General features: G+C 51.1%; 29 protein-coding genes. 20 read left to right on the top strand and 9 right to left on the bottom strand.

Annotation, left to right across the window (positions count from 1 at the left end):
- The 7 genes from FP815_13305 to FP815_13275 all read left to right on the top strand — a co-directional run.
- The coding region (locus FP815_13305) for a hypothetical protein (protein MBA3015902.1) at positions 1-5,379 on the top strand (5,379 nt) is incomplete at its 5' end.
- A 387-nt stretch (positions 5,380-5,766) separates the two neighbouring features.
- Entirely contained in the window at positions 5,767-6,363 is a 597-nt protein-coding gene (locus FP815_13300; GenBank protein ID MBA3015901.1) for a DUF1566 domain-containing protein, read from the top strand.
- Positions 6,364-6,639: 276 nt separating this feature from the next.
- Positions 6,640-9,123 carry a right-handed parallel beta-helix repeat-containing protein gene (locus tag FP815_13295; GenBank protein MBA3015900.1) on the top strand — a complete coding sequence of 828 codons (2,484 nt, stop codon included), beginning with the start codon at positions 6,640-6,642 and terminating at the stop codon, positions 9,121-9,123.
- A 17-nt stretch (positions 9,124-9,140) separates the two neighbouring features.
- On the top strand, positions 9,141-9,881 hold the full coding sequence (locus FP815_13290; GenBank protein MBA3015899.1) for a hypothetical protein: 741 nt from the start codon (positions 9,141-9,143) through the stop codon (positions 9,879-9,881).
- 94 nt (positions 9,882-9,975) lie between these two features.
- Positions 9,976-10,563: a hypothetical protein gene (locus FP815_13285; GenBank protein MBA3015898.1), complete on the top strand. Its 588-nt coding sequence runs from the start codon at positions 9,976-9,978 to the stop codon at positions 10,561-10,563.
- Between the two features lie 218 nt (positions 10,564-10,781).
- The gene (locus tag FP815_13280) at positions 10,782-13,256 is read left to right on the top strand and encodes a right-handed parallel beta-helix repeat-containing protein (GenBank protein ID MBA3015897.1); all 2,475 of its coding nucleotides are present in this window, start codon (positions 10,782-10,784) and stop codon (positions 13,254-13,256) included.
- A 419-nt stretch (positions 13,257-13,675) separates the two neighbouring features.
- Positions 13,676-14,653: a carboxypeptidase regulatory-like domain-containing protein gene (locus tag FP815_13275; protein ID MBA3015896.1), complete on the top strand. Its 978-nt coding sequence runs from the start codon at positions 13,676-13,678 to the stop codon at positions 14,651-14,653.
- A gap of 172 nt (positions 14,654-14,825) precedes the next feature.
- Here the strand turns inward: FP815_13275 and FP815_13270 are convergent, their stop codons facing one another.
- Positions 14,826-15,746, bottom strand: a complete 921-nt coding sequence (locus FP815_13270; GenBank protein MBA3015895.1) for a phosphate/phosphite/phosphonate ABC transporter substrate-binding protein — start codon at positions 15,744-15,746, stop codon at positions 14,826-14,828.
- Positions 15,747-15,892: 146 nt separating this feature from the next.
- On the opposite strand from FP815_13270, the gene FP815_13265 reads away from it, so the two are divergent.
- Together FP815_13265 and FP815_13260 are read left to right on the top strand one after the other, a co-directional pair.
- A complete protein-coding gene (locus FP815_13265) occupies positions 15,893-17,722 on the top strand; it encodes a tetratricopeptide repeat protein (protein ID MBA3015894.1) in 1,830 nt (609 codons plus the stop codon).
- Positions 17,719-19,998, top strand: a complete 2,280-nt coding sequence (locus FP815_13260; protein MBA3015893.1) for a tetratricopeptide repeat protein — start codon at positions 17,719-17,721, stop codon at positions 19,996-19,998. The genes FP815_13265 and FP815_13260 overlap by 4 nt, the downstream gene beginning before the upstream one ends.
- Before the next feature lie 413 nt (positions 19,999-20,411).
- Here FP815_13260 and FP815_13255 read toward each other — a convergent pair whose 3' ends face one another.
- The 5 genes from FP815_13255 to FP815_13235 form a co-directional block, all read right to left on the bottom strand.
- Positions 20,412-21,197 (bottom strand): class I SAM-dependent methyltransferase, encoded by a 786-nt coding sequence (locus FP815_13255; GenBank protein MBA3015892.1) that lies wholly within the window; start codon positions 21,195-21,197, stop codon positions 20,412-20,414.
- Positions 21,194-22,303, bottom strand: coding sequence for a DegT/DnrJ/EryC1/StrS family aminotransferase (locus tag FP815_13250; GenBank protein ID MBA3015891.1), 1,110 nt, complete (start codon positions 22,301-22,303; stop codon positions 21,194-21,196). The genes FP815_13255 and FP815_13250 overlap by 4 nt, the downstream gene beginning before the upstream one ends.
- A gap of 13 nt (positions 22,304-22,316) precedes the next feature.
- Positions 22,317-22,787, bottom strand: a complete 471-nt coding sequence (locus FP815_13245; GenBank protein ID MBA3015890.1) for a hypothetical protein — start codon at positions 22,785-22,787, stop codon at positions 22,317-22,319.
- Between the two features lie 105 nt (positions 22,788-22,892).
- Entirely contained in the window at positions 22,893-24,995 is a 2,103-nt protein-coding gene (locus FP815_13240) for a tetratricopeptide repeat protein (GenBank protein MBA3015889.1), read from the bottom strand.
- A gap of 7 nt (positions 24,996-25,002) precedes the next feature.
- Complete coding sequence (locus FP815_13235) at positions 25,003-25,848, bottom strand: glycosyltransferase (protein MBA3015888.1); 846 nt, start codon at positions 25,846-25,848, stop codon at positions 25,003-25,005.
- 147 nt (positions 25,849-25,995) lie between these two features.
- Here FP815_13235 and FP815_13230 point away from each other — a divergent pair, with 147 nt between their 5' ends.
- The 5 genes from FP815_13230 to FP815_13210 all read left to right on the top strand — a co-directional run bounded on the left by FP815_13230 (position 25,996) and on the right by FP815_13210 (position 35,460).
- The gene (locus FP815_13230; protein ID MBA3015887.1) at positions 25,996-27,828 is read left to right on the top strand and encodes a hypothetical protein; all 1,833 of its coding nucleotides are present in this window, start codon (positions 25,996-25,998) and stop codon (positions 27,826-27,828) included.
- Positions 27,825-30,071, top strand: coding sequence for a tetratricopeptide repeat protein (locus FP815_13225; protein ID MBA3015886.1), 2,247 nt, complete (start codon positions 27,825-27,827; stop codon positions 30,069-30,071). The genes FP815_13230 and FP815_13225 overlap by 4 nt, the downstream gene beginning before the upstream one ends.
- A 6-nt stretch (positions 30,072-30,077) precedes the next feature.
- Positions 30,078-32,159 (top strand): tetratricopeptide repeat protein, encoded by a 2,082-nt coding sequence (locus FP815_13220; GenBank protein ID MBA3015885.1) that lies wholly within the window; start codon positions 30,078-30,080, stop codon positions 32,157-32,159.
- A 320-nt stretch (positions 32,160-32,479) separates the two neighbouring features.
- Positions 32,480-34,159, top strand: coding sequence for a hypothetical protein (locus tag FP815_13215; protein ID MBA3015884.1), 1,680 nt, complete (start codon positions 32,480-32,482; stop codon positions 34,157-34,159).
- A gap of 299 nt (positions 34,160-34,458) precedes the next feature.
- Positions 34,459-35,460: a GGDEF domain-containing protein gene (locus FP815_13210; protein ID MBA3015883.1), complete on the top strand. Its 1,002-nt coding sequence runs from the start codon at positions 34,459-34,461 to the stop codon at positions 35,458-35,460.
- An 81-nt stretch (positions 35,461-35,541) separates the two neighbouring features.
- Here the strand turns inward: FP815_13210 and FP815_13205 are convergent, their stop codons facing one another.
- The 3 genes from FP815_13205 to FP815_13195 form a co-directional block, all read right to left on the bottom strand.
- The gene (locus FP815_13205) at positions 35,542-36,267 is read right to left on the bottom strand and encodes a carboxypeptidase regulatory-like domain-containing protein (GenBank protein MBA3015882.1); all 726 of its coding nucleotides are present in this window, start codon (positions 36,265-36,267) and stop codon (positions 35,542-35,544) included.
- On the bottom strand, positions 36,264-38,768 hold the full coding sequence (locus FP815_13200) for a right-handed parallel beta-helix repeat-containing protein (GenBank protein ID MBA3015881.1): 2,505 nt from the start codon (positions 38,766-38,768) through the stop codon (positions 36,264-36,266). The genes FP815_13205 and FP815_13200 overlap by 4 nt, the downstream gene beginning before the upstream one ends.
- Positions 38,769-38,866: 98 nt before the next feature.
- Positions 38,867-39,826, bottom strand: a complete 960-nt coding sequence (locus FP815_13195) for a carboxypeptidase regulatory-like domain-containing protein (protein MBA3015880.1) — start codon at positions 39,824-39,826, stop codon at positions 38,867-38,869.
- 217 nt (positions 39,827-40,043) lie between these two features.
- Here FP815_13195 and FP815_13190 point away from each other — a divergent pair, with 217 nt between their 5' ends.
- From FP815_13190 to FP815_13165, 6 genes are all read left to right on the top strand, one after another.
- A complete protein-coding gene (locus tag FP815_13190; protein MBA3015879.1) occupies positions 40,044-40,766 on the top strand; it encodes a glycosyltransferase family 2 protein in 723 nt (240 codons plus the stop codon).
- Positions 40,763-41,611, top strand: coding sequence for a radical SAM protein (locus FP815_13185; protein ID MBA3015878.1), 849 nt, complete (start codon positions 40,763-40,765; stop codon positions 41,609-41,611). Before FP815_13190 ends, FP815_13185 begins: the two co-directional genes overlap by 4 nt.
- A 263-nt stretch (positions 41,612-41,874) precedes the next feature.
- A complete protein-coding gene (locus FP815_13180; GenBank protein ID MBA3015877.1) occupies positions 41,875-42,933 on the top strand; it encodes a radical SAM protein in 1,059 nt (352 codons plus the stop codon).
- Positions 42,930-43,577, top strand: coding sequence for a hypothetical protein (locus tag FP815_13175; GenBank protein ID MBA3015876.1), 648 nt, complete (start codon positions 42,930-42,932; stop codon positions 43,575-43,577). The genes FP815_13180 and FP815_13175 overlap by 4 nt, the downstream gene beginning before the upstream one ends.
- Positions 43,578-43,883: 306 nt before the next feature.
- Entirely contained in the window at positions 43,884-44,411 is a 528-nt protein-coding gene (locus FP815_13170) for a hypothetical protein (protein ID MBA3015875.1), read from the top strand.
- Entirely contained in the window at positions 44,395-45,507 is a 1,113-nt protein-coding gene (locus FP815_13165) for a radical SAM protein (GenBank protein MBA3015874.1), read from the top strand. The genes FP815_13170 and FP815_13165 overlap by 17 nt, the downstream gene beginning before the upstream one ends.
- Positions 45,508-45,601 lie beyond the last annotated feature (94 nt).

Genomic DNA, 45,601 nt, shown 5'->3' with positions numbered 1-45,601 from the left:
TGTGTCGGTTGTCACGGCAGCATCAGCCATACGACTTACACCCACGCCACCACGGTTGCAGGATCTATTGAATGTACTGACTGTCATACAGCAACTGCCGGTACGGCAAGTGGTGTTCCGGTTAATCCATCAAGCAACAAGGTCCATGACGCCTGTACCACCTGTCATAGCGCCACCGGAGCCTTGAAGGCATTAGCCGAAGCAAATGACCCGGCCACTAAGGCTACAGTGATCGCGATGGCGTCTGGCAACTGCGTTGTGTGTCACGGTTCGGTGAGTCATACGGATATGCCGCATGATGTTCGGGTATCAGGTTCTGCTGATTGTATTGGTTGTCATACTGCGACTGCCGGTACGGTAAGCGGAATCCCGGTTAATCCTGCTGCCAATAAAGTCCATGATGCTTGTACCACCTGTCATACCTCCACTGGCGCCTTGAAGAGCGTCGCTGTGGCGAACGACCCGGCTACCGCAGCCACGGTCATCGCTATGACGACAGGAAACTGTGTTACCTGCCACGGCGCCATTAGTCATACAACCTATACCCATGCGCTTACGGTTGGCAATTCCAGCGAATGTACCGGTTGCCATACGGCGACTGCTGGTACGGCAAGTGGAGTGCCAGTTAATCCGTCTAACAATAAGGTTCATGACGCGTGTACAACGTGTCATACTTCCAGCGGCGCCTTGAAGAGCGTAGTTGAGGCCAACGACCCGGCCACCGCCGCTACAGTTACCGCCATGCCTGCAACTGGTAACTGCGTGGGTTGTCATGGCAGTGTAACTCACACGACTTACACCCATGTACTCACCATTGCTGGTTCAAGTGAATGTACAGGTTGTCATACGGCAACTGCTGGCACAGCAAGTGGAGCGCCGGTAGATCTCGCCAACAATAAGGTTCATGACGCCTGCACCACCTGTCATAGCGCCACGGGCGCCTTAAAGAGCGTAGCCGCAGCCAATGATCCGGCAACTGCAGCATCAGTTATCGCCATGGCGGCTGGTAATTGTGTGGGTTGTCATGGTCAGTACTTTGTCAGCCATGCCAATGCCAATCATGTTGCTCTTGTTTCCATGGCGACTAATTGCGCGGATTGTCACACTGGAAACGCCGGGACAACGACTACTGCTCCGGTTAATGGTGCTAATAATAAGATCCATGATGCCTGTTCCTCATGTCATGATGCCAACGGTGTGTTGAAGGTGGCCTATGGCCGTGCCCAGGCTATGCCGAACGGTGGCGCCGGTTCCAATAACGGCGGCGGTACCTGTGAGGCTTGTCATACTTTGGGCTTCAACGGCTTCCACCAGGCAGTTGCGCATACCACCATGGTGGCGTCTTACGTCAACTGTTCCACCTGTCATACGGCAGTGGGTAATACGGTTAGTCCTAGCGATCCGAAGGTTCATGACTCCTGTTCTGCCTGTCATGGCTTGAACGGTCGTCTGATTGGATCGGCTTCCGGTAAGAATGGCGGCGATAACGGTGGCACCAACGGTGGTGGTAACTGCTTCATCTGCCATGGTGAGTATTTTAACAGTCATACTCATGCTCACACTGTAACGCAGACTGCTAATGATAAGTCCCAAGCAGCGCCTGGTTCGCTGTGCAGTACCTGTCATATTCCGAGCCCGAGTGGCCTTACCACTTGGGCCTCGGTCTATGCCGAGCATCTGGGTGTTTGCAGCACGTGTCACAGTAGCGTTCGAGCCGAGGTTATTACCGCGATCTCAGTTAAGGCTAACCCGACTGCGTGCCTGTCCTGTCATTCTGCAAAGACCTCCCCTGCCACCCATGGCGGCCATGATGCCACTCACTTTGCTACCCATGCCAGCTGCAGTGGATGTCATAGCGATGGCGGCCTGGGCGTGGTTGCTGGTATTCACAAGAATAGCTGCACCATGTGTCATGCCACAGCTTCCGGCGGCACAGGCACAGCCAAGGTTGGCGTCAACGGTGATGGCAACGCACTCCTCGGCATCGGCGCTGCGCCGCACGCCAGTGTTACCTGCCTGACCTGTCATAATGTTGCCAATGTCAATGTCACTCCGGCTTCCATCGGTGGTATCCACCATAACAATACCGGAAGCGTCACGTATAATGCCAGTAACTGTATTGCTTGCCATGCCAATTCAGATCATGTGAATCTGGTTAAAGATACACCTGCTAACTGTAAGGGCTGCCACAGTTTGACTCCTGCCCTTGCTGGCAAGGCGGCTCCAGTTGCTGCTGGCGATCCCAAAGTCCATGACGATTGTACCACCTGTCATCGGATTGTTGCTGCTCCTGCCTATAACGGCACGTTGGTGACAGCGCCCGGTACCAAGGGCGTCACCACCATGAATCCTGGTACGGCAGCGACTAATGATGGAGGAGGTAACTGCGTCCAGTGTCATACTGCAACCAAGAAGGCCATGCACCATACCAGCTCCCTGACCACGGCTGGTACCTGTCAGTCCTGTCACGATGGTACGGTCGCAACTGGTGTTGGTCCTGCGTCTCCATCGCAGCTTGCCTGTAAGACCTGTCATGTCAATATTAACAACGAAACCGGCCAGATTGTGGTTTACAGTCTGAGGCTTGGTAATGGCAATGGTCTGCGGCCGACCAAGTTGACCAATATCAAGGGGACTACCGCCGGTGTTACAACTGCCGGTGTGGTTACCTCGCACACCATTGCCGGGGTAACCGGCAGTGCGATCAACGACTACCGGATGTGTTTTGATTGCCATGGTGGCAGAGTCTACAATAATGGAGTGCGTCAGGCCCCGGTGGTCGCGCCTTTCCATGGCTTCCCAGGTTCTGTTGTCAGGGGGAGCATTGTCGATAAGGTCTGGTGGGATTCTACCGCTATCGCAGGGTACACCCGCAAGCCCGTTCTTGCTGGTGGTCTCTATAACGGGGTTGCCGCCGGTGCTGTCGGCTCTGCGACCGAAGGTGGCTGGGGTTCCGGTGTTAATGCCATGCCGATCAATGAGGCGAGTGGTAATGCTCTGCCGCTTGTATTCCAGTTCTATCATCCGGGCCATCGTAATTTTAAACGGTTCTCAACCCCGGGGACAGCTCAGGGCTACCCGATGAATAACGCTCTGACTGGTCGTAACGCTGCTACGCGTACTAATAACGCTCGCCTGTATTATGGTTCTTCCGGTCATTGGGCCAATGCTTCTGCGGTTGTCTCCAATAACTCGGTCATCAACTTGGCGCTTCGGAGTTGGTTTGACAGCACGACATCGGCCTTCCCAACTACCGGTCAGCCTTACCCGGCAGTACAGCCTGGCGCAGAAAAAATGGGTTATGGTGGTTCCGCTGTGGCAACGCAATACACCACAGCAGCTACCAGTTCTACGGCTGGTGGCCAGTGGGCGACCAAGGGGTATACCCTCTCCTTCACTGCCCCGTACACTCGATTCAATGTGGCTAATAAGCCTGCTGACACCACACAGATCCCGTACTTCACCGCCTTGGCATCACCCAATGATCGGGTGTTCGTCAACTCGGCCGAGGTCAATGCTAGCGGTCAACTGATAGTCATTGCCAAAAATGATCAGGGGTGTGGTCTGCTTTCCGTTACTACCCAGCCGGGCGCTGTCAATCGTGGGGCCATGACTCTTAACTCTATTACCGGTTACTGCGAGAAGACTGTAGCTGGTATTGCTCCGATCCCCACCACTGTGGATGTTCGGAGCACCGGTACCGGTGCTCCGAGTGTGCTCGGATTCCCGGTGGTGAATAATGCCTTGAATCCTGGCGCCATCGCCCTTTCTGCCTCCACTTATTCGGTGGGGGAGGCTGGCGGAACCGTGACCGTCACGGTCACTCGTAATGGCGGTAGTGGAGCAGTGGCGGTTAATTATGTAACCTCAAACGGGACTGCTGCGGCAGGTTCCGATTATACCGCTACTTCCGGTACCCTCAACTGGGCTGACGGTGATACCACGGCTAAAACCTTCAACATCAGTATCATTAATGATGCAATCACTGAAGCCAATGAAACCGTTAATATCACCCTGTCTGGAAATACCGGAGGAGCTACCCTTGGTTCACCGAGTACGGCAGTGTTGACCATTATTGATGATGATCAGCCAGGTACTGTGAATATTACTACCACCAGCGCCTCGGTGAGTGAAGCGGTCGGTGCGGTGATTATTAGCGCCAGCCGGACCGCAGGCTCTGCTGGTGCGGTTACTGCCACAGTCACAGCCAGTGGCACGGCGAGTAACGGCGCTGACTATACCCTGTCAAGCACGGTATTTAGCTGGGCTTCCGGCGATACGGCCGACAAGGCCATCACCATCAACGTGGTAGACGATGCGCTAACAGAGACTTCAGAGACGGTGATCCTGACGGTTACCAGCACCACCGGCGGATTGGTTAACGGCACTAATCTTACCGTAACCACTACCATTGTTGATAATGACAGTCCGGGAACGGTGAATATAACCACCACCGATGCCTCGGTGAGCGAAGCGGTCGGTGCGGTAATTATTACCGCCAGCCGGACCGGTGGCTCTGTGGGTGCGGTTACTGCTACGGTCACTGCTACTGGCACAGCGAGTAATGGGGCTGACTATACACTTTCAAGCTCAGTATTTAGCTGGGCTGCAGGTGATAGTGCCAATAAAACCATCACTATCAACGTGGTGGATGATGCGGTAACTGAGTCGTCGGAGACAATAATTCTGACGGTTACCAGCACTACCGGCGGTTTGGTCAATGGCGCTGATGTGACGGTCACCACTACTATTACCGATAATGACGCACCTGCCTGGACCAATTACGAGTATCATATGAACACCGGGACTGGCACTGATCTCGGCACAAATGGTTCTGACAATCTTGATACTGGCAGTGTCGGAGCCAGCTTAACAGCGACCAACACCACCAACGAGTTCCGGGATCTAGCGGAGCAGACCGCCATTGGCAGTGGAACAGAGTCCGGAACTACTCGTAACCGTATCCGTTCTGGTGCTGCCTTTACCGGCACATGGGAATATGCCAGGGTCTACACTCCGGCCTACGGCACGGCCACTACAATTGCGGCAAATGCTACGGCCAGGGTAAGCGCCTATTTGGCCAATGCTGCCACTAGTGGTGATTTTGTGAAGGTTGATATTTACGAGTACAATAATACCACTGGCTTTGTCGGTGGCGTTAAGGGTACCGCAACCGTTAATATGGCCAACACTACCGCCAGCCAGCAGGTCAATCTTACCCTGAACAATCCTCAATTTAACGTAGCCAGTGGCAATCGGGTTGTGTTAGTCATCAGCTTTACAGATAATGGCAGTGGTCGTCCGGCTCTGTTGTGGGGCTCAACTTTTAGCACTACACCGAGCGGCCCGACTTACTTCACCCTGAGTGAAGGCAATTGATGGCAGTGGATTATTAATGATTAATCGCCGTGTGATGGAAGGTCCTGATAAAACCTTCCATCACAAAATCATGTTTGGTCCTTGGTGGTCTCAAGCAAATGTACTGTGTGACGTCTATGCTCGAATGACCATCGGGCATCCTAAAGGTTATGGATTTCTGTGTAAAAGCATTGTGGGAAGGACGTATTTTGAAACTTGATAATTGGTATGTTTGAAGTATTGCTGTTAGCAGGTCACACCATCGTGATACGATGGTTAAACAAGAGTTAGCTAATTCCTGACCGGTGTGAAGCAGGAAATAAATGTTTTGTGCGACAGCATTTTTATGGAAAGAATAATCTTTTTTAGTATACTCACTAATATATAACAAATGATGAGGCGACTGGTATGAATACAAAAAAAGCAATAATTTCTCTGGCTGTCGTGGCCTTTATAGCAATTGGATCATTAAGCGCCATGGCGGGTGGGACTATCAGCTTGCCGAAGACCGGTCAAACCAGCTGCTATGATAATGGTGGTGTTAAGATTGACTGCGCTGGCACTGGGATGAACGGTGAAACTCAGATCGGTGAGGCCTGGCCTGAGCCGCGTTTCGAGGCAAATGGCGAGTGCGTAACTGATAACTTAACCGGTTTGGTGTGGGCCAGAAATGCCAATTTGCCCAATGGACCGATGCCGTGGCAGGATGCGCTCAATTGGGTCACGGCGATGAATGCCAAGGGAGGGCTCTGTGGCCAGACCGACTGGCGCCTGCCGAACATAGTTGAATTGGGTTTGCTGCCCAATAAGGAAATGGCTGATTCTGCCGCCTGGCTGAATACCCAAGGCTTCGAGAATGTCGAAGGGTACAACTACTGGTCTTCCACAACCCGTGCTAATCACCTGGAACACGCATGGCGAGTGCAGATGAACTTTGGCTATTGGCTTGGTTCAGGGAAATTGGTTAATGCTTACGTTTGGCCGGTTCGTGGTGGCGAAAAGTAGTATTTAGAGATTAGGAAGATGTAAGTGTATTGACTGGTATATATGAAATTGATTAGTTGCATGGTGTGAGATCATCAGACAGTAAGGCTTATTAACACCAGCATGTTTTAATGTACTGTATAGTACACAAAAGTAACTGTTCTAGGCCACTGAAGAAAGAATATAATAGTATGATCACCGAAAGCACGGAATGTAAGGGGCATTGCTTGCAAAGCATGTCCGTATGTTACGTGCTTTTTTTTTCTGCATTTTTTATTTCTACATTCTTCCTAATCTATGATCCGATTATTTATTGCACTATCGCTCATCTTTTTTGCTGATGTTCACTCGTTGCATGCCGAGGAGTTGCTGATCAGCAAGGATACAGTCTGGTCAGGGGAAGTGAAACTGACCGAGGATGTACTCATTTTACCCGGCGCTACTCTGATTATTGAGCCCGGCACCAAGATCACAGTCCATTCCTCCGAGACCACCCGTACCGAACCGGAGTTCCTTTCTTCCTATACTGAGATAACTGTGCGCGGCAACTTGAAGGCCGAAGGCTCCAGGGAGAATCCGATCATTTTTGATGCGGTTGATGCCAACTCTGACCATGAATGGGCCGGCCTTATCGTTGATGGGGGCAAGGCCAGCATCTCCTGGTGCCAAGTGTCCGGGGCTGAATCTGGTTTAACCGTTATCCGGGGCCAGGTACAGGTAATAGATTCCTCTTTTTCGCGGAATCGATACGGAGCAAGCATCGTTACTACTGAATCGAAAGCAGCGTTTACCCGAACATCGTTTCAGAAGAATGATTATGGACTGGTCCTATTGAATAAGGGGGTAGTAACTCAGCAGGAGACCAGTTTTTCCGATAATAAGCAGAAGGATTTTCTTCAGGCAGGCCTGCCTCAATATCGGCCTGAAGGGAAAGAGTATATCCTGCCCGAACTTGCCCAGGATGCTCCGTACCAGAGTGAATCCCTGTTGGGCACAGTAATTTGGAAGAACAGGGTGAGGGTAAGCGGTGTGGTTCGTATCCCCTCCACCAGTCGTTTGATCATTATGCCCGGCACGGTAGTCGAGTTCACGAAAAATGATACCAACGAAGACGGCATCGGTGAAAATGGCCTGTTGGTTATGGGGATGCTGGTTGCTAAGGGCACCAAGGAGCAACCGATTATTTTCCGATCGGCGGAAAAAGAACGGAAGGCTGGTGATTGGGATGCTATTAATATCTATACCAGTGATGGATTTCAAAACATCTTGGAGCATGTGCAGGTTGAAGATGCCTATCGAGCGCTACATATCCATTTTTCCAACGTATATGTAGGAAATTCAGTTTTGCGTGGCAACTATCGCGGGATGCAGTTCCAAGAGTCGTTAGTTGAGGTGAAGGGAACGGAAATTTATGGGAATAAAAGTGCAATTCGGGCAAGGGATTCGGAACTTCGTTTTGCCGGTAATCGAGTGTTTGATAATTATTCCGGACCTAATTTGTACCGGATTACGGGTGAGGTGAGTGGTAATATTTTTTCCGGGAATTTATCTGACGGGTTGCGGATTCGTGAGGGTGGTTTGGATGTCAAAGAGAATACCATTGTCACTAATCGTTATGGTTTGACAGTTGCGTATGCCAATTTTGGTTCCTTTCACAATAATATTATTTCTCATAATCAAGAAATGGGAATCGCCTTAAAGGGCACTGACAATATCAAGGTTTCAGGAAATTTTGTGCAGTTAAATGGCGCCAATGGAATGAGCTTGCTTAATGCCAGCGCTGAGATCCGGGGGAATCATTTTTCGGATAACGGTGAGCGCGGTATAGGGATCATTTCCTTTAAGGGGGTCATTGAAGGGAATAATTTTGTCAACAATGGGCTTTATGCCATTGGTTTGGATGGAGTCAGTGACATCTCTGCCCCGAACAACTGGTGGGGCAGTGGCGTTGATATGGAGAAGATTATTTTCGATCGTAAAGATAAGGCCGGATTGGGCCTTGTTGATTATGAAATTGCGCTGGAAAAACCGATTGCCTTTACTTGGCCGGTCCCCCAAATTTTGGTGGATACGGTGTGGGATGGTGAGTTTATTCTGCCACAACGGGTTGATACGCAGATGGGTTCTTTTTTGTCGGTTAAGCCTGGTTCTGTTATAAAATTTGGTAAAGATGTCAGCCTTTGGCTTTTTGGAAAATTCGAGGCTGTCGGTTTACCTGATAAACGTATTTTGTTTACTGCCGAAAAAGAGACGGAAGATCAACTCTATTGGGATCAAATCACTACGGAAAAAAATTCTGCGGTTTTTAAATTCTGTGATTTTCAAAACGGTAATATGGCTCTCCATAGTCATTTTTCCAATGTAGAAGTTAATAATTGTCGGTTTAGAAGAAATGACAGCGGCTTTCGGGCCCGCGGCGGTCCCATATTGGTAACTGAATCTTACTTTGTTGAAAATGTTTATGGGATGGTTTTTTATCTAGCAAAAGGGGTAATTGAAAAAAATATCTTCACTAAAAACGAGATGGGAATCATGGTCCGGGCTGAACGTCGGGGTGGCATGGTTGTACGGTTAAACAATATCTTTGCCAACAGTCGTTATAATATACGCATGGGTGATTTTAACGAAGGCCATAACGTCAATGCCCGCGATAACTGGTGGGGAATTGCTGATCCAGCAGCCATGTTCTGGGATGATACCAACGATGCCGGTATTGGTGTTGTTGAATTTGAACCATCGGCACCGGAAAAATTTGATATAAAAATAGAGCCTTGGGAATAATAGGGAGTAGAGCCATAATGAAGAAGTCAGTCATACTATTTTTCTGGTTCACCGCTTTTTGGGCGATGAGCATCAATGTCAGCGCTGAAACCATCAAGAATATGGCGCTTGTGAAAGCGCGTGTCACTGATGTGGATAAAAAACCGGTAAAAGGGGCATACATATTTTTTTATGATAGCGCGGACACTAAACGGGCTGTTGATTTGGTCTCGCCGGTAACGGATCAGAACGGCTATTGCGAGAAAGAGGTTCCACCAGGTCAATTTTGGGTGTTGGCTCGTTTAAAAAGCAATGCCACTTTTGATATGGGGCCATTGATGATTGAGGATAAATTTTCTGGAGACCCGATTGAGATTGAGGTAACCCCTGGAGAAGTGCTGGAACTTGATTTTACGGTTATGGACCTTCTCGACACGATTAAAAATAAGTCAAAAAAACGAGAGGATCTTAATAAGGTTAGTGGAAGAGTCATCAATGATAAAGGTGAGCCTTTGACGGATGTCTTTGCCTTTGCCAATAAGCATCAATCGCCCCTCTCGGTTCCCGACTTTTTCTCAGCCTCGACTGAGAATGATGGTCGATTTATTGTCTATCTTCCAAATGGCAATTATAATCTGGGGGCGGCTGTTTCCTTGACATCTGATCAACGTTATAAGGCTGACCAGCCAATTAAGGTGGCAGGTAATCTCGATAACCTTGAGGTGATACTTGTTGGTGTAAAGAATAAACCTGTGGAAGAAACCGTCGTCAATGATTAACTTTTTTTGTGAGCAGAACGAAATTTATTGGTGCAGACGTAATTGTTTATGTTTTTCCTGAGTCATTTTACAAAATTAATTTGTTGATAATATTATGAAACGAGCATTATTTATTTCTGTTGTCTGGTTATTTCTGGCATTTTCGACTACTGGTTCTGCCTGCGTAAATCTTGATATTAATGTTGGTGCCATTGATTCTGCGGAGGGGCAGCTTTTCGCCCATGTTGTGTCAATATTCATTCATGAACGTACGGGCACTAAGGCGCTTATCAAATATTATTCCACCGATAAAGAGCTGCATAGTGCTATTGCTGAAAAGCAGGTTGAGCTGATCCTTGTCGATATTAATGAAGTTTTGTTGGTTCGTGGGCAGAAGGTAGCGGCGGAGAGCACAGAGCGCTATGAGGCGGCAAAGGCGATTTACCGAGACGATATGCAGCTGATTCTTCTTGAGTCAATTGTGCCTGCTGTTGGGGCTGATAGTATGCGGAGTGGTACATTCTCCCCTGCGCTTGCTCAGGTTGTTTTGGAAAAGTTCCCGGCCTTGCCGAGGTTATTGAATAAATTGGTTGGAAAAATTGATCCGGTGACAAATGCCACCCTCCTTGATCTGGTGAAGGAAAAGGGCCATAAGCCTGCCAGGGTTGCTAAGGACTTTCTAGTTAAGGAAAAACTCATTTAGAGAGATTGTTAATTCCACAAATAGCTTGATGATTTGATTTTTATTGTTATCCAGAAGAGAGTACAAGAATACCTAATTGAGGTGGTCTTGTGCTTTTTTTTTGTCATTTAGTTTAAATTGACAAGACATAATGTTTTTCTTAGGGTTTTTTTGTCGGTGGAAACGCGGATGGTGTCTGTGCACAATAATTTTAATAGTTTAGCGGGAATTATACTTCCATGATCCGAACATTAATCGCACTATCGCTCTTTTTATTTGCTGGTGTTCACTCGTTATATGCGGGTGAGTTGTTGATCAGCAAGGACACAGTCTGGTCCGGGGCGATGAAACTCACCGAGGATGTGCTCATCCTTCCCGGCGCTACTCTGACTATTGCGCCCGGCACCAAGGTCACAGTCTATTCCTCTGAGACCACCCGCACTGAACCGGAGTACCTTTCCTCCTATACCGAAATAACAGTGCGCGGCAACTTGAAGGCCGAAGGCTCCAAGGAGAAGCCGATTATTTTTGATGCTGTCGATGCCAACTCTGACCATGAATGGGCCGGCCTCATCGTTGATGGGGGGAAGGTCAGCATGTCCTGGTGCCAGGTGTCCGGGGCTGAATCCGGTTTAACCGTTATCCTCGGTCAGGCAGAGGTAATGGATTCCTCTTTTTCGCGGAATCGTTACGGAGTAAGTATCCTTACGGCTGAATCGAAAGCAACGTTTACCCGAACATCGTTTCAGAGGAATGATTATGGCCTGGTTTTGTTGAATAATGGGGCAGCAACGCAGCAGGAGACCAGTTTTTCCGATAATAAGCAGAAGGATTTTCTGCAGGCAGGTTTGCCTCAATATCGGCCTGAAGGGAAAGAGTATATCCTGCCTGAACTTGCCCTGGATGCTCCATACCAGAGTGAATCTCTGTTGGGAACGGTAATCTGGAAGAATAGGGTGAGGGTAAACGGTGTGGTTCGGATTCCCGCCACCAGTCGTTTGATCATTATGCCCGGCACTGTTGTCGAGTTTACGAAAAATGATACCAACGAAGACGGCATTGGTGAAAATGGCCTATTGGTCATGGGGATGCTGGTTGCTAAGGGCACCAAGGAAAAACCGATTATTTTTCGCTCGGCTGAAAAAGATCGGCAGGCTGGGGACTGGGATGCGATCAACATCTATACCAGCGATGGATTTCAAAATATCTTGGAGCATGTGCAGGTTGAAGATGCCTATCGAGCGCTACATATCCATTTTTCCAACGTATATGTAGGGAATTCAGTGTTTCGCGGCAACTACCGAGGGATGCAGTTCCAAGAGTCGTTAGTTGAAGTGAAGGGAACGGAAATTTATGGGAATAAAAGTGCAATTCGGGCAAGGGATTCTGAGCTGCGCTTTGTCGGCAACCGCGTGTTCGACAATTATTTCGGGCCTAATTTGTACCGGATTACGGGTGAGGTGAGCAGCAATCTTTTTTCCGGAAATTTATCCGACGGGCTGCGGGTTCGTGAGGGTGGCCTGGATGTCAAGGAGAACACCATTCTCACTAATCGCTATGGTTTGACAGTTGCTTATGCCAATTTTGGTTCCTTTCACGATAATATTATCTCGTATAACCAAGAAATCGGAATTGCCTTAAAGGGCACTGATAATATCAAGGTTTCAAGGAATTTTGTGCAATTAAACGGCGTAAATGGAATGAGCATACTTACTGCCAGCGCCGAGATCCAGGGCAATCATTTTGCGGATAACGGTGAGCGCGGTATCGGGGTTATTTCCTTTAAGGGTTTGATTGAAGGGAATAATTTTGTCAACAATGGGCTTTATGCCATTGGTTTGGATGGAGTCAGTGATATCTCTGCCCCGAACAACTGGTGGGGCAGTGGCGTTGATATGGAGAAGATTATTTTCGATCGCAAAGATAAGGCCGGATTGGGTCTTGTTGATTATGAAATGGCGCTGGAAAAACCAGTTGCCTTTACTTGGCCGGTCCCCTACGTGCTAGTGGATACGGTATGGGATGGAGAAATACAGATCTTGCAAAGGGTCGATACGAGTGCTGGTACCACTTTGCGTATTACACCGGGAACAACGGTGCGCTTTGGAATCCACCGGGGGATGTGGGCCAATGGCAATATTGAGGCAATCGGCACTGAAAAGCAGCGGATTCTCTTTACCAGGCTAAATGGTACTGGTGATGATCACTGGCACCAGATCAGGGTGGAAAAGGCCCAGGCTGTGTTTGATTATTGTGATTTTGAATATGGTGAGACAGCCCTGCACACCCATGCCTCTGATTTTCGTGTCGTAAGTACGCGTTTTACTCATAATCAAACCGGCATGATGTTGTGCCTGGGGGGAACTGTCGTTGTTAATTCCTCTATTTTCCGGGAAAACGCCCTTGGGTTGGTCTTGAACAAGGCCAGGGGTGAGGTGCGAAACACGATTATTGCTGAAAACGAAGTGGGGATTATGGTCCGGGCAGAGGATGGCAGGGGGATGCAGATCAGCAACAGCAATATTTTTAGCAATGCCAGATATAACCTGAAAATGGGTGATTTCAATAAGGGCGAAAATATTGATGTCCGTGATAACTTCTGGGGTACCGATAAGCCGGGGGACACCATATTTGATGATCGTATAGAACCAGGATTAGGTCGAGCACTATTTGAACCTTTTGCTCAACAGGCATTGGAGTTTACAACTAACTAACCCTATTTGTAACTACACAGCTTCCCAACCGGGATGCCGCCGGTATTTATTATGAAAGATACAAATTGTCAGAAAATTTTTTGATTTCATTTAGATATAGATATCGATAAATGATTTGTAACTTAGAAGGTCAATGGTAGTCAGTTATCGGTTTACGGTTAAAAGAATCATGACTAGTCATGATTCATCGCATGAACCTCATGATAGTGTGTCATCAGTCATTAACAGGACCCAGTCACCGTCAACTGTAAACCGTAAACCTGAGCAAGTTATCCCTATTGTGAGATTGTATTAGTTTGACAAGGTCTATGAATTCTTATTAGCCTGTTTAGTGATGGCAGGAACTTGAAGGGATGTGTTGCGGGTTACCTTGATGGTTGATCGTCAGGTCGAAAATTACAATACTAAAAGGTCTCATCATGACAATGAAAAGAATTTTCTATTTTGTGTCGGTTTTTATGCTGATGTGTTGTTCTGTTCAGGATGCGATTGCGGAAGGTGATGCTGTTCCTGCCGATTTGGGTAAGGTCAAGGGTAAGATTGTCGATGTGGCAGGCGCTCCGCTTTCCAAGGGTTTTGTCTCTTTTTTTGATAGTAATAAAGGCGATCCCATGGATTTCGGAGCGAGTAAACGATCCCCTGCCATGATTGCTTTTTTGCAGGAAGGGGGGGTATTGGAAACGGACTGGTTTCCTGCGGGCAGCTACTATCTTGGTGTACTGCCAAGGGAACGCTGGGTGGGTGGGCCGCCTAAGGAGAATGAAAAAAGGTATTCTGCATTTGACGCAGAGGGAAAATACCTTGTGGTGGTTGTTAAAGCCGGAGAAACGATTGATGTTGGCACCATTTCGGTTAAAGAGCCTGAGAAATTTCCAGAGTTAACGATGTTTTTTACTGTTGCCGGGCGGATAATTGATGAAGAGGGTCGTGGGGTGCAGAATGCCGTAGTGGTTGTAAAACAAGACCTGGATAACCCAAAAGGGCTGTTTATCTCCAAGGAGACTGATCTGACCGGAAAATATGAACTTAAAATTCCTCCCGGGAAGTATTTTTTTGTTGCCAGAAAGGAGTTGACTGTTGCGGGGAGGCCGAAGCCAGGTGGACTCATGGGGACGCTGGGCCATAACAAGCCGATTGGTGTGGGCGGAGAATCGGATGAGCCTGCCTCGTATATTGTCGGTTTGGCCGGCCATAGTTATGAACATGTTGATATCACAATGTTTAAGGTCCCAATTCCAGAAGTTCGACGTGCCGAAGTAGAGGCCAAGGTTAAGGCTAAGAAGATAGATAAGGACTCCTTGCCTGATACCTTGCCGCTGAAGCGGAAACGGAGTGGAAACGTTGAGGAAAGTGAGCAGTCGTATAAAGGTGGGGAACAGAACGTCGGGCCAAAATGAATTTTGCTGTGATGGCCTCAGTTGTTCTAAATTGCCATCAAGGGGAATTACAGTAAATATTTACGTTGAGTCCGTGACGGCACGCGGTAAGTGATGAAAGCGTAAGTGGGTTATGTCGAGGGGCTGTATTATAAGTCAGCCAACAAAGCGTTCGGCTTGAATGTGTACCGGATTAGTATTTCTGATAAGGCGGCATGTTGGTTTCCTTGGCCATTTGTCTGAGCAGGTCGAAGTCGGAGTCTCTCGCATCTGTAAATCCGTCTAGTTGGGCACGTTCAAGGATGTTGACCCGTTCTCCATTTGGTAGTTCGACCAACTGGTCTGCCTGAATCCCCAGCAGTACTTTCTTGAACTCCTGGGCAAGTTTCTCGTCTGTTTTCTGGGTGACAGCGAAGTTACAGTAGGGAACAGGAGGACCTTCCGCCAGGATGATATAGTCATTTCGATTGATTTTCCCCTGTTGTTCCATTGTTTCAAAGTCGAGGTAAGGAAAGGCGCCGGCATCGTATTTTCCAAACTCCACGGAGTAGATAAGTTTTTCATGCTTGAAGGAACCCGATGGAAAAGAGTAGGAGGCCAGGTCGGTATCAATGTCGAACCCGAGTTTTTTTAAGGCGTACACTTGACTCATGAAGGTCGTCGGCGCCAGCATCGGGCCGAAGATCATTCTCTTGCCCTTCAGGTCTTCCAGGCTCTTGATACCGCTTTTTTGGGTCGTGACCACCAAGCCCTTGGAGCGGTCGCCTAATTCGCCACGCTTTTCCAGGGCAAGGATGTCAAGTCCGTTGAAACGGTTGTAAATAATGTAGAGGATCGAGTTGGTGTGGGTAAAGTGCAGGTTGTCGATCTCTTTGCCAAAATTAAGGGTGTCGATTGCCACTGCCTCGAACTGCACGTTCAGTTGTTGGCCGAGGTAGATCGTAAGTGGAATGAATCGATCCAGGGTTTCTTTCTCACTGTTGCAGATCATGTAGCCGATGCGATAGGTTGGCAGACTTTTTTTCTGCTCCGTGGAGCAGGATAAAACCGTAATAATGGCGCAGGTAAGCAACAGAAATTTTGTTATAGTTGCTAACAGGGAGAGTGTGCGCATCGACTTTGTTGTGTTAAGGTGGTGGTAAGCCTACCTTGTGATTAGTTACGTTAGCCAAAAGCCATTTACAGGACCACATTAGTTGGTCTTTTTTTTTGGGGCAAGATAAAAAAATGAAAGACCACTTCTTCGATTAAACTGCAGGTATGATTAAGCAGACCTCCATCCATTGTTCAAAACTTATCTGTGCAGCGCTTATTCTCCTGATCTTCGTAATCTACGCCCAAGTCGTAACTTTTCAATTTACCAATTTCGACGACCATTTTTTTGTCACCGAGAATCAGTATGTCCTCAATGGGCTAACCCTCAAGAACGTGCTTTGGGCTTTCACCGATTTTAGCCAAGGTTCGTGGCAGCCGCTAACCTGGCTCTCTCACATGACGGACTGCCAGATGTTTGGCCTTAATCCCTCATGGCATCACCTGGTCAGTGTCGTTGTCCATGCTGTTAACAGCGCGTTGCTTTTTTATGTGCTCAACCTCTATACCGGGGCGATATGGCGTAGTTCTTTAGTGGCAGTTCTTTTTGCCATTCATCCTTTGCATGTTGAGTCGGTCGCTTGGATTTCAGAGCGGCGTGATGTGCTCAGCGGTATGTGGTGGATGCTCACCATGTGGCGTTATTGGATTTGGTGTCACCACCGCCAGAGGCGTAACGCCGTGTTGGTTGGATTGTGTTTTTTGGGGGGGCTGATGTCCAAACCCATTATTGTCACTCTGCCACTGATTTTCCTTCTCTTGGACATCTGGCCGTTACAGCGGGTGTCTGCAACCAGTCTAGGCCAACTTCTGCAGCAAAAGAAGAAGGTCTTGTCGCTGATTGGAGAGAAGATCCCCCTGTTTATTATGGCCTTAATTTCAGGCGTACTCACCATTTTTGCAGAGGGGGGGCAAGGAACCCTCGGCACGTTGACTTCTTATCCGATGACCTTGCGGGTCGGCAATGCCCTGCTCTCCTATGTCCGATATCTCGGGAAAACCCTCTGGCCAACTTCGCTGCTGCCGTTTTATACCTATCCCGATGTGCTTCCCTGGCAGGTTTGGTTGGCGGTGGCAGCGCTTACCCTGATCACCCTATACTGTCTGTGGCAATTTCCCAAGCACCCGTATCTGTTGATCGGGTGGCTCTGGTATCTGGTGATGCTGTTACCGGTGATAGGCATTATCCAGCAGGGTGAATTTGCCATGGCCGACCGCTATACCTATCTGCCGCTGATTGGTGTTTTCGTGATGTTGATTTGGGGGGGAGGAGCCTTGGTCACGGCGCTGCCTTGGTGGCGGCGGGAGTGGTCGATTGCCATTGCCGTCTGCTTAGTCGTTGCCTTAAGCGCTGTAACCTTCAGGCAGACCAGTTTTTGGCGCGACACTCCGACCCTTTTTGCTCACACCCTCAAGGAAGATCCTGGTAATTTCAAGGCCATGCTTCAGCTTGGCGCCTATTACCGGGATGGGGGTGAATTGGAGTTGGCCAGAGATTATTTTTTACAGGCGCTTAAGCAGGACTCCAATAACCATGAGGCATTATCGAATCTTGGTGACGTCTATGGCCAGATGGGACGATTCGAGGAGGCGGAGCGTTATTTTCAGCAGACTTTGGCGCTTAATGCCGCCGATATTCAGGTCCATGTCCATCTGGGCATTGTGAGGGCCAAGCAAGGAAAGATCGAGGAGGCAGTTTTAACCTTCGAAAGGGCCCTGATGCTTCAGCCTGATAATGTCAAGATACGGTTGAATCTCGGAGGCGCACTCTACCTGTTGGGGCAATTTGAGCAAGCCAGCGAACAGTTCGCCATCGTGCTCCGTGCGGAACCAGGTTCAGCCGATGCTTACAATGGTCTTGGGTTGGTTTTGATGGGGCAGGAGCGGTACGCTGATGCTGTGCATCAATTCCAGGAAGCGGTGAGGCTTGATCCCTCATTTCAGAGCGCCCAGGATAATTTACTGAGTGCATCTTTGAAAGTAGGGGAGGGGCGATGAAATATTTTGATCAACAGGTGTGGCCGCTGACACAAAAAAAGTGGTTTATGCGGTTGTTGCCTTTTTTCGTCGTGGCAGCGGTGTACGGTCAAACTGTTGGTTTTGACTTTGTCAATTATGATGACAATGTCAATGTATATGCCAACTCTTTACTCGTTGGCGAATTTCTTGGGGTCTTCGCCCAGGTATGGTCCGCACCTTATGAGGGGCTTTATGTTCCTCTGACCTATAGCCTGTGGGCTTTGTTGGTAAAGATTTCTGCTCTGCTGCCTTATGCCGACTATCCGCAGAATCCCCATCTCTTTCATGGCGCTAATATTTTTGTTCACGGGGTGAACACCGTGGCGCTGACAGCTTTGTTGCGGAGGTTGTTGAGGGATGAATGGGCGGCTCTGGGTGGTGCCTTGCTCTTTGCGCTCCATCCGGTGCAAGTAGAGTCTGTGGCCTGGGTGAGCAGCATGAAAGATTTGCTCATGGGTTTTTTTTCACTGTTGGCACTGTGGCATTTTGTGCTCTTTGCTCAAAGGGATGATTCAATGAATCGGTCCCTTCGTTACGCTCTCGGGTTGATCTTCTTTGGCGCTGCCTTGCTGGCCAAACCGAGTGCGGTGGTGGCACCGTTGTTGGCTGCGGTGATCGGCTTTTATGTGCTGCGGCTGAGACCAAAGGAGTTGGTCATCATGCTTGCCCCTTGGGTGGTCATGGCCTTGCCTGTGGTGTTGATTACCAAAATGGCCCAGCCAGAAACTCAAGCGATCTTTATCCCTCCCCTGTGGCAACGACTGGTGGTTGCCGGCGATGCCGTAACATTTTATGCTGGGAAGCTCGTTTTCCCTTGGACTCTAGTCCCTGACTATGGCCGTACCCCGCAGTTCGTGGTGGCACAAGGCTTGAGTTATCTCACAGGGGTATTGCCGTGGCTCGTGGTGGCTACGGTCCTCTGGCGAAGCCGTTCTCCCTGGGTGCTTTGTGGGGTGGCGCTATTCGTGGTGGCCATTCTTCCGGTATCCGGAATCCTGCCTTTCAGTTATCAGGCGATGTCTACGGTCGCGGATCGTTATCTTTATTTGGCGATGCTCGGCCCGGCATGGCTGGTGGGACAACTCCTGCTGAAATTTAAGGGCAGGCGCAGGACATGGTGGATCTTTGCTGTGGTTTTGATCGTGTTTGTGGTTCGAACGCTTGTGCAGTTGCCGCCGTGGCGCGACTCGATGTTGTTTAATACCTTTGTCTTGAAAGAGAATCCAAAGAGTTGGACAGCTGCCACCAACCTTGGGGTGGTCACTATGGATCGGGGAAACATTTCTGAAGCGATAGCGCTCTATGAAAGGGCAATTGCCTTAAATCCCGGTTATGTGACTGCCTACTATAATCTGGGGGTGGTCAGGGCCAGGATGAATGAAAATGATCTGGCGGCATGGGCCTATCATAAGGCCATTGAGACTGGACCCTATTTTTTTATGTCGTACAACAATCTCTGCAATCTCTACCTCGCTATGGGACGGGGAAATGATGCGGTGGCGATTTTTCAGCAGGCAGTTAGGGTCTTTGTCGATCCGAAGGTGGATCCAGACTTGGCTAAGGGGATTAATATTGGGGGGCAATCTAAGGCTGCTGCTGATAACACGAGCAGGGCCTTGCTCTATAATATCGCCGGTCGTTTCACCCTGGAGATGAACCAGCTGGATGCCTCGATTGGCTATCTGGTTCGGGCCACCTCTCTTGATCCAGGATTGGCCGAGGCCTTTAATAGTCTTGGCAACGTCTATGTCGAGGCAAGAGAGGGAGAGAAGGCGCTAGCGGCTTATTTACGCACGATTGAATTGATTCCTGACGCGGCTGAACCCTACAACAATCTCTGTCTGTTGTATAATTCGTTGAACCGAAGTGTTGAGGCTGTTGCTGCTTGCCAGCAGGCCATTGCCAGAAATGCTGGCTATGCCGATGCCTATTTTAATCTTGGTAATGCGTATTTTGCCCTGGGTCAGGATCAGGAGTCTGCTAGCGCCTACCAGAAGACGCTTGCGCTTCAAACAAGCCATGTCTGGGCGGCCTTTTATGCAGCGGAGGTGGCAGAACGATTGAACAAGAGACAGGAGGCGATAGCTCTCTACCGGCAGGCAATTAAGATTGATCCGGCTTTTGCTGCGGCCTATCTCAATCTCTCTCGAGCGCTGTTGCGCAGCGGGAAGAGAGAGGAAGCGGTGCGGATGTACCAACAGGCCAAGGACCTCGGAGAGCACGATGTGATGATGGAAGGGATTTTGATTAGGTAACGGAAAGTAATAGGAGACCCCGGACCATGAATTTTCAAAGTGTGAACTGGGGAGAGGGTGCGTCACTGTATGGTGAGCACCAGAGGTTACCTTTCGGCTCAGCTCAGCAAGGACACAGGGGGAACAGGAGTCGGCCACATCAAAAGTAAGTGATCACGGGGTAGCGACTAGAAATTGCGCTCTATCTCGAAACCGTAAATTATCAATTGATTTTGGCAATAACAAAGAGAGCGATGATCACCAGAATAAAAAATACACCAACCTTTACATTGACTGAATGATCTTCTGCATGATGCCCTGTGTCATGATTATCGTGTCCGCTCATTTTCCCCTTCCTTTCGTTGATTTTTCAGTATGAATCTGACCATTTTCTCTCTCTCCGATATTTGAACAATTCTATCCTGTTTTGTCGATCACTTTCTTGAGGGATTTTTTTTTGCAATACAGCACACATTCCAGCTATTGAGGCTGGGGACGTGACCGGTCAACCACTCTTCGACATTAAGCAGGGTAAGGTTTGCGTGGTGGAGGAGGGCTGTTATTTCCGGAAGAAACAGGTAACGCATTATGTGGGTTTCTCGCATGGTCTGGCGGGAGCCATCGGTCTTGGTGGTGATGTCGATCTCGAAATTAACCTCGACGGTATTGGTATTGTCGTGGAGAACCGGCTCGGTGATCCGTCGGAGTGCGAACGTTTCGTCTTCCACCCGTTTGACCCGGACGGTTGGTTTTTCATGGAGGACTGCCGGGCCGTACCAGAAATCAAAGATGAACAGGCCTCCTGGTTCGAGATGAGCAGCTGCCGTATGCATGGCGTTTTGTAGCTCTTCGTTGGTGGTATGATAACTGACGACGTGGAAGAGAGAGAGAACCAGGTCGAATTTTTTGTCGAGCCTGAGTGAGGTGATGTTGCCCAGGACGAAGGATGGCGCCGGGTGGATGGCCGATTCAGCTACAGCGCGGGTAGCAATGGTGAGCATGGTCTCGGAGCGATCAACCCCGGTGACCTGGTAGCCTTGGCCGGCCAGGTGGAGATCGTGACACCCGGTGCCACAGCCAAGATTAAGAACCTCCATCAGGGGTTGGGAGGAGGCGAAGCGTTGGGCCAGGGCCAGAACATAGTCTGTTTCCCGGCCATAGTCCTTGTCGGTGTTGAGTAGATCGTAATAGTGTGAGTATTGTTGAAAGATTGTACTCATTGGAGGATGCGTTTTACCTCATCTGCGACATATTGAATTTGGGTGTCGGTGATGGCCAAGCCACTGGGTAGATAAAGCCCTTGACGGGCCAGTCGTTCCGATACCGGGAGGTGATGATCCTGGAAGAGACCCATCTGCAGAAACACCGGTTGCTGGTGCATCGGCCAGAAGAATGGCCTAGTGCCAATGCCCTTGGTCGAAAGTCGGCTCATGGCCTTGGTGGCAGACAGCGGCGCATCGTCTGGTAGCACAAGTCCGTAGACCCAATAGATATTCTCAGTGCCGTGTGCTGAGGGCAGGGGCCTTTGCACGGGGCAATCGCAAAGTAAGGTGTTATATAGATGGCCAATCTCCCGTTTTCGGGCAACGTGGCGGCTCAATTGTTCAAGCTGGGCGCAACCGACTGCGGCCTGGAGGTTGGTCATTCGGTAATTCCAGCCTAACTCCTTATGCACGAATCGTTTCTGTGGCTGAAAACAGAGATTGATCAGGGCGCGGCAACGGTCGGCCAGTTCCTGATTGTCGGTGAGGACCATGCCACCTTCGCCGGTGGTGATGTGTTTGTTGGGGTAAAAACTGACAATGCTGAGGTCGCCGAAGCTACCGCACGGTTGGCCGTTGTGGTGCTGGCCGATGGCCTGGGCCGCATCTTCGATGATCTTCAGATGGTATCGGTTGGCGAGGTCGAGAATCTTTTCCATGGCGGAGGTAAGGCCGTAGATGTGCACTGCCATGATGGCCCTGGTCCGTGGGGTGATCTTGGCTTCAATCTGGTCGGCATCCATGTTCCAGTTGGCTTGGTCGCAGTCCACCAGCACCGGGGTTGCTCCTTGTCTGACGATGGCCTGGGCACAGGAGATGATGGTGAAGGACGGCATGATTACCTCGTCCCCCGGACCAAGGCCGAGGGCCGCAATTGCCACGTCGAGGGCGCCGGACCCGTTTGCGGTGGCGATTCCGTGTCGCCGGCTGACTGTTGCGGCAAACTCTTTTTCAAATCGGGCAACAAAGGGGCCTTCGCTGGAGATCCAGCCCGAGTCGATACACTCGCTGAGATAGCGTTTCTCGTTGCCGTTTAACAGCGGTTCGTTGACCGGGATCTGCATCAGGTCTGGTCCTTTAGTTTGTTGGCCAGTGGATAATCTGGACTTGATCAGGCAACACCCCGGGAAAGCGGCGTTTGTCGTCTATGCCGGAGAATGGCCCCTGCTTGACTTCAATCATCTCCACCTCTTCCAGCACCTGAAATCCATGGCCGCCAGCGGCAAGAAGAATGATGTCACCCGCTTCAAGGACGACGCTTTTTAGATAGGTCTGGGCGGTGTCATAAAAATCCACCCGCAATCGCCCCTTGCGGAGGATCAGCACCTCCTGGGTGAGTGTGACTTTTCTGGGTAGTGGATTATGGGAGTGAGCTGCAATGGTATGGCCCTCTGGGTGATTCATGTAGGCGAGTTGCTGGGAAAAGGTGTTCGGGGTGAAAAAGTTTACTCCTGGTTGAGTGTAGGTATGGGGAATGATCATGGCTAACAGCTGTCCCTCGTGGGTAATTTGGTGAGGGGACAGAGTTTGGGTTGTTGGCTGGATCATTGATATTTCCGGATGTCGTCGTAAGTTGGGTTAGGCTGTAGTTTGGCCGCTCTTCTCAGTACCCCCTTGAGGGGTGTCATCCAACACACATGTGGCTTTGGGGGGCTATGGCGATAAACGATAGGGCTCAACGGCCCGCATCTGCTCAGGGTCGGAGAGGCCTAAGGTCTTGGCCTGATCGGCAGCCTTAACTGCGGGGTGATAGCGCCCTGTGGAGAGATAGGCCGTTGATAAAGTATTATACGCAGGAGCGAACCCCTGGTCAATTGTTATGGCTTGGCGGAGTGCGGTAATGGCGTCGTCGTTGCGGCCACTGGCCAGCAGGGCCTTTCCCAGGTTGTGCCATGGGATGGGGCTTTTTTCTCCGGTCTCGGTTGCCGTGGTGAACAGGGGTATCGCTTTATGGTTTTGGTCGGTTTCCAGGTAAAGGAGACCAAGGTTGTTGTAGGCTTCTGGGCGGTTGGGCATCAGGGCAATGGCCTTTTGGAAGCAGGTGATTGCCGCATCCAGGTTTCCCAGAGTCTTGTTCAAGGCGCCTAAGTTGATATATGCCTCGGTGAAACGGGGATTGATTTTCACCGCTCGTTGATAGGCGCCAAGAGCGGCATCGGGGTTGTTGATGCTGTTGTAGACAATGCCTAAGTTGGCATAGGCCTTGTCGTAATCAGGTCGGAGCGCCAGTGATTTTTCTAAGTGGGCAATGGCTTTTGTCGGCTGGCCCAGATCGTAGTAGACCATGGCGAGATCGTTATGGGCATTGGGGAGGTTGGGATTCATGGAGAGGGCCTTGAGATAGTAGGCAATGGCCTTTTCTTTATTGCCGGTCTCTTTGTGGACGACGGCGAGGTTAATAATGGGAAGTTCGTATTCCGGCTTGAGGGCGATTGATTTATTGAGGCTCTCAATGGCTTTTTCTGTTTCGTGAATGGCGTGATAGGCGTTGCCAAGGTTGTTGTGGAAGAACCAGCTGTCGGGATTAATTGTGACAGCGTGTTGATTGAAGGTCAGGGGGTCTCGCCAATATCGTGCCTGGATTATCGTGTCGCCGGCCAGGATGACTAAGGCGGCAAGGGTAATTCCCTTGGCTCTGGTGTCGGAGAATCGGGTGAGTATCTGGGATGCGGCGAAGGCCGGGCCGAGCATGGAGAGGTAGAGATAGCGGCAAGCAACGGTTGAGAATTGCTGAAAATTGAAGGGGATGAAGCCTAAAACCGGCAGCAGGGCGATGATGAAGAGTCCGGTGGAGGTGAATAGTGGTTGGGGTCGTTTCCAGATCAGGTAAGCAATCAAGAGGTAGGGCAGTAGGGCGGTGATATAGATTGCTGGCTGAGCGAGAATCACTTCAAAGGTACGCCCGTAATCCGGGCCGAAATTGATCGGCAGCGCCAGTTTGGTGAGATAGAAAGTAATCGCGTCCCCGGCCACCAGAAATCGCTGCCACAGGGGAGCCAGGAGATCGGGATCGGTTACCGGTTGGGATTGCCGGGTCATCAGGATAATAGGAAGGGGGCAAAGGAGCCACGGAGAAAGAGTTATGATCAGGCGTTTGCGACTCTGTCCTAACTCGAAGAAGCCGATTGTTGCGGCAAGAAGGGGGACGATTACGGCGTTGGGCTTGGACAGCATTGCTAAGATAAATGAAATCAGGGCCAGAGAGTAGCGCCACCGTGATTTGGGTAGGGATTCGGTGTGTTGGACGCTCAGAGTATACTGCCACAGGGCCATGACCGACCAGAAGCCGGAAAGCAGATCTTTTAATCCCGTGGCCCAGGCCACCGGAGCCACCTGCACTGGATGAATGGCGAAGAGCAGAGCCCCAGCCGCTGCTGCCCAGGGGACAGTTTGTAATCGGCGGAGAAGGAGAAAGACCAGGGCTGTGGTGGCGCTGTGGAGCAGGACATTGATCGAGTGAAAGAGATGTGGATTGAGGGGGTGTCCTGGGCCGCCGTCGATAAGCCGTGAGATAAACGCTTGGGCGGACCACAGGGTGTAGGTCAGTGGGATGTAGAGCTTGAGAAAGGGTTCTTTCCAGAAGTGGAGGATGTTGTCGACGGACAGATGTTCGAGATACGTGTTTTCGGTGATGTTGATCGTGTCGTCGTAGCCGAGAAACTCGTGACCGCATACCGGCAGAAAGACCATGATCGTGACGAGGATGACCAGAGGCAGAAGGAGTCGGTTGTCGCGCATGGTGAGGTGGCGGAGCACGGTCAGGCTACGGCCTGGTTCGCCGAGATGGAGCGCTATTTTTTAGCGCTCGGGCCTTGAAGATGTGGCGGAGGTATTGGCTGCCGCGTCCCATCAGGCCGAGGAAGGTCTCGGCCGTCTTTGACTGGCCTATAGTTCGGGGGATATTCTGGTAAGGGACTTCGACCCAGCGGTAGTTGTCACGGATCAGCTCTGCCATCAGCATGATGAAGTACTCTCCATAGTCGCCATGGAGAGGGATGCCTTTGATCACCTCGCTTCGGATGGCGATGAATCCGCTGGTCCAGTCATGAAAGTGGGTTTGCATGAGGAGGGTGGTGAGCCAGTTCAAGCCATGGGTGGCGCACTTTTGGATGACCACGATTGGCCCTTTGTGGCCGTAAAGTTCATCGGCGCCGCCAGGGATATAGCGGCTGCCGATGGCAGCATCTGCGTTGTGGTCAAGGACATGGGTGATTAATTGCGGCACAGTTGTTGGCGGCAGTGAGAAGTCGCAGTCCATCCAGACCACGATTCGGCCTTGGCTCTCGTCAATGCCCCGCTGGATAGCGCTGACCAGACCCCGTTCCTCAGTCCGGACGATCAGTCTGATATTGGCGACGGTGGGTATGATCTCTCTGATCGCCTGGGCGGTGCCGTCGGGCGAGTTGTCGTCAACGACGATAAACTCCACAGGCCAGGGCAAGACAGCGCTTAGCGCCGGGATCAGTTTTTCGATATTACCCTTTTCATTATAGGTGGGTAATATTATACTGGCCAAAAGTTCAGGGGTATCCATTAGTTCCGGCATGCTGTCTCTTAAATAGTAAACGTTTACCGGGCACCCCATCTGCTTTGTCATCGGCCTGCTCATGTGCAACTAGCACACTTCGCAGACCGCTTTATTGACCGACGAAGCGGGTCAATATAAATCGCGCATCTGGGGCACCCGGTAGACGTTTACAGTCCGGTGAAATCTGCACGTTCAACGCTTCTGGTGAACGATTACCTTAAATCAATTATGGCGCGACAAATTATAACACTCAGAAATATGGTGCCTGTGGCGGTCGGCTGGTTGCTGATCGTTATCCATTATCTCATCTTTAGTCAATTCTTCCCCAATGCTCAAGGGAAACTTGGCCACGATTACCAGTACAATCTGCCGCTGCTGCTCGATGGTTATTACTGGTTTCTCAACAACGGCCTGCTGTCCCTGCCTTGGTTTACCCCCTCATTCTGCGGTGGTATGCCGCTGATGGCCAATCCGGCCACCTTCTATGTCTCGACGGCGCAGTGGTTTACCTTCCTGGCGGATCCTCTGACCGGGGTCCGTCTGACCTTGGCGCTGTTCGCAGCTCTTGGATTTTGGGGATTCTATCTCCTGCTGCGTCGGGTGTTTGCTGTTGGCAGTTGGGCCGCCCTTCTGGGCGGGGGACTGTTTTTGTTTAATGGTCTGTATGCCTGGCGGGTTGTGGTGGGACACTTGGAGTTTCACGCCTTTATGCTGACTCCGGGGATTGCCTGGTGTCTGCTGCAGCGCGGATCTTTTGCATCCGGGTGGGGGTGGTGGCGCATGGCCCGGAATACACTATGCGCTGCCCTTATGCTCAGCTATGCCTTCATGTCCGGCATGGCGCAACTTATTGTGCCCTCGTTGATCGCGGTGGTCATCATTGCCGGGCTTGCCCGTTTGACCCCTGGCGGCAATGTCGATTGCTTGGGATTTGTGTTCAGATTTGTCTCTGCTGGCGCCGTTGCTTTAGGGCTGTCAGCGTCAAAGCTTGTGGCCTCGTTGTCGTTTCTGGGCAATTTCCCGCGTGATTCCTATCTGCTGCCTGGTGTCGAGGGGGTGGGGAAACTTATTTCCTTTATTTTCCAGGTGCTGTCGGTGGGTGGTGTCCATGTCGATAGCGAGTCGATGATTGCCAATTCGCAATGGACCCTTGGCCGCCACGAATTTGAGTTTGGTTTGACCATTGCCCCCTTTGTGCTGATTGCCTTGGGGTTGGTGCTTAATGGCGGGTGGCGGAGGGTGTTCGCTACGGTTGTCGGTCTTCGGCAGTTGCCGTATCTGGCGCTCTGTCTCTCTCTTCTTGCCGTTCCTCTGGCTTTGAACTATTATTCGCCGGAATGGAACCAGATATTGAAGACGGTCCCCTTGGTCAGAAATTTAAGTAATTTTTTTCGGTGGATTATTATCTATATCCCCTGTGTGGTGATTTTGGCGGCGCTGGCGGTGGAGAAGAGTCCTTTTCTTATGCGAATTGCTCCCTTGGTGGTGGGGGCAACACTTGTTTGGGTGGTGGCTCAGACTCTTTTCGCCGATACCGCCTACTATGATGATCAACCCTATGATCCGGCGCCGGTGGTTTCAGCCTACTGGCAGACGCGGATAAAGGGAACTCCTCCTGTGATTGCCGCCCAGGTCGCGAGCTTGGATGAGGCAGGTCAGCCGGCGTTGACCCAGGCTCGGAATGATGCCCTGATCCATGGCGAGTCCCAGATTTTGTGCTATGAGCCGATGTTTGGGTTTCGATTGGAGTTTCTGCCTTTTAAAGGGATCAGGCCGGGGCCGACTCTGTTAGAGTATGATGGGGAACTTAATGTAAAAAATCCTGCCTGTTACCTCTATCCTGATGAGAACGGATGTGTGCCTGGTGATCATTTTCGCGTTGCTGAGAAGTCCGAGGCGCAACAGTTTATCAGCTTTCATCCCTTTCCCTATAAGCTGTCGCGTTGGCAGGCAGTGGCTGATCGAGTTAATCTTATTTGTTTGCTAGCCGTGCCTCTTTTTGCCCTGGCCTATGGCGTGGCTGCACTGTACGACAGACAGGCTCAGAGGGGAGTCCGGTGAGCGCTGCCCGGTCGAGAATGGCTCGGTGCTCGGGGCGTTGGCGGTGGGTATGGACTGCGGGGGCGCTTGTCCTCGTTGTTGCTGTGGTTTATGGCCGAGTTGTCGGTTTTGAGTTTCTTGATTATGATGACAATCTCAATGTGTATGAGAACCCCCTGCTCAGCAACATCTCTGCCTCAAATCTGCTGCGTTTTTGGCAGAAGCCTTTTGAGGGTCTCTATATCCCACTCACCTATACTGTCTGGGCGCTGCTGACCAAGATCTCCTCTTTTTTGCCCGGGAGCCACGACAGGATCTTTAACCCTCAGCTGTTTCATGCCGCAAACCTTCTAGTTCATGCGGCCAATACGGTCGTCCTTTTCAGTCTGTTACGGGTGGTGGTTAAATCGTATTGGCCTGCCGTGGGAGGAGCGCTTCTCTTTGCCCTCCATCCGTTGCAGGTGGAATCAGTGGCGTGGGTCACAGGATTTAAGGCAGTGCTGTATGGGTTTTTTTCACTGATGACGTTGTTGTTGTATGTGCTGCATGGCAATGAACGTGAAACAGGGGCGTCTTCCAGCTCTGGCCAGTGGTTACTGTTCTATTTGGCGTCTTTTGGGTGTTTTGTGTCCGCCATGCTGACCATGCCCTCAGCGGTGGTGTTGCCGCTGGTGGCTGGGATTATCGCGATTGTGCTGATGGCAAGGCCTTGGCGGGTGGTCGTTCGGGAACTGATTCCCTGGCTGGTCCTGGTGGCGCCGGTGGCGCTGGTGACCAAGGGGGCGCAACCAGACATTCAGCAGGTTTTTTTGCCTACCTTGGGACAGCGGTTTCTGGTGGCAGGGGATACCCTGTCCTTTTACCTTGGCAAATTTTTGTTTCCTTTCCGGCTAGGGCCTGACTATGGTCGCACTCCCGAGTTGGTTCTTGGTGATACCCCTTGGGTGTACCTTACCGGGCTTGCTCCGTATCTGCTGGCGGGGATACTGCTTTGGCGGTGTCGTAACGCTTGGGTGTGGGCGGCCGTCGGGATTTTTGTCGTCGTCTTGGCGCCAGTTTTGGGTTTTCTCTCGTTTACCTTTCAGGATATGTCGACGGTCGCCGACCGTTATTGCTATCTTGCCATGATCGGGCCAGCCGTGTTTTGCGGATGGGCGCTCTGCCGGTGGCCTGGCCGTTGGGTCGTGATCGCCCCCTTTATTATCATCTTGATAACCTTTGCAGTGATCAGCGCTGCCCAGACCCGTCACTGGCGGGATTCCTTCGTTTTCAATACCTATGCCCTGTCGGTCAATCCTCGAAGTTGGCTGGCTTTTCATAATCTTGGTCTGTGGTATTTTGAGAACGGGCAGATGGATACGGCAATTGCGCACTATGAACGGGCGCTTGCCTTGAAGCCCAACTCCTTTAAGGCCTATAATAATCTGGGGATGATTTATGACCGCTTGGGCCAGAAGGATAAGGCGATTGAATCCTATAAAAAGGCGCTCTTGATCAAACCTAACTATCCCTTGGTGTGTAACAATATTGCGGTGATCTATAAGGGGCTTAAGCGTTATGACGAGGCGTTCAGCTATTATCAAAAAGCATTGGCCCTTGATCCTGAATTCGCCGAGGTTCATGCCAACCTTGGTAACCTCTACCGAGTGCTTGGCAAAGCGGAAGACGCGGTTGCCAGCTACCGGCAGGCCTTGGCGCTTCGGCCGAATAATGTCGAGTTGGCCAATGACATTGGACTTATCTACGCTGAGGAAGGGAGACTTCTAGAGGCGATTGACTATTACCGCAAGGCAGTGAAGGTCAATCCGGAATTCGCCGAGGCCCATGCCAATATGGGGGTGGCTTATAAAATACTGGGGCAGACCCCGGCGGCGATTGCGGCTTTTCGTCAGGCAGTGGCTCATGATCCCGGGCTGGTTGAGGCCTATATTAATCTGGGTTATCTCTTGTCCTCAGCAGAGGGATATGCTGAGGCGATTCAGATGTATCAGCAGGCGGGAGTCTTGAGTCCTGATAATGAAATTCCGCACTATGCCTTAGGGACGCTCTATGGTGAGTTGGGCCGGGACAGAGAGGCTCTTGATGCCTTTCAGCGAGCCGTGGCCGCCAATCCCGACTTCGGGCCGGGTTATCTTGCCCTCTCCCGGCTGTTTCTGCGCACTAAGGATTATGATCGGGCGGTGGAGTTTGCTGATCGCGCAAAAAAACTGGGCTATGCCGACCGGGATCAGTTGGACGCCCTGGCTCCATACCGCAAGAGGTAGCTTCTGGTGCTGAATACAAGACCATGGATAGCTCTTGTTGTTGTTGTTCTTGTCGTCCTGGGGCCGGTCATCGGTCATGAGTTTCTTGACTATGACGATGCGATTAATATTACCAGTAATCCCGAGGTAACCAAGTTCAGTCTCGAAGGGTTGCTGAGTTTCTGGCTCACGCCCTATGTTAATCTCTATATTCCGGTTACTTATAACCTGTGGGCGTTACTCGCCAAGGCATCAGGTGTTCTTCCCGGCGCTGTTGTCGGTCAACTCAATCCCGCGCTTTTTCATGGTGTAAATCTGCTGCTTCATCTTGCCGGGGCCAGTATGGTCTTTTTGCTCCTGAGTGACCTGTTCCGGGCTCCTTGGGCGGCTTGGGCCGGAGCTGTGTTGTTTGCCATTCATCCCGTCCAGGTGGAATCAGTGGCTTGGGTCACGGGCATGAAGGACGTGCTCAGTGGTTTTTTTTCGCTCATGGCCCTTTGGTTCCTTGTTCGATATGTCAGGGAAGATGGTGAAGAGGGAAACAGGTGGGGTTGGTATCTCGCGGCTGCGATTTTTTTCCTACTGGCGATGCTCTCTAAACCTGGCGCTGTGGCAACGCCCGCGCTCGCATGGATTATCGGGGTCTTATTGCTTGGCAGGAGGCCGGTCAGAGCACTTTTTGACATTGTGCCATGGGTGGTTCTAGCGGCCCCGATTGTCATGGTGACCAGAGTTGCCCAGGCTGAACCTCATCATGTGTACCAGCCAGCTTTGTGGCAGCGTATTCTGGTGGCCGGTGACTCCCTGTCATTTTATCTTGGTAAGCTTCTCCTGCCGGTGAATCTTGCCCCAGATTATGGCAGGACCCCGGAGTTTGTGCTCGATCATGGCTGGAGTTATTTGACCGGTGTGTTTCCCTATCTCTTGGCCGTTCTTTTGCTGTGGAAGGGGAGTCGACCATGCCGTGCCGCGACCGGAATCTTTGTCTGTGTGCTGCTGCCGGTGTCGGGGATAATCCCCTTTGTCTTTCAGCAGATCTCAACGGTGGCGGATCGTTATCTCTATCTCGCCATGCTGGGGCCGGCCCTGGCCTTGACTTGGGTTCTTGCACCGATCCGGTCGAAGGCGGTGTGGGCGGGAGTAGTGGTGGTGCTCGCCCTGTTTGCCGGTATCTCCATGGCTCAGATTCGCTTCTGGCACGAGCCAAGGGTCTTTTACGATCACGCCTTGAAGGTAAATCCCAGGAGTTGGACCGCTTACAACAATCTCGGTAATATTCTGGCGGAGAGTAATCAGCCTGGCGAGGCCATTGTGGCCTATGAAAAGGCCATCGCCATTGATCCCGATTATGCCGAGGCCTATAATAATTTGGGTACAACGTATGCCTCTTTGAAACATTGGGAGAAGTCGATCAATGCCTTTGTCCGGGCGATGGAGATTAATCCCTATTATGTTGATGCCGCGATTAATTTGGGCGATGCCTATCGGGCGAATGCCCAGCACGATGAGGCCATTGCCGCTTATGAGTGGGCCATCGACTCAGGGTCATCCACGGCTAAAGTCTATTATAGTCTATGCACTCTGTATCATGAACTCTCGCACAATGAGGAGGCCGCCTCCTGTTACAATAAGTTTTTGGCAATCAAGCCTGATTCTGCCGAAGGCTATAATAACCTGGGCACGGTTTACAAGGACTTGAACAGGAACGCCGATGCCATTGATGCCTACCATAAGGCCTTGACCATAAGGCCTGAGTTTGCCGAGGTCTACAATAATCTGGGGTTCTTATTTGCCGCAGAGCAGAAGTTCGCCGAGGCGATCAGGTATTACCGCAAGGCGGCGGAACTCTATCCTGATCATCCTTTGCCAACGCGTAATTTGGCGTTGGCCTTGATTGCCTTGGGTCAAAGCGATGAAGCCATTGCCTGGCTCAAAAAGGCAATTTCTGTCGATCCCACTTTTGCCCCGGCGTATAACGACTTGTCCCGGCTGTACTTTGCCAGAAAGGAGTACCGGCAGTCGGTGACCTATGGTGTGCGGGCTCGGGAGTTGGGGCTTATTGATGAGGACCACTGGCAGACTCTTGTTCCTTACCTGAATCATCACTGACCAAGGACTATTATCCATGAACTTCCGGCGCCATCCGATTCGTTTGTTGTTGCTTCTGGTGGGGGTGTTCCTGCCGATCTGTGGGTACGAGTTTGTCAGTTATGATGATGGATTGTAACTACACGGTTAACGGTAATCAGTTATCGGTTTACGGTTAAAAGAATCATGGTTTGACATTAATCATCGCATGATACTCAATGTCAGTGTGTCCTCAGCCATTGGCAGGACCCAATCACCGTCAACTGTCAACCGTAAACCGACAACCTGAGCAGTTACGATGGATTTAATATTTAATGGTGTTGTCCCATGGAGTTGTTGTGATGGAAAGAACTGAGATTATGCCTTCAGCGTGCTCTTCCACTGTTTTGCTCTCCTATGGGGCTTTTCTGGCGGCAGTGGTGACGTTTCTGCTCTTTTTCTCCGCGCGTAACTACCAATTCGTTGCCCTCGACGACTATGCCTACGTGGTCAATAATCAACATATTTCACAGCTTGATTGGCGTACGGTATGGTGGGCCTTCACCACTTTTCATGAGGGCAACTGGCACCCAGTGACCCTGTTGTCCTTGGCGGTTGACCGCTATTTCTGGGAGCTTGACTCATTTGGCTATCATCTTACCAATAGTCTGATTCACAGTCTTACGGTGCTGATGGCCTGTCATCTCTTTTTCGTGCTCCTCAGCGCAGCCTATAAGGAGCATCCAGAAGAGGGGCGAAGCCAGCGCGGCATAGTGGTCGGCAGTATTATCGGGGCTTTATTTTTTGGACTTCACCCTTTGCGGGTCGAGTCAGTGGTGTGGATCAGTGAACGTAAAGATGTCCTCTGTCTGTTTTTTGTGACAGCGGCGATCTGGTGGTATCTTCGCTACGCCTATCAGTCTCAGGCCAGGGTGTCAGTCCCTTTCTGGAGATTTAGAAGCTATTGGGTTACGTTCGCCTTGTCATCCCTTGCCTTGATGAGCAAGTCCGCAGCCGTCAGCATGCCATGTATTTTGTGCATCATTGACTGGTATCCTCTTGGCCGTCGTTCGGTACGAGGTGGTTTTATTCGCACGCAGATCGACAAAATCCCGTTGGTGATGCTCTCCGTGATCGCTTCTTTTTTGGCGCTCCAGTCCCAGCGGGGCGCCACCAAGGTGTTCGCTGAGCTTGATCTGTCCTCCAGGGTGCTTATTGCCTGTAAGGCTCTTTTTTTCTACCTGACCAAGACCCTCTGGCCCTTCGATCTGGGACCTTTTTATGGCCATCCTGGAAATGTTGCCTCAACAGCGCCAGGTGAATATTTGTTGTATCTCCTGATGATGGCTGGACTGTTGTTGACGGTGGCGCTGGTCGGCAGGCGTTGGCGGATGTGGCCCGCGCTTTTCTGTTATTATGTCGTAACGCTTATGCCAATGCTGGGTCTGATTCAAGTCGGAGGTCAGTGGGTTGCTGATCGATACAGCTATCTGCCGGCGCTTGGTCTGTCGCTTATCTGGGCCGGTGGTTCTGTCTGGCTGGTGGATCGCCTCCACTCCAAAAGAACGATCAGCTATTCATTGCTGGGATTGGTCCTTATCCTCTGCCAGCTTCTGATTTTTTGCGTTCTTACCGTGCGCCAGATTCCTGTTTGGAGCACGACGGAGACGTTGACTTCCAGAATTATTGAAATGCAGCCTCAACGTTATGGCGAGGTCTATTATGTCCGGGCTGTGTACCGTAATCGCGCCGGTTTATATCAGCTTGCGCTGGAGGATATTGGCGAGGCGATGCGGAGTGCGCTGCAGCAAAACCGGCATGAGGTGTTTTCTAAAATTGCCTTTGTAGAAGCAAGTATTCTTAAAAACCTGGGGCGTATCCCCGAGGCGCTGGCCATGGCTGATTGGGGCGCTGAAATCGCAGTTGTTGCTCCATCGGCAGAGGATCGTGCGTTGCACGAGGAGTTAATAAGGATTACTCTGCCACACAATCTGTCACAGGAAGGTATGGGGGCAAAGGACGGCATGGACTTAAAAAAATAGTTACGCTTGGTGTGTTGTTGGCCCTAGAGGGTACAAATCTCGTGCGACCGGTGTGGGAACCGGGATGGAACTCTCAGGTCGGGACATAAAAATAATGTAACTGCTCAGGTTGTCGGTTGACGGTTGACGGTGATTGGGTCCTGCCAATGGATGAGGACATACTGACATTGAGTATCATACGATGATTTATGACTAATCATAATTCTTTTAACCGTAAACCGATAACTGATTACCGTTAACCTTTGTAGTTACAAAATAATAAATGATGGCGCTCTCTTAATAAAGATGAAAGAACTCATATGAAAAATGACAACAAGATACGTAACGAAATGGATGATTCGGTTAATCCTGAGCTGCTGGATTTGGTGAGGATTTCTGAAATTGCCAGAAAAGCTCTTACTCAGCTGGTGTCAGAGTCTATGCCTGCCATCCCTCCGAACTACGAAAAAGTGTTTTACAATACTGCTATAAAAATGGGGGAGTCAGAGCTTGTCAATCACCTTGTGGCGACTCTTCCCACAGGTCAGGCAGCCACAGTCATGGTGAATGGACTGACCTCCATGATCATCGATTTCAATGAGGGGATCAAGCGGTACCGAGCCGGAATAGATCAACACGGCGGTCAATTGGATGATAAAAATGATGTAATCCAGCAGTTGGTCGGACCAGTCGTATGGGAACTGCTTGAGAAAGATCTATCAGAGTTGCGTAATGCCAATAATCAGATGAAAGTGCAACTGGAGGAGGCAGAGAGTCGACTGAAGAGTCAGGAACAGCAGGTTTCTCAATTACAGCGTAAAACCAGATGTGATCCCTTGACCGGTGTCATGAACAGGTTTGCGATGGCCGAAGATCTTTTTGATGAATTAGCTCGCTGTAAGCGTTACGGTCGTCAGTTCGGCCTTGTCATGGCCGATATCGACCATTTTAAACGGATTAACGATAGCTACGGACATGCTGTAGGTGACGAGGCATTGAAGTCTTTTGTCAGAATGCTCCGGTCCTGCTTGCGTGAAGTGGATGTTATTTATCGTTACGGTGGTGAAGAGTTCGTGGTGCTGCTGCCAGAAACTGACTCTCCAGGCACTATGCTTGTGGCAGAACGGTTGCGCCGGATGGTTGAGTCGCAGGTTATGAAACACCGGGAGGATGCCTCTCTGCAGGTCCGTTTTACCGCCTCTTTTGGGGTGGCGATTTTTCGTGGGGATGAGTTTTCGTGGGAGGAGATTATTCAACGGGCGGATCAGGCGTTGTATCGAGCAAAAAATAACGGCCGTAATCGGGTTGAGAGTGAAATGTGATCTGTCGTCGAGGTGGATTCTTGATGATGCCCGGTCGGCATTGACGCTTTTGGTGTGCTGGGCACTCAGTGTCTGTAATCTTTAGTCGGCGTCAGTGTGGTCTGTTGGTTTGCCTGTATCCTCTGTGATTATCTTAAGATCAACGTTATCGGTGTCGACAGAGAGGTCAATTGCGATGGGTAATGTTTGGCCTGGCTCGGGAGGGTATGTCGTGGTAGCCCCGAGGTGATATTTTCCTTGGGGCAGCAAGAGTAGATATCCGCCGCTTGAGTCGGTCCAGGGCGAGATGTAGCTCGGCATCTCTTTGAATCGTGGGTTTTTATCCGCCATGATATAGGCCATGACCACAGGAGAGCCGTTCTGGTCTATTATCCGGCCGCTTAATTGGAAAAGATCGGTGTTTTTTTTCTGATTTTGTTTTGCCGCCTCTCGCAGATCCATGACTATGAAGTTGTGAGTCAGATCGATTTCTGCTTTGGCGATCACTTCCACGGGGTCTCCGGAGTGTTTGTCTCCGAGTTCCAGCGGGCCAAAGCGACGTTCCCCTTTGCGAAGGGCGGCAACCGCCCAGTAGTTTCCTTGAGGGATGGTGACACTATAGGCGCCATCGGCGGTCGTTCGGTTGGAGGCGAAGTCCGCGGGTTTCTTGACGTTCTTACTGCGATAGAGCGATACTTCAGCGCTTCTCACAGGCTGTCCGTTGACATCGGAGATGACTCCGGAAAGGACAAAGTCCGCGCTCACGACCATGCTGGGACAGAGGAGGGTGATTAGTGTCAGGACCAGCATCAGGGCACGTCTGTTCATGGGCGGTCTCCTCCCGTGGGGCTCCAGTCGAGGGTAATCGGCGCCTTAAGTTCCGGATCAAAGAGCACCGTGCCGATATACTCTTCGCGGTGGCCGTCAAAAACCTGGTCCAGGACCGGCTTTCCTCCCCACCAGTTGTGGCGGGCATCAACATCCTCGTCATTGAAATCACCTAAGCGGATAGCGTACATGCCGTTATCCGTAAGGTTGTTGTGGTTGATTATTGTCCCGCTACCTTTTTCTCTGACAAAGATGGCTGTCTCGTTGCCGGTGAACTCGTTGTTGTGGATGGTGGCGATTCCCTGAAATGATCGGAAACCGATACGGTTGTTGCGAAAGCGGGATTGACTGATATCAACAGGGCCGTTGTTGATGCGGATACCTCCATCGTTACCATCGAATTGGCAGTGGCTGACCTTGAGGTCGACAAAGTGACTGTGGAGCGCCCACGTCGCCTTGCTGAAGTCGCAGTTGGTAAAGAAGCTGCCCATGGCCCGCTCCATCTTGATCTCCCCCCAACTGGATGGCCCGTGGTCGTCAAGAGGCGCAAAGGTGATCCGATGTTCTTTCGTGCCCCCCGCCTCAATTCGGCCAAGAATGTTCATCCCGGCCTCAGGTGCGAAGCGGATGGTGGCTCCCGGTTTGATGGCAAGTGTTGCCCCCTGGGGCACGGTAATGGTAGAGGTGACCGTGATTTCGTTGCTCAAGGTGAGATTGACTGGGATCTCGGCAGTTGGCCAGGCAAAGGGCAGTGGCGCTGTCGCACGAGGTTCAAAGGTCACCAGACCCAAGTTTAAGTCATCATGGTGGTCAAAGATCTCTTTGTCCAGGTTTGAGTCGCCCCACCAGTTGCCGGTGGCTGCGATGTCGTCCTTTCCTTCCAGTCCGATCCCGTAGAGACCGTTATCAACGATGGTGTTGGCCTTGATCTGACCAATAAAGGACTGAATGCCGATGCCGCGTTCACCGTTATCGGCGATGAAGTTGCCGGTCACGGTCCCTCGCGCTTCGCGGATAATCAGGCCGTTTATGCCATTGCCGACAATGGCGTTGGCGCTGGTCTCGATGTTGTCGGTATTGCGTAGCGCCAGGCCGGTTTCGATGTTGGCGGTCATCAGGTTGCGATTGAACCGGCCAAAGACGGCATCGGCCACTTGCAGGCCAAAGCGGTTGCCGATCATTTTGTTGTGTTCGACCGTTGCCGCTCCCTCCCGAATCCGTAAGCCATCCCAGCGGTTATTGGCAAAGGTGTTGTCGCGGGCTTGGAGGTTGAGACGGTACAGGTTGGCGCCGATGATATTGTCAAAGAGCTGATTGCGTGTCAGGGTGACATCGGAATCTCGGCACTGCAGGCCGCTCTTGTTGTGGTAGAATTGGTTGTCGCGAAGTTCCACCACCGATTCCTGAAATTGGACGCCGCGATAGTTGTTGCGCAACACCGAGTTGGTGACCGCCACGGCTGAAAAGTGAAAGTGGAAGCCGCGATAGGCATCTTCAATCTGACAGAACTCAATCACATTACGTTGTTGATCGCTACCTAGGATATTGATTGAGTCCCAGTCGCCCATTTGCGGGGATTTCTCGGCAGAGTGGAAGAGGATCGGCCGCTCCTTGGTGCCTTTGGCAATCAGAGCGCCTTGGATCAAGATGCCGTTTTCGCCAATGCCATCGTCGTTGGTGTCGGTTTTGCCGAACTCGATGATTGTGCCGGGCATGATGATCAGCCGTCCTTCCGGTGGCAGCCGCACTTGGCCGTTAACGCTGATGCGGCCCCGCCAGATGGTGTTTCCCATCAGAGTTTCGTTGGTGTAGGCGTGGGTGAGGGGGGGCGAAGGCAGGCTTAAGGAGATTGGGGCGACCTGGGCCGCAGTTGCCTGGCTGGCAAGGCGATCCTTTTTGTGGTTATCTTTGATGGTGACGGTATCTTCAGTGATGATCGCCCGGTTGAAGGTGGAAACACCATAGTCGTTTTTGCTTATCGTGGCTTGGGACAAGGTGATGTGGGCATCTTTGCCGTCGGCGATGATGCCGTAATGGTTCTTGTCTACCACAACTGAAGTCAGTGCTGCTCGTCCCTTAAAGACATACACCCCTGTCTCGGCGCCGTTGATTTTTGCGAATGTCGCTTCAAGGGTGCCGCCGTCAACGATGATCCCCGCCCAGCGGGTATCATCGTCTGCGGATACGCTATCTGAGGCAAAGGTAGCAGGAGAGTCTGGCGTGCCTTCAATCTTGAGGATGCCGCGGACCAGGATTTCGGTTTGATGGGAAAGATACTCGGGGTCGATCTTGGTGCTCTCGGCAGGGGAGGCCGTGATCACGGCGCCCGCTTTGACAGTCAGGGTAATTCCGGCAGGAACGAGCACATCGTCGGTAAGATGGACTTGTCCCTGCCAGACGGTATTGGCAGTAAGTACTTCAGCTTGAAGCCGAGTCGGCAGGATAATGGTAGTCAGTAGGACCATGATGAGCAGTAAGGGGGGTGGTCTTCCTGATGGCACGAATCTTCCTCTATATGGGGTGTGTGAGTATCTTTGTAGGTTGGGTTAGGCCGCCAGGCCGTAACCCAACAATAATGGGGACCTTGGGTGTTGGGTTACTATTTCTTTTCAGCAGGATCGAGGATGAACACTGGCGGCTGCTGGGGCAGGCCTGCCTGGCTTTTTGCCTCGGCTTCATACTTTTCGCGGGTCGCGACTGGGTCGGGAATCTTAAACATCTGGATATTGACGTTTTCGATTACCGCGCCATTTTTGCCTTCTACCGCTATTGCCTGACCGCTGCCGGCACTTTGTATATCTTTTGCCGCGGCAGAGGCGCCGGGTTGACTGCCCATATTGGGGGTCACAGCCTCGCCAAGGGGGTCGGTTTTGCCGTAAGAGCCGATGAAGGTGCCGATCCCTGGCTTGCCACCGCCAATTGATTCTCGAGCCATGACATAATATTTACCCGGTGGGACTTTGACGGAGAAGGTGCCGTCATCCCCAGTGGCATGGGAGATAAACTTAGGCCGGGGGGCCTCCACGTTGTCTTTCAAGGTGACTAAGACCCCGGCCAAAGGTTTCCCCTCGTCGCTGGTCACTTTGCCCTTAATGGTGATAAAGCTTTTGAACTCCTCAAAAGCGCCAGGGGCTAGGCCATCGGTCCTGCCGACATCGTTCGTCTTTTTGGTTTCTATCGTGAATTCACGGAGTTTGCCAGTGTCGTCACGCATGAAAAAGAATTCTTCTCCTTCTCGGGGTGGACCAAAGCCTTTCTTCGGATCGCGTTGCATGGTGGCCATGAAGTAGGTCCCAGGAAGCAGTTTTGCGGAAAATTCTCCTTTGGCGCTTGAGCGGTCGATGGCGTCCGGTACCCGGCGGGCGCTGCCGGTGATCGGCGGCGGGCCGCCATTTTTATCGAAAAAAGCGACGATGGCGTCGGTGAAGGGCTTGTCCTTGACGTAGACGATACCTTTTAGTGTGCCCATCTGTTCTTTCATGAACCCGGGGACATCGGCCATACCAGTTCCTAGTAGAGTCAGAAATAACCCTAGCGTAAACGCAATAATTTTTTTCATGGGACACCCTCCTTTTTAATGAAAGTTATCGTACAATGAATATATTCGAGGTAAAAAGTGCGTTAGTCAGGCGACACGTGCGCACACTTTACAGCAGGAACGGCCTTCCTTGGTTTTTGTGCCTGCTAAGACATATGCTCGGGCTATCTTCCTGATAACTCTACACAGAAAACATGGCTGGGGCAACTTTAATTGGTTGTTGGCGCCGGAGGTATGGATGTCGATTACAGTATTTATTCCTGCGTTTAATGAAGAGAGCAATCTGGCCAATGCCACGGCCGGGGCATTGAGTGCGGTCGAGGGCTATGGGGGTGATTTCGAGATCATTATTCTCAATGCCTGCAGCAGCGATAACACGGGGCGAATTGCCGACGAGCTTGCGGTCGCCAATCCGAAGATTCGGGTGATCCATCAGACACAGTGGGTTGGTCTTGGCGCTAATTACATGGTAGGGGTCAGGGCGGCGCGGATGGACTATTTTGTGTTGTTTCCCGGAGACAATGAAAATTCCTGGCACTCTCTTGCCCAAGCGATCAACCTGGCGGGCAAGGCCGATATTATCATCTCCTACACGACTAATATGGAGGTCAGGCAATGGCATCGACAGGTTATTTCCAATGCCTTTGTCTGGTTGCTGAACCACCTGTTCGTGCTTAAGCTGAAATATTACAATGGCAATGCGGTCTATCCCACCAAACTGCTCCAGGGGCTTGAGGTCAAATCTCAGGATTTTGCCTATAATGCTGAAATACTGATCAAGCTGATCAAGTCAGGGTGCAGTTATACCGAGTTTGGTGTTCAGATCAAGCCGACCAATAAGACCGCAATTTTCAGTATTAACAATATCCTTGGGGTCATCAGGACCATCGCTCTTTTGGTTTATGATGTGCGGATCAGGAATAGGGATCGTTACCGACACCTAGGGACAGCAATCGGATGAAGAAGGTGATCTTGCCGGAGCGGTATAACTATATTGAGGCCTATCTTACCCTGCGCTGCAATCTGGGGTGCGTCTACTGTATTAATGAACGTTCGGGCAAGGCAGCCAGAAAGCGGGAGGAGTTGAGCGCCAGGCAATGGGCCGAGGGCTTAAACCGAATCGAATTCGGTGATAATCCTCTGACCTTGGGCGGAGGTGAGCCCACCCTCTATCCTGAGTTTTTCGAACTGCTCGATCGTTTGCGGCCGGATATTGCCATCGATCTTTTGACAAACCTTGAGTTTGATATCGACGCCTTCATCGCCAAGACCTCGCCTGGGCGGTTCAACCGCTGCAAACTCCCGGCCTACAAGGCGATTCGGGTGAGTTATCATGTTGAGCGCATGGACGCGTCTGAGCTGCTTGCCAAGGTGATCAAGCTGCAGCAGGCGGGATTCAGCATCGGGATTTTTGGACTCAACCATCCGTCGAATATCGAACAGAACATGAAAATGGCTGAGATGGCCTGTGATAACCGAATATTCTTTTTTGTGAAGGATTTTCTGGGGATGTCTGACGGGCGGCTTTTCGGTCATTTCAAGTATTCCGAGGCCTTGGATGGAAAGCTAAAGCAGGTCGAGTGCCGGACCCAGGAAATTCTGATCGGGCCGGGCGGCGGTATCTACCGTTGTCATCGGGATCTTTATCGCCGGGAGAGTAGCATCGCTTCAGTTATCGATTCGGAGCTTGAGATTACTGATGCCTTCAGGCCGTGCGACAATTTTGGCGCCTGCAATCCCTGTGATGTTAAGCTCAAGACCAACCGTTATCTCCAGATGGGGAGCTGTGCTGTGGAAATACGGTGATATTATTCCGTGAATCTGCAGCTCTGCTGAACGTTTACAGCTTCGAGGTTGCCTGTGGTTTTGATGTCACTGGTGAACGGTTACGAAGATTCTATGCGGAATCCAGGTCGTTGGATCCACTGGATCTCAGCTAAAGTCATGCTGAGGTGACGAAATATTTGATGAGGTTCTGGTTGATGGTTAACAGACTCATGGTGCCAGTCATCTGGTAATAATCTAACGTCAACTGATAACCGCAAACCGACCACTTGAGTAGTCACATTATGTCAAAAACAAACCGAATAGACTCTCATAAACTCCAGTATCATCCCGCCCGGGTGGCCCAGTGGCAGGAGCGGGGGGATTGCTTCCCGGTCTATGTCGAAATAGGTCTGACCAACCGATGCAATCACCGTTGCGTGTTCTGTGCCCTCGACTGGTTGGAGCGGGGCGGAGTGGACATTAACAGTGAGGTCTTGGTCCAGTCACTTGCCGACATGGCGGCACATGGAGTCAAGTCGATTATGTTTGCCGGGGAGGGTGAGTCCCTCCTTCATCGGGATGCCCCTTTGTTTATCCGGGTGGCCAATGCTCATGGCATCAAGGTTGCGGTAACCACCAATGGCGTGCCGTTGACCCCGGACAAGGCCGAAGCCTGTCTTCCTTATCTGTCGTGGATACGCTTCAGTGTTAATGCCGGGACGGCCGAACAGTATGCTGCAATTCATCAAACAAAAGCAGGGGATTTCGAGCGGGTACTGGCCAATATCCGTTATGCCGCCGAGTTTAAGCGTCAGAATAATTTGAAGGTGGATATCGGGGTCCAGATACTGTTGTTGCCTGAAGCCTTTGATGGGGTGCTTCAGTTAGCCGAGTTGGTGAAAGATGCCGGGGCCGACAATTTCCAGGTCAAGCCTTATTCTCAGCACCCATCAAGCTCTAATCGATACTATCTGGATTATCAGCAGTATCTTCATCTGGAACCCCAGCTCAAGGCCTTTGAGTCAGAGACGTTTACGGTTTTTTTTCGGAGCAACAGTATGCTGCGGCTGGCCGATAGCGCTGACTATGGCCTCTGTCATGGACTGCCTTTTTTTGCACTGATTAATGCCCATGGCCAGATCATCCCCTGCAATCTCTTCTATAATGATCCCGAATTTATCTATGGGGATCTGAAGCAGCAGAGTTTTGCCGAGATCTGGACCGGGGAGCAGCGGAAGAAGGTGCTGGAGGCAATGAAAAAACGGAACATCAAGGAGTGCCGACAGGGGTGTCGGCTGGATGCGATCAACCGGTATCTGCACCGGGTGGTATCGCCAGAGGAGCGGGACGATTTCATATGAACGAAAACCAGACCGAAGTATCACTCATTGATAGTTTGATCAGTTTCGAAAAGCGGATCTTTGATCTGTTTGAAGAAGCTAAAATTCCATACCCCATTCATTTGTCTGGGGGGAACGAGAGAGAGTTGATCGCCATCTACCGCGAGATTCATCCGGGAGATTATATCTTCTCGACCCATCGCAGCCATTATCATTATCTTTTAGCCGGTGGGGCTCCCGCAGAATTGGAACGGATGATCCTGGCTGGTGACAGTATGCATGTCTTCGATCGGAAGATAAATTTTTTAACCTCGGCCATTGTCGCCGGAGCCCCTGCTATCGCTGCTGGAGTGGCCCTGGCGTTGAAGCGGCAGGGGAGTAAGGTGAAAGTCTGGTGTTTTGGCGGTGACGGGGCCGAAGATGAGGGGCATTTTTATGAGGCGGTGCGGTATGTGGATGGTCACGATTTGCCGTGCGTCTTTGTTGTGGAAGATAACAACCGTTCGGTGGAGACCCCCAAGTCAGAACGCCATGGCCTTTCATCCCTGCAGTGGCCTGCCTGTGTCCGCCGCTATTCGTACATCCCCACCTTTCCTCATGTTGGCACCGGAACCGGGAATATGATCGAGTTTGGGGGCAAAAAGATCGAGGAATCTTCGTTTTGAGCCGCGAGTTGATTTGGGGTCACCTTCATCATTCGTAATTCGTAACTACCTAGGTTGACGGTGATCAGTTACCGGTTTACGGTTAACAGACTTACAGAAATTATGAATTATTCGTAACTACACAGGTTAACGGTAATCAGTTATCGGTTTACGGTTAAAAGAATCATGGTTAGTCATAAATCATCGCATGATATTCAATGTCAGTGTGTTCTTAGCCATTGGCAGGACCCAATTACCGTCAACTGTCAACCGTAAACCGACAACCTGAGCAGTTACCATAATTCAACCTTTATCCTTGCTATGTAAATGACATACCGTGATGCGATACAACAGGCGATGGCCACCCTGGCTCAGGATGAGCGGAGAGTTTTTCTTGGCTATAATGTCCGCTTCGGGTCGAGGGCCTATGGCACGTTAAGTGGAGTGCCGGAGGCGATGTGCATCGAGACTCCGGTGGCGGAGAATCTGATGGCGGGACTGGCCATCGGTATGTCCCTTACCGGTTATCGTCCGGTGCTGTTTTATGAGCGCCATGATTTTGTACTCAATGCTTTGGATGCCATTGTCAATCATTTGGATAAGATTGAAACGATGTCCCAGGGTCAGTTCAAGACGCCGGTTATCATCCGGGCCACGGTTGGTGGGCGGGAACCCTTGGACCCTGGGCCGCAGCATACTCAAGATTTTACCGAGGCCTTCAGACGTATGCTGTCGTTTCCGGTTATGGATCTGACTACCGCAGCCGAGGTGACAGAGGCTTACCGGCTGGCTGTGCAGCTTGATTCGCCCATTATGCTCGTTGAGCGGAGAGACCTTTATGATCGGGACGAGTAACCTGATCCTCGACGGTCATAAGCTTGAATGGCACCGTGAGCGGGTCGAGGCCTGGCTTGCCGGCGAGCATATCGCCCCGATCACCATCGATTGCGCTTTGACCAGGGCCTGTAACCTGCGTTGTGTCTACTGTTATGGGCAGCTCCAAGCTAACGACGAGAAGCGCTTGACCCGGGAGTCCATCTCCAGGTTTCTTGATGATTCGGCCGAAATCGGGGTTAAGGCCATCAGCCTGGTGAGTGATGGCGAGAGTACCTGTTCACCGCATCTCTATCACACCATTCTTCATGGTCGGCACAATGGCCTTGATATGGCGCTCGGCACCAACGGCACTCTCTTGCAGCGGGAGAGGATCCCCGAGATCTTGTCGGCTTTGACCTATCTCCGCTTCAACATCTCAGCAGGTCAGGCGAAACGCTATGCCGAGATACACGGCTGCCGGGAGGAGCTGTTTCATGAGGTGTGTGAAACGGTCAAGGTCGCGGTTAAGGTTAAAAAAGAGCAGCAGTTGTCCACCATGATCGGCCTGCAGATGGTGTTGATGCCTGATTTTGCCGATCAGGTGCTGCCGCTTGCACGCCTGGGCAAGGTCCTGGGGGTTGATTACCTGGTGATCAAGCACTGCAGCGATGATGAGGGGGGTAGCCTGGGAGTTGAGTACGAGCGCTATTTTGATTTGGTCTCTTTGCTCAAAGAGGCGGAGGCGCTCTCCGATAGCGACTACCTGGTCCAGGCCAAATGGTCGAAGATCCTGAGCGGCGGCAAGCGCAACTACAGCAAGTGCTACGGCCCGGCCTTCATTATGCAGTTCTCCGGCTCCGGACTAGTGGCCCCTTGCGGCATGTTGTTTAATCGTAAATATAATACCTACCATATCGGCAATATTGCCGACGCCTCATTCAAAGATATCTGGCAGGGTGAGCGCTACCGGGAGGTCATGCGGCTGATTGCCTCTGGTCACTTCGATGCCCATTCCATGTGCGGCACCTTGTGCCTGCAACACAAGGTAAATGAGTACCTGTGGGAGTTGAAAACAGGTCAACGGCAGTTGCAGGACCCCCAGGGAGAACAACCGTTCGGGGTGAATTTCATCTGATTTTGGCTTCTGAATAGTTTTTTTCTTGGCGACTGATCAAGTGTGATGGTCTCGCAAAAAAGTCACGGGATGGCTAAGCAAAAGGGCCGATATA

This window comes from Desulfobulbaceae bacterium (genome assembly GCA_013792005.1).
In the GTDB taxonomy this organism is placed as follows: Bacteria; Desulfobacterota; Desulfobulbia; order Desulfobulbales; family VMSU01; genus VMSU01.
The sequence above is the reverse complement of the archived record's forward strand: the minus strand, read 5'-3'. Positions and strand labels throughout refer to the sequence as shown.

Excerpts from the sequence above, each read along its gene's own strand:
- FP815_13300 (MBA3015901.1), top strand. The coding sequence starts at position 5,767 with ATGAATACAAAAAAAGCAATAATTTCTCTGGCTGTCGTGGCCTTTATA.
- FP815_13295 (MBA3015900.1), top strand. The coding sequence starts at position 6,640 with ATGATCCGATTATTTATTGCACTATCGCTCATCTTTTTTGCTGATGTT.
- FP815_13290 (MBA3015899.1), top strand. The coding sequence starts at position 9,141 with ATGAAGAAGTCAGTCATACTATTTTTCTGGTTCACCGCTTTTTGGGCG.
- FP815_13285 (MBA3015898.1), top strand. The coding sequence starts at position 9,976 with ATGAAACGAGCATTATTTATTTCTGTTGTCTGGTTATTTCTGGCATTT.
- FP815_13280 (MBA3015897.1), top strand. The coding sequence starts at position 10,782 with ATGATCCGAACATTAATCGCACTATCGCTCTTTTTATTTGCTGGTGTT.
- FP815_13275 (MBA3015896.1), top strand. The coding sequence starts at position 13,676 with ATGACAATGAAAAGAATTTTCTATTTTGTGTCGGTTTTTATGCTGATG.
- FP815_13270 (MBA3015895.1), bottom strand. The coding sequence starts at position 15,746 with ATGCGCACACTCTCCCTGTTAGCAACTATAACAAAATTTCTGTTGCTT.
- FP815_13265 (MBA3015894.1), top strand. The coding sequence starts at position 15,893 with ATGATTAAGCAGACCTCCATCCATTGTTCAAAACTTATCTGTGCAGCG.
- FP815_13260 (MBA3015893.1), top strand. The coding sequence starts at position 17,719 with ATGAAATATTTTGATCAACAGGTGTGGCCGCTGACACAAAAAAAGTGG.
- FP815_13255 (MBA3015892.1), bottom strand. The coding sequence starts at position 21,197 with ATGAGTACAATCTTTCAACAATACTCACACTATTACGATCTACTCAAC.
- FP815_13250 (MBA3015891.1), bottom strand. The coding sequence starts at position 22,303 with ATGCAGATCCCGGTCAACGAACCGCTGTTAAACGGCAACGAGAAACGC.
- FP815_13245 (MBA3015890.1), bottom strand. The coding sequence starts at position 22,787 with ATGATCCAGCCAACAACCCAAACTCTGTCCCCTCACCAAATTACCCAC.
- FP815_13235 (MBA3015888.1), bottom strand. The coding sequence starts at position 25,848 with ATGAGCAGGCCGATGACAAAGCAGATGGGGTGCCCGGTAAACGTTTAC.
- FP815_13230 (MBA3015887.1), top strand. The coding sequence starts at position 25,996 with ATGGCGCGACAAATTATAACACTCAGAAATATGGTGCCTGTGGCGGTC.
- FP815_13215 (MBA3015884.1), top strand. The coding sequence starts at position 32,480 with ATGGAAAGAACTGAGATTATGCCTTCAGCGTGCTCTTCCACTGTTTTG.
- FP815_13210 (MBA3015883.1), top strand. The coding sequence starts at position 34,459 with ATGAAAAATGACAACAAGATACGTAACGAAATGGATGATTCGGTTAAT.
- FP815_13205 (MBA3015882.1), bottom strand. The coding sequence starts at position 36,267 with ATGAACAGACGTGCCCTGATGCTGGTCCTGACACTAATCACCCTCCTC.
- FP815_13195 (MBA3015880.1), bottom strand. The coding sequence starts at position 39,826 with ATGAAAAAAATTATTGCGTTTACGCTAGGGTTATTTCTGACTCTACTA.
- FP815_13190 (MBA3015879.1), top strand. The coding sequence starts at position 40,044 with ATGTCGATTACAGTATTTATTCCTGCGTTTAATGAAGAGAGCAATCTG.
- FP815_13185 (MBA3015878.1), top strand. The coding sequence starts at position 40,763 with ATGAAGAAGGTGATCTTGCCGGAGCGGTATAACTATATTGAGGCCTAT.
- FP815_13180 (MBA3015877.1), top strand. The coding sequence starts at position 41,875 with ATGTCAAAAACAAACCGAATAGACTCTCATAAACTCCAGTATCATCCC.
- FP815_13175 (MBA3015876.1), top strand. The coding sequence starts at position 42,930 with ATGAACGAAAACCAGACCGAAGTATCACTCATTGATAGTTTGATCAGT.
- FP815_13170 (MBA3015875.1), top strand. The coding sequence starts at position 43,884 with ATGACATACCGTGATGCGATACAACAGGCGATGGCCACCCTGGCTCAG.
- FP815_13165 (MBA3015874.1), top strand. The coding sequence starts at position 44,395 with ATGATCGGGACGAGTAACCTGATCCTCGACGGTCATAAGCTTGAATGG.